The 53,927-nt window shown below is 70.9% G+C and carries 40 protein-coding genes and 1 pseudogene; 20 read left to right on the top strand and 21 right to left on the bottom strand.

The window, feature by feature from the left end:
* Positions 1-232: 232 nt before the first annotated feature.
* Positions 233-1,291, top strand: coding sequence for a hypothetical protein (locus PPSIR1_RS28655; protein ID WP_006974700.1), 1,059 nt, complete (start codon positions 233-235; stop codon positions 1,289-1,291).
* Here PPSIR1_RS28655 and PPSIR1_RS28650 read toward each other — a convergent pair.
* A complete protein-coding gene (locus PPSIR1_RS28650; RefSeq protein WP_006974699.1) occupies positions 1,239-2,108 on the bottom strand; it encodes a hypothetical protein in 870 nt (289 codons plus the stop codon). The two genes, PPSIR1_RS28655 and PPSIR1_RS28650, sit on opposite strands and share 53 nt — an antisense overlap.
* Before the next feature lie 75 nt (positions 2,109-2,183).
* Here PPSIR1_RS28650 and PPSIR1_RS28645 point away from each other — a divergent pair, with 75 nt between their 5' ends.
* Complete coding sequence (locus PPSIR1_RS28645; RefSeq protein ID WP_006974698.1) at positions 2,184-3,089, top strand: LysR family transcriptional regulator; 906 nt, start codon at positions 2,184-2,186, stop codon at positions 3,087-3,089.
* On the opposite strand, the gene PPSIR1_RS28640 is transcribed toward PPSIR1_RS28645, so the two are convergent.
* Both PPSIR1_RS28640 and PPSIR1_RS28635 read right to left on the bottom strand, forming a co-directional pair.
* Positions 3,086-4,717, bottom strand: a complete 1,632-nt coding sequence (locus PPSIR1_RS28640; protein ID WP_006974697.1) for a DUF4139 domain-containing protein — start codon at positions 4,715-4,717, stop codon at positions 3,086-3,088. The genes PPSIR1_RS28645 and PPSIR1_RS28640 overlap by 4 nt on opposite strands.
* A 1-nt stretch (position 4,718) precedes the next feature.
* Complete coding sequence (locus PPSIR1_RS28635; protein ID WP_157596077.1) at positions 4,719-7,067, bottom strand: DUF4139 domain-containing protein; 2,349 nt, start codon at positions 7,065-7,067, stop codon at positions 4,719-4,721.
* Positions 7,068-7,207: 140 nt separating this feature from the next.
* Here PPSIR1_RS28635 and PPSIR1_RS28630 point away from each other — a divergent pair, with 140 nt between their 5' ends.
* From PPSIR1_RS28630 to PPSIR1_RS28610, 5 genes are all read left to right on the top strand, one after another.
* On the top strand, positions 7,208-12,937 hold the full coding sequence (locus PPSIR1_RS28630; RefSeq protein ID WP_006974695.1) for a protein kinase domain-containing protein: 5,730 nt from the start codon (positions 7,208-7,210) through the stop codon (positions 12,935-12,937).
* Between the two features lie 286 nt (positions 12,938-13,223).
* A complete protein-coding gene (locus tag PPSIR1_RS44105; protein ID WP_006974694.1) occupies positions 13,224-14,273 on the top strand; it encodes a glutathione S-transferase family protein in 1,050 nt (349 codons plus the stop codon).
* Between the two features lie 22 nt (positions 14,274-14,295).
* Complete coding sequence (locus PPSIR1_RS28620; RefSeq protein ID WP_006974693.1) at positions 14,296-14,817, top strand: hypothetical protein; 522 nt, start codon at positions 14,296-14,298, stop codon at positions 14,815-14,817.
* Between the two features lie 418 nt (positions 14,818-15,235).
* The gene (locus tag PPSIR1_RS28615; protein WP_006974692.1) at positions 15,236-16,087 is read left to right on the top strand and encodes an MBL fold metallo-hydrolase; all 852 of its coding nucleotides are present in this window, start codon (positions 15,236-15,238) and stop codon (positions 16,085-16,087) included.
* A gap of 56 nt (positions 16,088-16,143) precedes the next feature.
* On the top strand, positions 16,144-17,985 hold the full coding sequence (locus PPSIR1_RS28610) for a hypothetical protein (protein WP_157596076.1): 1,842 nt from the start codon (positions 16,144-16,146) through the stop codon (positions 17,983-17,985).
* 25 nt (positions 17,986-18,010) lie between these two features.
* On the opposite strand, the gene PPSIR1_RS28605 is transcribed toward PPSIR1_RS28610, so the two are convergent.
* The 3 genes from PPSIR1_RS28605 to kbl all read right to left on the bottom strand — a co-directional run bounded on the left by PPSIR1_RS28605 (position 18,011) and on the right by kbl (position 20,664).
* Positions 18,011-18,565, bottom strand: coding sequence for a hypothetical protein (locus tag PPSIR1_RS28605; protein ID WP_006974690.1), 555 nt, complete (start codon positions 18,563-18,565; stop codon positions 18,011-18,013).
* Between the two features lie 233 nt (positions 18,566-18,798).
* Complete coding sequence (locus tag PPSIR1_RS28600) at positions 18,799-19,314, bottom strand: hypothetical protein (protein WP_006974689.1); 516 nt, start codon at positions 19,312-19,314, stop codon at positions 18,799-18,801.
* Positions 19,315-19,476: 162 nt separating this feature from the next.
* A complete protein-coding gene (kbl, locus tag PPSIR1_RS28595) occupies positions 19,477-20,664 on the bottom strand; it encodes a glycine C-acetyltransferase (RefSeq protein WP_006974688.1) in 1,188 nt (395 codons plus the stop codon).
* Positions 20,665-20,771: 107 nt separating this feature from the next.
* On the opposite strand from kbl, the gene PPSIR1_RS28590 reads away from it, so the two are divergent.
* The gene (locus PPSIR1_RS28590; RefSeq protein ID WP_086001777.1) at positions 20,772-22,850 is read left to right on the top strand and encodes a DsbA family protein; all 2,079 of its coding nucleotides are present in this window, start codon (positions 20,772-20,774) and stop codon (positions 22,848-22,850) included.
* Positions 22,851-22,932: 82 nt separating this feature from the next.
* Here the strand turns inward: PPSIR1_RS28590 and PPSIR1_RS28585 are convergent, their stop codons facing one another.
* On the bottom strand, positions 22,933-23,910 hold the full coding sequence (locus PPSIR1_RS28585; protein WP_053335442.1) for an NAD-dependent epimerase/dehydratase family protein: 978 nt from the start codon (positions 23,908-23,910) through the stop codon (positions 22,933-22,935).
* A gap of 265 nt (positions 23,911-24,175) precedes the next feature.
* Between PPSIR1_RS28585 and mraY the strand changes: the two genes are divergently transcribed.
* The 3 genes from mraY (at position 24,176) to PPSIR1_RS28570 (ending at position 27,509) form a co-directional block, all read left to right on the top strand.
* Positions 24,176-25,294, top strand: a complete 1,119-nt coding sequence (gene mraY, locus PPSIR1_RS28580; protein ID WP_045116930.1) for a phospho-N-acetylmuramoyl-pentapeptide-transferase — start codon at positions 24,176-24,178, stop codon at positions 25,292-25,294.
* The gene (murD, locus tag PPSIR1_RS28575) at positions 25,291-26,697 is read left to right on the top strand and encodes a UDP-N-acetylmuramoyl-L-alanine--D-glutamate ligase (protein ID WP_006974684.1); all 1,407 of its coding nucleotides are present in this window, start codon (positions 25,291-25,293) and stop codon (positions 26,695-26,697) included. Before mraY ends, murD begins: the two co-directional genes overlap by 4 nt.
* A gap of 146 nt (positions 26,698-26,843) precedes the next feature.
* Entirely contained in the window at positions 26,844-27,509 is a 666-nt protein-coding gene (locus PPSIR1_RS28570) for a hypothetical protein (protein WP_006974683.1), read from the top strand.
* On the opposite strand, the gene PPSIR1_RS28565 is transcribed toward PPSIR1_RS28570, so the two are convergent.
* From PPSIR1_RS28565 to PPSIR1_RS28555, 3 genes are all read right to left on the bottom strand, one after another.
* Positions 27,502-28,272 (bottom strand): hypothetical protein, encoded by a 771-nt coding sequence (locus PPSIR1_RS28565; RefSeq protein WP_006974682.1) that lies wholly within the window; start codon positions 28,270-28,272, stop codon positions 27,502-27,504. The two genes, PPSIR1_RS28570 and PPSIR1_RS28565, sit on opposite strands and share 8 nt — an antisense overlap.
* 90 nt (positions 28,273-28,362) lie before the next feature.
* Positions 28,363-28,788, bottom strand: coding sequence for a CBS domain-containing protein (locus PPSIR1_RS28560; RefSeq protein WP_006974681.1), 426 nt, complete (start codon positions 28,786-28,788; stop codon positions 28,363-28,365).
* A gap of 71 nt (positions 28,789-28,859) precedes the next feature.
* The gene (locus PPSIR1_RS28555) at positions 28,860-30,014 is read right to left on the bottom strand and encodes a ferritin-like domain-containing protein (protein ID WP_006974680.1); all 1,155 of its coding nucleotides are present in this window, start codon (positions 30,012-30,014) and stop codon (positions 28,860-28,862) included.
* Positions 30,015-30,211: 197 nt separating this feature from the next.
* Between PPSIR1_RS28555 and PPSIR1_RS28550 the strand changes: the two genes are divergently transcribed.
* The gene (locus PPSIR1_RS28550) at positions 30,212-31,861 is read left to right on the top strand and encodes a tryptophan 7-halogenase (RefSeq protein WP_006974679.1); all 1,650 of its coding nucleotides are present in this window, start codon (positions 30,212-30,214) and stop codon (positions 31,859-31,861) included.
* A gap of 15 nt (positions 31,862-31,876) precedes the next feature.
* Positions 31,877-32,557 carry a hypothetical protein gene (locus PPSIR1_RS28545; RefSeq protein ID WP_006974678.1) on the top strand — a complete coding sequence of 227 codons (681 nt, stop codon included), beginning with the start codon at positions 31,877-31,879 and terminating at the stop codon, positions 32,555-32,557.
* 159 nt (positions 32,558-32,716) lie between these two features.
* On the opposite strand, the pseudogene PPSIR1_RS28540 reads toward PPSIR1_RS28545, so the two are convergent.
* A pseudogene (locus PPSIR1_RS28540) lies at positions 32,717-33,301 on the bottom strand (substrate binding domain-containing protein); the annotation flags it as partial.
* A gap of 44 nt (positions 33,302-33,345) precedes the next feature.
* On the opposite strand from PPSIR1_RS28540, the gene PPSIR1_RS48375 reads away from it, so the two are divergent.
* Entirely contained in the window at positions 33,346-33,498 is a 153-nt protein-coding gene (locus PPSIR1_RS48375) for a VOC family protein (RefSeq protein ID WP_006974676.1), read from the top strand.
* Positions 33,499-33,608: 110 nt separating this feature from the next.
* Here PPSIR1_RS48375 and PPSIR1_RS28535 read toward each other — a convergent pair whose 3' ends face one another.
* On the bottom strand, positions 33,609-36,065 hold the full coding sequence (locus PPSIR1_RS28535; RefSeq protein ID WP_006974674.1) for an FG-GAP-like repeat-containing protein: 2,457 nt from the start codon (positions 36,063-36,065) through the stop codon (positions 33,609-33,611).
* Positions 36,066-36,348: 283 nt separating this feature from the next.
* On the opposite strand from PPSIR1_RS28535, the gene PPSIR1_RS28530 reads away from it, so the two are divergent.
* Complete coding sequence (locus PPSIR1_RS28530) at positions 36,349-37,083, top strand: hypothetical protein (RefSeq protein ID WP_006974673.1); 735 nt, start codon at positions 36,349-36,351, stop codon at positions 37,081-37,083.
* Positions 37,084-37,096: 13 nt separating this feature from the next.
* Here PPSIR1_RS28530 and PPSIR1_RS44100 read toward each other — a convergent pair whose 3' ends face one another.
* Entirely contained in the window at positions 37,097-37,855 is a 759-nt protein-coding gene (locus tag PPSIR1_RS44100) for a DUF3995 domain-containing protein (RefSeq protein WP_006974672.1), read from the bottom strand.
* 86 nt (positions 37,856-37,941) lie between these two features.
* Here PPSIR1_RS44100 and PPSIR1_RS28520 point away from each other — a divergent pair, with 86 nt between their 5' ends.
* Complete coding sequence (locus PPSIR1_RS28520; protein WP_045116934.1) at positions 37,942-38,490, top strand: TetR/AcrR family transcriptional regulator; 549 nt, start codon at positions 37,942-37,944, stop codon at positions 38,488-38,490.
* Between the two features lie 51 nt (positions 38,491-38,541).
* Here PPSIR1_RS28520 and PPSIR1_RS28515 read toward each other — a convergent pair whose 3' ends face one another.
* From PPSIR1_RS28515 to PPSIR1_RS28490, 6 genes are read right to left on the bottom strand one after another with little or no spacing between them, the layout of a single operon-like run.
* The gene (locus tag PPSIR1_RS28515) at positions 38,542-41,013 is read right to left on the bottom strand and encodes a serine hydrolase (RefSeq protein ID WP_157596074.1); all 2,472 of its coding nucleotides are present in this window, start codon (positions 41,011-41,013) and stop codon (positions 38,542-38,544) included.
* Positions 41,010-41,399 (bottom strand): META domain-containing protein, encoded by a 390-nt coding sequence (locus tag PPSIR1_RS28510; protein ID WP_006974669.1) that lies wholly within the window; start codon positions 41,397-41,399, stop codon positions 41,010-41,012. Before PPSIR1_RS28510 ends, PPSIR1_RS28515 begins: the two co-directional genes overlap by 4 nt.
* 39 nt (positions 41,400-41,438) lie before the next feature.
* Positions 41,439-41,969: a hypothetical protein gene (locus PPSIR1_RS28505; protein ID WP_006974668.1), complete on the bottom strand. Its 531-nt coding sequence runs from the start codon at positions 41,967-41,969 to the stop codon at positions 41,439-41,441.
* A gap of 16 nt (positions 41,970-41,985) precedes the next feature.
* Positions 41,986-43,326, bottom strand: a complete 1,341-nt coding sequence (locus tag PPSIR1_RS44095) for a hypothetical protein (RefSeq protein WP_006974667.1) — start codon at positions 43,324-43,326, stop codon at positions 41,986-41,988.
* 40 nt (positions 43,327-43,366) lie between these two features.
* A complete protein-coding gene (locus PPSIR1_RS28495) occupies positions 43,367-44,746 on the bottom strand; it encodes a DUF1501 domain-containing protein (RefSeq protein ID WP_198154636.1) in 1,380 nt (459 codons plus the stop codon).
* A 48-nt stretch (positions 44,747-44,794) separates the two neighbouring features.
* Entirely contained in the window at positions 44,795-46,636 is a 1,842-nt protein-coding gene (locus PPSIR1_RS28490) for a DUF1549 domain-containing protein (protein WP_045116927.1), read from the bottom strand.
* A 408-nt stretch (positions 46,637-47,044) separates the two neighbouring features.
* Here PPSIR1_RS28490 and PPSIR1_RS28485 point away from each other — a divergent pair, with 408 nt between their 5' ends.
* Both PPSIR1_RS28485 and PPSIR1_RS28480 read left to right on the top strand, forming a co-directional pair.
* Positions 47,045-47,848: a hypothetical protein gene (locus PPSIR1_RS28485; RefSeq protein WP_006974664.1), complete on the top strand. Its 804-nt coding sequence runs from the start codon at positions 47,045-47,047 to the stop codon at positions 47,846-47,848.
* A 293-nt stretch (positions 47,849-48,141) separates the two neighbouring features.
* Positions 48,142-49,476, top strand: coding sequence for a hypothetical protein (locus PPSIR1_RS28480; protein WP_006974663.1), 1,335 nt, complete (start codon positions 48,142-48,144; stop codon positions 49,474-49,476).
* Positions 49,477-49,577: 101 nt separating this feature from the next.
* On the opposite strand, the gene PPSIR1_RS48370 is transcribed toward PPSIR1_RS28480, so the two are convergent.
* Positions 49,578-49,739, bottom strand: a complete 162-nt coding sequence (locus tag PPSIR1_RS48370; RefSeq protein WP_006974662.1) for a hypothetical protein — start codon at positions 49,737-49,739, stop codon at positions 49,578-49,580.
* Positions 49,740-49,968: 229 nt separating this feature from the next.
* On the opposite strand from PPSIR1_RS48370, the gene PPSIR1_RS28475 reads away from it, so the two are divergent.
* Positions 49,969-51,090 carry a Vps62-related protein gene (locus PPSIR1_RS28475; RefSeq protein WP_006974661.1) on the top strand — a complete coding sequence of 374 codons (1,122 nt, stop codon included), beginning with the start codon at positions 49,969-49,971 and terminating at the stop codon, positions 51,088-51,090.
* Positions 51,091-51,326: 236 nt separating this feature from the next.
* Positions 51,327-52,328, top strand: a complete 1,002-nt coding sequence (locus PPSIR1_RS28470; protein WP_157596073.1) for a hypothetical protein — start codon at positions 51,327-51,329, stop codon at positions 52,326-52,328.
* Between the two features lie 235 nt (positions 52,329-52,563).
* Here PPSIR1_RS28470 and PPSIR1_RS28465 read toward each other — a convergent pair.
* Positions 52,564-53,927 (bottom strand): hypothetical protein (locus PPSIR1_RS28465; RefSeq protein WP_006974659.1); only part of this gene is annotated, 1,364 nt, incomplete at its 5' end.

Raw genomic sequence — 53,927 nt, 5'->3', positions numbered from 1 at the left:
TCGTCGCTGGAGCTGTCTCCGCTGGCCTCGCTGCCCGGCCCGGACTCACCGACCTCGTCGTCGGATCCGTCTCCGTCGTCGGTGCAGGCCAAGCTCGGCAGGCCCAGGACGAGGGAGAGCGCGAATGTTCTAAGCTCAGCGTTCCGAGATGTTGTCATGGCGGGAGTGTAGCGCGGTCGTCGGGAAGGGTCTGCTGGTGAAAGTGACCCCTCGAGTTCGCGTTGGCGCTCGAATGGTCGCCTTCGACATGCGCACCTGGGCGACGCTCGCGATCGCTCTCGCGCTGTCGTGTTGGGGGGTCGAGGCCCGGGCCGAAGGTCGGGCGCCTGCTGAGTCATTCGAGTCTTCCCAGCCCCTCCGAGTCGGCCTGCTCGTCTTCGAGGGCGACGGGCCTGCGGTCACGGACATGCGCGCGCGCGTCCAGACCGCGCTCGTCACCCGCGGCTTCGAGGTGAAGCGGATCAACCGGAGCCTGAGCGACGCAGCCGAGCGCGTGGCGTGTCCGGGACCCGCGAACGAGCTGGCCTGCGTCGAGCGAATCGCTCGCTACATCAACCTCAATTCTTCGACCACGGGCTACGACTACCTGATCTGGGCGCGCTTTGACGAAGCGGAGCCCGAGCCCGAGGGGCTGGGGCCTGGCGTCTTGGTCGTCTATGACGTGCTCGCGGGCGAGCTCGCCTTCGGCCTCGAGCTCACCGGGTCGGCGGACGACTCCATCCTGCCCGAGGTCCTCGCCCCGGCGGTGGCCGAACGCCTCGACCACCACCGCGACCCGCCGCCGGGGCCGAGCGAGGCCGAGCTCGAGATCCTCGCCACCCTCGACGACCCGCCCCCGCCCGACTGGGACGACTGCGTAGATTGTGGCTACCCGGGGTGGCAGCCGGTCTCGCCCATCGGCTGCGCCTACCCGATGGAGCCCCGCTTCGAGGACTGGTGCCGCGTCGGGCCCCGGGACGACGCGGCCTACGGGGTCCCGGATCGGCGCCCAGTGTGCAAGCGCGGCCCGGTGTTTGGCTACTTTCGTCCGCGCAGCTGGGCCCTCGTCGGGGTGACGGGGGCGAGCTTGGTGGGCACGGGGGTCGCCCTGGGGCTGGCCGCGAACGCGCCGCGAGGCTGGTCCGCGGACCACACCCGCGGCGTGGCGATCACCGGCTACTCGCTGATCGGCGCGAGCGCGGCCCTGGTGGCGGCGCTGACCTGGACGATCCTCGCGGACCGGCGCGAGGCCAAGATGTTCATGCGCGAGCAGAGCGAGCTGCGGGTGTTGAGCCTGCGCTGGGGGCCGTGAGGGTCACGGCCGTGTCCTGCACCGCCTCGAGGTAGCGCGCGAAGGACCGGTCGACGGCCGCCCGGCCCCCGCCGAGGATGTTGCGGCCCCAGGTGTAGCCGTAGACGTCCTCGAAGGCGTAGGGGGCCAGGCGATCGCGCATGGCTCGGACCTCGGCGGCTGGCAGCGGCGTGAGGTTGGGGTAGCTGTACATGAACGAGACGTGTCGGCGGGTCGGCACGACTTGGGGGGTGTCGCCGGCGAACAGGGCTCCGCCGGGGCGCGGGCCCGCGGCCCAGTGCAGCACGGTGCTGCCGGGGAAGTGCCCGCCAGCGCGGATCAGCGTCACCGTGTCCGAGAGCCGGAGCGCGTCGCCGGACCAGGTCTCGATCGCCGGGTGCGGACGCTGGATCCACTCGCGGTCGGCCTCGTGCAGGAGGATCGGGACGCCGCCGAGGGCGTCGCTCCACTCGCCCATGGCCGAGTAAAAGTGCGGGTGCGAGATCAGGATGCGCTCGACGCCGCCGCGAGCGAGGATCGCCTCGACGGCCTCCGGCGTCACGAGGCTGACGCTCTCCCACAGCAGGTTCCCGGCGTCGGTGGGCAGCAAGAGGGCGCGCTGGTCGATGGCGAAGCCGGGGTCGACCCCGAAGGCGAGCAGGCCGTCGTCGTCCTCGATGCGCTGGCGGTGGCGGGCCAGGAGGTCTCCGTGGGTCGTCCAGCGCTGGCCTCCGCGGCCGACGTACTGTCGCTCGTCCGCGCAGATCGGGCAGCGCTCGGGGGTCACGTGGGTCTCGGCGAATTGCGTTCCGCAGGTCTCACAGATGTACTTGGGCATGAACTAGGGGTAGATCCACGCCCTTTGGTGAACAATGTGCTGCCTGGTGGTATGACTCGACACTGAGAGTGTCGAATGGATCGCTTCACCGCGCTCACCGTCTTTCGCCACGCCGTCGAGCTCGGCAGCTTCGCGGCGACGGCTCGCCACCTGCGACTGTCGCCCGCGGCGGTCAGCAAGAACGTGGGCGAGCTCGAGGCCGCGCTGGGGGTGCGGTTGCTGCATCGCACCACGCGACGCATGAGCCTGACCGAGGCCGGCGAGCTCTACTACGAGAGCGTCGCTCGGGTGCTCGACGAGCTCGACGACGCCGAGGGCATGCTCGACGCGATGCAGGGCGAGACCAAGGGCTCGCTCCGCGTCAGCGCGCCCATGAGCTTGACCCTGACCTGCTTCGCCTCGGCGATCCCGGCCTTCTTGCAGCGTCACCCGGAGCTGTCCCTCGACCTGCGCCTCGACGACCGGCGGGTGAACCTGGTCGAGGAGGGCTTCGACGTGGCGATCCGCGGGACCGAGCAGCTCGAGGACTCGAGCCTCGTGGCCCGCAAGGTGATGACGCTCGCGCACGTGGTCTGCGGGGCGCCGGACTACCTCGAGCGCCGCGGGACTCCGACGCACCCCAAGCAGCTGCGGGAGCACGAGTGCGTGGGCTTTTCTCTCGCCGCGCACGCGCGGGAGTGGAGCTTCAGCAAGCGCGGCCGTGAGCTCCGCCAGCCCGTGCGCGGTCGCTACCAGGTCAGCTCGAGCCTCGCGGTCCGCGAGGCGCTGCGCGCCGGCCTGGGCCTGGGCATGATCCCCGAGGTCTACGTGCGCGAGGACCTCGCGGCGGGGCGACTGCGGGCGGTGCTCGGCGAGTGGACGCCGCGCAGCGCCACCGTGTACGCGGTCTACCCCTCGAAGCGCTACCTCGTCCCCAAGGTCCGGGCCTTCGTGGACTTCCTCGTGGCCGAGCTCGCGGGGCTGGAGACGGCTGAGGGTTAGAGCCCCGCGACGTCGTCGTGGACGACCAGGGTCCAGCGCAGCTGGTAGCGGTCGTGGCCAAAGCCCGGCAGGCGCACGGACCAGCTCACGATGCCGTCGGCGTCGGGCTTGGCCCCGCCGGTGATCTCCTGGACCTCGACGCTGACCTTCTCGGTCTCGGACACGGCCACGCGGTCGCGGACTTCGATGATCGCGGGCTCGGGGCCGATGTTGCTGAGCTTGAGGGTGACCCGCCGGGGCTTGCGGGTCCACGAGCTCATCATCCGCCGCTCCTCCTCGAGCAGCTCGACCTCCCGGCGCACGCGCAAGGTGGGCTCGGGGCCCCAGCTCAGCTCGAAGCGGGCCCCGGGGGCGACGAAGTCGATGCTCGTGCGGCCGACGAAGCCGCTGTCGCGGACCAGGTCGACGGGGCCGGCGAGCAGCGGGCGGGCGCCGTCGAGCTCGTGACGCGAGCGCAGGAAGACCGCGGGGGAGCGCTCGGGCACGCAGACCCGGGCGAGCGCGGCGGGAGCGTCGATCTCGAACAGGGGGACGCGGTGGACCCGGCCGTCGCCGCGGATCGTGACTGTCGTGGTCGAGCGCAGCTCCTGGGGCTCGCCGCCATCGTCGACGCCGGGCGGAGCGTCGGAGGGGGGCGAGGCCCCACTGCTGCCGTCGCCGTCGTCGACGAGGCCCGTGGCGTGGATGGTCTGATCGCGGGCCTCGACCTCGACGACCTCGCCCCGGGGCACGGCCCACAGCGGATCGTCCTCGAGCACGGGCGGGGCGACGCCCAGGGAGGGACGCTCGGTGCTGAAGGTCAGCTCGACCTCGGTCCAGTCCTCGCCGGTGGCCTGCCACACGGCGCCGTCGCAGCGCAGCGCGAGGCCGCCGGCCTCGGCTGACTCGGTGTTGAGCTTGGCGGTGTGCCAGGGTCGCCAGGCGACGCCGGGCACGAGATACTCGACGCTGAGCTCGACGGCGCGGGCCGGGTCCTGGGGATCGCCGGGGAGGGCGATCTCGACGTCGAGCTCGGCGCGGGCGAAGCTGTCGAGCGTCGACGCGGCCGCGATCGCCCGGGCGATGCTCCGGGTCCGCTCGGACCGCGTGGCGATGTCGGCGGCCTGCTGCTCCCGGGCGTCTCGGCCCGCGGCGAGGGCCTCGTCGAGCTCGCCGATGAGCTCGGCCCAGCGCGCCGGCTGAGACCGGCCCCAGCCGACGTCCTCGCCGATCTCGGCCACGGCCTGGGCCAAGAGCGCGCGGAGGGTCTCGAGCTCGCCGTCGAGGTCGTTGAGCTGATCGCCCGCCCGGGCCAGGGCCCACTGCTCGTCGCGCAGGCGGGCGCGGAGCTGGGCGAGGCTCTCGTCGCCCAGGTCGGCGTCGGGGCGCTGGGCGTCCTGGGTCAGCCAGCGTCGACGCAGGGCCAGGCTGCGCACGCGGGCGCCCTCGGGCAGCGCGGGGCTGCCCTTTGGGGCGCGCAGGCGGCCGAGCAGGGTCTTGTCGACGAGCACCGGGGCCACGCCCTCGACGCGCAGTTGGTGGGTGCCGGGGGCGAGCTCGAAGGTGGCGCGGCGGGTGACGATCGCGCGGTCTTCGAGGACGGTGACCGCGACGACGGGGAGCTGGGTGAGGGTTGGGCTCGCGCGCATGTCATCGCTCCCGCTGGTTGCCGCCCTCGAGCTCGTGGTCTCGGGGGATGGTGACGGTGAAGGCGGCCTTCAGGGTCTGGACCGCGCCGGGCTCGAGCTCGACGGACCACAGGTGCCCGGACTCGAGGGCGCGCTCGGGGTCGCGGGGCTCGTAGTCGGACCAGGGCGGCTCGACGGTGTCGGTGCGCAGCTCGACCTTGTCGGAGCCCTCGGGCACGTGGGGCAGGCGCTCGCGGACCTCGACGGTGGCCGGGCGCGGGAGGTTGTTGCGCAGCTCGACGCGCAGCTCGTGGCGCAGCTCGAGGCTGCGCTTGAACATGCCCGCGGCCTCCTCCTCGAAGCGGACGTTGCGGGCGACCTCGATGGCCTGCTCGACGCCGATGCCGAGCTCGAAGGCGCCGCCGGCCGGGGTGGCCTCGTCGATCTGCGAGCCGAGGGCGAACTTGCCGTCGACGTAGACGTCGACGGGGCCGGGCAGCAGCGGCCCGTCGAGGGGGTTGTCGAGGCGGACCACGCGGAACACGTCCTGGCTCTCGCGCGGGACACAGATGTAGCGGGGGCGGGCCTCGGTTGGGCGGGCGAGCATGGGCAGGGAGCGGAAGCTGCCGTCGCTGGGCACCTCGACGGTGCCGTCGGCGACGTAGGCGTGGTCGTAGCCGTCGGCGTTGCTGGGCCACCGGTGGCCCGCGGGCGCGGACAGGTGATGGTCGATGCGATCGCCGTCTCGCTTGGCCTCGAGCTCAGCCACCGCCGCCCGCTTGGCGCGACCTTGGTCCCCGCCGTGGCGCTCGCGCGGGGTCATGCGCCGAAGCTGGCCCCGAGCCTGGGCGTCGAGATCGTCCGTGGGCCCGGGCATGCGCAGGGAGCCGTAGTCGAGGCGCGTGGTGTCGAGCAGCGGGAGCTCGGGGGCGGCGTCGGCGAAGCCTCCGCGTCCGCCGTAGCCCTCGCCGCCGCCGCCCGCGAGGGCCTCGAAGCCGCTGGCCATGGCGCCGCCGATCGCCCCGAGCAGGCCGCCGCTCTTGCGCTCCGCCATGGCCTGAGGTGGGGGAAAGGAGCCCCGAGTCATGGGGGCGGCAGCAAAGGCGGGGGCGCTGGGCATGGGGGGGGCGCCGCCGGGAGGCGGGGGCGGGCCGCCGCGGCGTCGCTTCATGTTCGGGGTCACGACGGACTGGCTGCGCACCGCGAGATCCGACTCTTCGTCGAAGCCGCCGCCGCCGAAGCTGGGCATGTCGTCCGCGGCCGCAGCTGCCGTGCCGACCGAGGAGGGCTGCCGAGCGAGCTTGGGCTTCGAGGGCGTGGGCGCAGGGGCGGGCTCGGGTTCGGGCTTGGGCCGCTCGCCCAGGTCGCGGATGCAGTCGGCGTAGAGGGCCCCGGCGCCCTCGGGGGCCGCCCGCCAGCCGCTCTTGCGCGGGGGGGGTTGGCGTCGCCCAATCTTGAGGCTGGGGAGCTCGGGGAGCTCGGCCCAGCTCTGGGGGTCGGCCGTCGACAAGGTCAGCCCGACCCCGCGCCAGTCCTCGCCGGTGCGCTGGACCACGAGGGCGCGGAGCTCGAACTCGGCGCTGCGCATCTCGGCGTCGAGGCGGGCGACGTGGCTGGGCACCCAGCGCGCGCCTGCGACCAGGTAGTCGAGGTCGATCTCGACCGCGCCGACCACCGGCGCGTCACCAGGGGGCAGCTCGAGGTGGAGCTCGACGGCCTTGCGCAGCTCGTAGTCTCGCTGGTCGTCGGCGTTCGAGGCGACGCGCTCGCGCTCGCGGAGCTCGTGGTAGCGCTCGCGGGCCTCGGTCTCGGCCGTGAGCGCGGCGCTGATGCGCCCTTGCAGCGCGGCCAGCTGGGCCTTGCGAAAGCGGAGCAGCTCGAGGCGCGCCTGGAGGGGGGAGTCGGCCGGCGGCTGACCCTCGGCGGGCGCTCCCCGGGCGCCCGGCTCGAGGCTGGCGAGCTCGCGGCGCATGGACCGGGCGTGGTCGAGGCGGGCCCTGGCGCGTTTCCAGGCCAATTCTGCAGCTTCGAGGGCGGCGCGCCCGGTGGGCTCTCGCGCGCTGTCTTGGGCCCCGCCGGCGCCCTCGCTCGCCGCGGCGTGGGGCAAGAGGAGCACGCGTAGATCGCCCACGACGGGGCTGCGCGTCGCGTCTGCAGGCTCGGCGTCGGCGAGGGGGCGGAGGGTCGCCCGGACCGACTGCTCCGCCAGGCTCATCGGCAGTCCGGTCACCCGGATCACGGGCGGGCACGCGGGGCCGGCCTCGACGCGGACGCGTCGGCGGACCGACGCGCCCCGGCGATAGACCGTGACGGACTGGATCGTGCTCTGCAGTTGCGGGATCGCGCTGGCCTCGGTCACTTGCTCGGTCACTTGGCTCGCCACTCCATGAGGTAGGTGGGAGTATGGCACGGTCCTCCATCGAGACCCTGCCCTTTGAGTCAGCATTGGGCGCGCGTGCGTGCCCGTTAGCGATGCGTGGCGTTTGCCGGCGACCGGTCTAAGATGGCGGAGTGAGTGGTGGCGTCGCACGGGCCCGGGCCCTGGGCCTGGAGGGCTATCGGGACGCCCACGTCCTGCGCGAGTCCGGGACGACCCGGGTGTTCGCGGCGACGCGCGAGGTCGACGACGAGGTCGTGGTCGTCAAGCTCTACGAGCTCGGCTCGGACGAGGGCCTCGAGGCCCGGGTCGAGCACGAGTTCAAGCTCATCCAGCAGCTCGAGCTCGACGGGGTCGTGCGCGCGCTGGCCCTCGAGCGCGCGGGCACCCAGCTGGCGCTGGTGCTCGAGTGGCGCGAGGGCGTCAACCTGGCCGAGTTTTGCAGCGGCCGGGCCCTCGACGTCGACGAGTTCCTGACCGTCGCGGTCCAGGTCGCCGACACCCTGGCGCAGATCCACGAGCGCGGCGTGGTCCACCGCGACATCAAGCCGACCAACATCCTCATCGACCCCCGGGACCGCTCGATCTCCATCGCCGACTTCGGCATCTCCGTGCTGCTGGAGAGCGAGCGCCGGCACATCCACGACCGCCGGGTGCTCGAGGGCACGCTGCCCTACATCTCGCCCGAGCAGACCGGCCGCACGCACCGCCAGGTCGACTACCGCAGCGACCTCTACTCCCTCGGCGTGACCTTCTACGAGCTGCTCACGGGGGAGCGGCCGTTCACCAGCGACTCACCCCTCGAGCTGATCCACGCCCACCTCGCGCGCCGCCCCCTGCCGCCCCAGCGCCTGCGCCCGGAGCTGCCCGCCGCGGTCTCGGCCATGGTCATGAAGCTGCTCGAGAAGGCCCCCGAGCGGCGCTACCACTCGGCCAAGGGCCTGCACGCCGACCTCGAGCGCCTGGCCTCGGGGCTGCAGGCGGGCGAGGGCCTCGACGACTTTCAGCTCGGCGAGGGCGACGTGCCCACGCAGCTGCTCTTGCCCCACCGCCTCTACGGCCGGGACGAGGAGACGCGGCTGCTGCTCGAGGCCCTGCGCGAGGCCTGCCGCGGGCGGCCGCGCTGCGTGCTGATCTCGGGGCCGCTGGGCATCGGCAAGACCGCGCTCATCGATCAGCTCGCCGAGCCCGTGCTCAGCCGCGAGGGGCACCTGGCCCGGGGCAGCTTCCGCGACAGCATCAGCGAGCGCTCCCACGCCGGCATCCTCGTCGCGCTGACCGACGTCGCCGATCAGCTGCTGACCCTCGACAACGCCAGCCTCGGGCGCTGGCGCGAGCGGCTGCGCCGGGAGCTCGGGGATCTCGGCCCGGTGCTCGTCGAGCTGATGCCCAAGTTTGGCCCGGTGCTCGGGGCCTACGCGCGCGGGGCCCCGCGCCTGTCCCCGCTCGAGTCCCGCAACCGCACCGCCCTGGCCCTGGCGCGCCTCGTCGCCAGCCTCGCGCGCATCGATCACCCCCTGGTCCTGGCCCTCGACGACGTGCACTTCGCCGACACGGCGAGCTGCGAGCTGCTCGCGATCTTGCTCGGCGAGGCGCGCTCGGCCCTGCTCATGGTGCTGTGCGTGCGCGACGAGGAGCTCGACCCCAGCCACCCGCTGCGCCACATCCTGGGCGTGCTCGAGCACGGCCACAGCCTGCGCCGGCTGCCCCTCGAGCCGCTGGCGCGGGGGGACGTGGCCGAGCTGGTCGCCGACGCGCTCTCGACCTCCGTCGCGGACGTCGAGCCCCTCGCCGAGCTGATCGGGCCCAAGACCCGCAACAACCCCTACTTCGTCCGCCAGCTGCTCCAGCTGCTCTTCGACCACCGGCTGATCGTCGCCGGGCCCGAGGGCTGGACCTGGGACGCCGACACCATCACCCGGGCGGAGTTCTCCGACGACGTCCTGATGATGATGACCGCCAAGCTCGGGGAGCTCGAGCCGGGCGCCCTCGAGGTCCTGATGTACGCGGCGATCATCGGGGCGAACTTCGACTTCCCGACCCTGCGCGCGCTGATGCTCGAGCGCGGGGCGTCCGAGGGCGACGCGGTCCGCCACCTCGGGGCCCTGGTCGGCGAGGGCCTGGTCAACCCCCTGGGCGAGGGCCGGCACAGCTTCGCCCACGAGCGCCTCCACGCCCTGGCCTACGAGCTCGCCGGGCCGCAGCTGCGGACCTCGGTCCACCGCCGCGTGGGCATCATCGGGCTCGCGCGCCTGGCCGGGCCCGAGCGCGAGTTCGACGTCGGCCCGGCCGGGGAGGCCGCGGCCCTCGAGCTCGGCCGCGGGGTGGTCGAGTGGGCCTCGGAGGAGCTGTTCGACGTCGTCGATCACCTCGGCTACGGCTACGGCCTGCTCGCCTTCCCCGACGAGGGCGACACCCCGCCGCCCGAGCGCGCGCGGGCGGCCCTCGAGGACGCGGCGCTGAGCCTGCGCCGGCACCTGGCCGAGCTCAGCCTCGCGGCCGGGCGCCGGGCGATCGGCAGCTCGGCGCCGCGGGCCGCGATGCGCTACTTCAGCGCGGGCGTGCGCGCCCTCGACGAGCGCCTCGGGTCGGGGGGCGGCGGGGCGCTCGGGCGGAGCTCCAAGCCGGGCGGCGGCAGCCTGGCCGTCGACCTCGAGATCGGCCTGTGCGAGGCCCTGGGCCTGGGCGGGGACTACGAGATCGCCGAGGCCCGCTTCGACGCCCTGCTGTCCACGCAGCTCGAGCCCGTCGACTTCGGCCACGCCGTGACCACGCGGATCTCGAACCGGATCTTCGCCGACGACCGCCACCTCGCCCTCGACTGCTGCATCGGCGCCCTGGCCTGGCTCGAGTATGAGCTGCCGCTGACCCAGGAGCTCGATCGCCAGGCCGGGGACCTCTACGCCCTGCTGCGCTCCGACGCGCTCGCGGGCATGGAGGAGCGCCCCCCGGTCACCGACCCGCGGGTGCTCGCGGCCCTCGAGGTCATCGAGGTCAGCATCGCCAGCGCCCAGCTCGTCGACGCCCACGTCCACCTCGCGCTGACCGAGCTCTACCTGCGCGTCGTGTCCGAGCAGGGCTACCACTCGGCCTATCCGCTGATGCTAGTCCACGGCGCGACGATCATCGGCGCCTACCTGGGCGAGCGGGCCCTGGGCTGCGAGCTCGCCGAGCAGGCTCGGGCGTTGGCCGAGGTCGGCGCGGCCACGGTGCTCCGACGCCTGGCCTCGCCCTACTGGTTCCTGCGCGGCTGGACCCAGCCCTTCGCCCACGCCCTCGAGCCCCTGCGCGCCTCGGTGGCCGCCTCGCTGGTCGTCGGCGACTTCGAGTTCGTCGGCTACGGCACGATCATGCGCCTGTCGACCTCGCTGTCGGCCAACGTGCACCTGCGGACCATCGAGTACGAGGCCGAGGCCGGGCTGCACCGCCTGCGCCAGTGGGGCGCCAAGCCCCTGGCCGCGATCGCCGACGCCTACCAGCGCTTCGCCGGGGCGCTGCTCGGCGATCGCCACGAGGGCGCGCTCGCGGAGGTCGAGCGCGACCTCGAGCAGCCCGTGTGCGCGCGGATGATCGAGCTGCTCGCGGTCTGGCAAGACGTGCTGTTTGGCCGGTGGTCGGCGGCCCTGGCCCGGGTCGAGGGGCTCGCCGACACCGAGCGGATCCTGTTCGCGCCCTGGCACGTCGCCGACTACAGCCTGCTGCACGGCCTGTCCGCGGCGGTCTGCGCCCGCTCGACGACGGACGCGGCCGCCCGAGAGCGCCTGCTCGGCGTGGCCCGGGAGCGCCTGCGCAAGCTCCGGAGCTGGTCCGAGCTGGGCTCGTGGGACTTCGACCCCCGGGCGCTGCTGGTCGCCGCGGAGCTGCGCGCCCTCGAGGGCGAGCCCGTCGAGGCCATGGCGTGGTTCTCCCAGGCGCGGCGCAGCAGCGCCGAGCAGCGCCTGCCCGCGCTCGAGGCCCTGACCCTCGAGCGCCTGGGCGCGACGGCCCTGGGCCTGGGCCTCGACGACCTGGCCCGCGGCCCGCTGCGCGAGGCCCGGGACCGCTACCACCACTGGGGCGCCTTCGCCAAGGTCGCGGAGCTCGAGGCGCGCTGGCCCGAGATGGGCACCTTGACGCCGGCCAAGGGCGGGGCGGCCGAGGGCCTCGAGGACACCCACATGACCCGGAGCAGCTCCGCCAACGAGGCCCTCGACCTCGACACCGTGCTCAAGGCCACGGTCGCGATCGGCGAGGACATCCAGCTCGGCGACGTGGTCACGCGGATCATGGCCATCGCCCTCGAGAGCGCCGGGGCCCAGCGGGGGGCCCTGATGCTCCCGCGCGGGCGGGGCGACTCGGGCAAGGACGCGACCCTGGCCGTGGTCGCCCTGGCCAGCGTCGAGGTCGACGACGCCTACGGGGTCGGCTACCTGCGCGAGTCCCTGGCGCTGAGTGAGGTCGGCGACCGCCTGCCGCTGTCGCTGCTGCGCTGGGTCGAGCGCACCCGCGAGACCGTGATCCTCCACGACGCGGTCCGCGACCTTCGCCACGGCCTCGACCCCTACATCGCCGAGGCCGGCGTGCGCTCGGTGCTGTGCCTGCCGATCGTCAAGCAGGGCCGGCTCATCGCCCTGCTCTACCTCGAGAACCGGCTCAGCCCCGAGAGCTTCACCCAAGAGCGCATCGAGGTCCTGCGCCTGCTCATGGTCCAGGCCGGCAGCGCCCTCGAGAACGCCCAGCTGTTCGAGCGCCTGCGGACCAGCGAGGTGCGCTGGCGCTCCCTCGTCGAGGACCTCCCGGACGTCGTCATGCTGCTCGACGCCGACGCGCGCATCGAGTTCGTCAACCACCTCGGCGGCGCGGCCCCGCCCGAGCGCGCGCTCGGCCGCACGATCGTCGAGTTCATCCACCCCGACGACCGCGAGCAGCTGCGCGCGGCCATCGAGCAGGCCGTGGGCGCGGGGGAGCGGCGCGCGGAGGAGCTGCGCATCGAGACGCCCGCGGGCGAGCGGTGGTTCGCCTGGCGGGTGGTGCCGATCAGCGTCGACGGCCGGGTCGAGCGGCTGATCATCGTGGGCACCGACGTCACCGAGCGCCGCGCGGCCGAGGCGGCCCAGCGCTCGGTCGAGGCGGCCCAGCGCCAGCAGCAGCGCCTCGAGTCCATCGGCACCCTCGCCAGCGGCGTCGCCCACGAGATCAACAACCCGATCCAGGGGATCATGAACTACTCGGAGCTGATCATGCACACGCCGGACGAGCGGGAGCTGGTCATCGAGTTCGCCGAGGAGATTCACCACGAGTCCGAGCGCGTCGCGACCATCGTCCGCAACCTGCTGGCCTTCTCGCGCCGGGACAGCGAGACCCTCGGGGAGACCTTCTCGGCCAAGCAGATCGTCGACGGGACCCTGTCCCTGGTGCACACCATCTTGCGCCGCAGCCAGATCGAGATCCGCGTGGACATCCCCGAGGACCTGCCGCGGGTCGCCTGCCGTCACCAGCAGATCCAACAGGTCGTGATGAACCTGGTGACCAACGCCCGCGACGCCCTGTGCGAGCGCTGGCCTGGGCACAACGAGCGCAAGCTGATCGAGATCGAGGCGCGCACCGTCCCAGCCGAGGGGGCAGCCGAGGGGGCAGCCGAGGGCGGTCGGGGCTGGCTGCGGATCAGCGTGAGCGACCACGGCGGGGGCGTGCCCGAGCACGTCGCCGCGCACATCTTCGACCCCTTCTTCACCACCAAGGGCCGAGACCAGGGCACCGGCCTGGGGCTGTCGGTGAGCCACGGGATCCTCCAGGAGCACGGCGGCGAGCTGCGCCTGGACAACCGCGCGGGCGAGGGCGCGACCTTCCACATCGACCTGCCGCTGACCTCGATGGTGGATTGAGCGGGTAACCTGCGCCCGCGTCGAGCGAACAGTCGATCGACGTGGTGAGCTGAGTCGTGGACGTGGGGCAGGGAGGGCGTGGCGTCGTCCACGACGGTTTAAATAGGCAGAGACTGTGGATTCATCCACAGTCTCTTGGTTCACCGGGCGCCTTGCACCGTGTGGGCCAGACGCCGCCGGGTCGGGGAGTCGAGACGCAACCGTGACAGAGCGCCGAGTCGAAGCCGCGTCGAGGGACGCTAGAGTTCCAGCGTGGGCGGACCAGACGGCGCAGCGGGAGGTCTTCGTGACCGGTGAGCGCACGCTGAAGGTCGTCGAGAGCGAAGCGGCCGAGAGCCGCGCGGACGCAGCGGTCGAGGCGAGCGATGCGGTCGACGCGGCTGATGTGGCTGACGCGAGCGACGCGGTCGTCACGACGGTGCCCGAGCCCGGGCGCCCGCCCTCGAAGCTCGCCGGCAAGCCCATCCGCCTGCACCACTTCCCGACCTCGATCCCCTCCCAGGTCGTCCGCCTCGCCCTGGCCGAGAAGGGCCTCGAGTGGGAGGGCGTGATCGTCAACACCGGCCCGGCCAACGAGCACTTCGAGGCGGACTACGCCGAGCTCAACCCGCGCCTGGCCGTGCCGACCGTCGAGATCGGCGACACGGTCGTGACCGAGACCCTCGACATCCTGCGCGTGCTCGACGAGCTCGGCTCGGGGCCGAAGCTGATCCCCGCGGACCCCGAGGCCAGGGCCGAGGTCATGCTCTGGGTCGAGCGCCAGGACAGCTTCCCCCTGCTCGAGCTGCACCACGGCCGGGCCAAGGGCATGACGCGGTGGTTTTACCGCTGGGCCCTGGGCCAAGAGCGCACGCAGCTGCGCAAGCTCGTCGACAAGCAGCCCGAGCTCGCGCCCGTGTACCAGGCCAAGCTCGACGAGCTCGACGTGTTCAAGGAGGCGGTCAACGACCGCGGGCTCATCGACCAGCTCGTCGTCGACGTCGAGGCCGTGCTCGACGAGATCGAGGAGCTGCTCGAGGAGCGGCGCTGGCTCGCGGGCGACGAGTACACCCTCGCCGACCTGACCTGGACCGCGGCCATCGCCCGCCTCGACCACATCGGCTTCTCGCGCTCGCTGTCCGAGCGCCGCCGGCCCAACATCGCGAGCTGGTACGAGCGGCTGCGCGAGCGCGCGAGCTGGCCCGTGGGCATCCGCCGGCTGACGGCCCTGCAGCTGACCAAGTTCTACGGCCCGGCGGTGCTCAAGACCTTCCTGATCGCCTGGGTGGTCAAGTGGGTCGTGCTCACGCCGCTGATCTACGGCATCGCCTCGCTGCTCAACTGCTCGGGCCAGTGAGGGCTGGTAACCTGGGGCTCGCGTGAGCTTCTGGATCTACCTCGTCGTCGCCCTGCTCGCGGGCGTGGGTCTGATCCAGACCATGCGCGGCCAGGCCCGGAGCCGACGCTACCTCGAGGGCAGCCCCGAGGAGAACCCGCTGCAGCTCTCGCACCTGTCGCGCTCGCTCCAGGACCTGGCCCGGGACACCCGCGCCCTGCGGCTGAGCCTCGAGGGGCCGCTGCGAGAGCTGCGCGAGGGGGGGAGCGCGGCGGCGATGCTGGGGGAGTTCGACGAGCTGCAGCAGCGGCTGCGCGACGCGGCGCGGGAGCTCGGGGAGTGGGTGCTGGAGGTGGAGCGGCTCAGCGCGGTGGACACGGCGTACATGCAGGACGTGGGGGCGGATCCCAACCGGGTGCGGGCGCTGTTTGAGGACGAGGGGTGGTCGCTGGAGCGGCGGCGCAAGTCGGGGCAGCCGGCGTTGCGGGATCGGCTGGCGCAGATTGTGCGAGAGCTCGAGGTGTTTGAGGAGCGGCTTCAGGCTCCGCCGGCGCCTTATCGCTGAGTGCGCGTTCGGGGGATTGCTTTGGGTTTTGCGAGCGGTCTCGGCTCTGATGGGGAGCGGGCACGGGTCAAGGGGGTCGGTCTCGGCTTCGATGGGGAGCGGGCACGGGTCAAGGGGGTCGGATCCCCCGCTGTCGCCTGACGGCATGGGCTGTTGGGGTTTTGGGCGTTTGGGGTTGGGGTGGGTCTTGGGTTTCATCGAGGGCTTGGGCGGCTCCTTGCGCTGGGGGATCCGACCCCCTTGCCCCTTTTGTGCCCGTCGTGGTGCGGAGGGTGTTGCCTTCGACTCGATGGGTGAGCTGGGTTGCGTGGTGCTGCATCACGTTGGAACGGGGTGGGACCGCGGGGGTCCTTGGGGGGCGCTGGGCGTGGTGGTTGGAGGACTGGGGTTTGGCCCGGAGGCTGCAATGGCTCGGGGCATGGAGATTCGAGCGTTCTTCCACGAGCCGACCTACACCTTGACTTACCTGGTGTGGGACCCCGAGACCCGCGATGCCGTGGTGATCGACCCGGTGCGGGATTACGACCAGGGGGCGTCGAAGACGGGGACGGCGGCCCTGGACGCGCTCGATGCGGCGCTGAAGGGGCTGGAGCTGAAGCTGCGCTTCGTGCTCGAGACCCACGCGCACGCGGATCATCTCAGCGGGGCGCCGGTGCTGCGCGAGCGCCATGGGGCGCCGGTGGGCATCGGCGCGCGCATCGTCGAGGTCCAGGCGCTGTTCAAGGACGTGTTCGACATGCCGGCGAATTTTTCCGTCGAGGGCCGGCAGTTTGATCGGCTGCTTGGGGACGGCGAGGTGCTCGAGGCGGGCAGCCTCGAGGTCGAGGTGATCTCGACGCCCGGGCACACGCCGGCCTGCGTCAGCTACCGCATCGGGGACGCGCTGTTCACCGGGGACGCGCTGTTCATGGACGACTACGGCACGGGCCGCTGCGACTTTCCGGGGGGGAGCGCGGACCAGCTCTACAGCTCGATCCACGACCGCCTCTACGCCCTGCCCGACGCCACCCGGGTGTTCGTCGGCCACGACTACCAGCCGGGCGGGCGCGCGCTGGCCTACGAGACGAGCATCGGCAAGTCCAAGGCCAACAACCCGCAGCTGCGCGGGGACACGAGCCGCGAGGACTTCGTGCGCTTTCGGGAGCAGCGCGACGCGGGCCTGAAGGCGCCGCGGCTGCTCTACCCCTCGGTGCAGATCAACGTCGACGGCGGGCAGCTGCCCGAGCCCGCGGACAACGGGACGCGCTACCTCCGGATTCCGATCCGCTGACGGCGCTCTGCACGACTTGACACCGGGGCGCCCGCGCTGCGGCTATGCTCGCCGAGGTGAGCGAGGATCGCGAGCACCCCGCCCCGTCGAGGGGCGCGACGTCGGCCCTGGCGAGGCGCTCGCCCGAGGGCCTGCGGCGCTCCCCGACCTTCTACGCGACGGGGGGCTCGGTCGAGACCTGGAGGGCCTTCATGACCCTCGTCGGGGGCCCGGGCTTGCTCGCGCTCGTATTCGGCACCCTCGTATCCCTGACCGTGGCCGTCGACCCGGGCCTGATCATGTTGGCGGTGTTCTTCGCCTTCCCGATGGGCGTCATCGGCACGAACTACTGGTTTCAACGCCGGGAGCAGCACGCCTTGGCGCGGGCCCAGGCGCGGGCCGAGGTCGAGGGGGGGAAGAGCTGGCCAGCCCTGGAGGCGCCGGAGGTGCTGCTCGAGGTCGCGGCCCACCGGGCGATCCGCGAGCTCGAGGCCGGCGAGGTGCAGGCGGCCGTGGACGCGCTGTCGATCCGCGAGCGAGACATGCACCGCCAGCGCCGGCGGCGAAACTGGACCCACGGTCTGCGCGGAGAGCTGCTGCGCAGCGTGCTGGCGTGGCTGTCCCCGAGCCACTTCGCCGAGGAGGGCGTGGCGCGGGCCTCGGCCTTCCCCGAGCGCGGCGCGGACGCTCAGGGCCTGGCGCTGCTGGCCGCCCTGCGCGTGCTCGAGGCCGCGAGCGAGGCCAGCGACGAGGTCCTCGAGCATGCCTGGGCGGCGGCGCAGGCGAGCGCGCTGAAGGTCGAGCTGCCCATGCTCTACACGATCACCCTGGCCGTGACCGCCGAGCGCCTCCACGCCCACGCCGAGGAGCTGCGCGAGCGGGTGATGTCCGACGCCAGCGGGCGCATGCGCGGGCTGCTCGAGCGCCTGTTTCCGAGCATGCGCATCTGGGTCGAGGGGGGCTACCGCGAGGCCAGCCCCGAAGCCCCGGCGGTGGTCACCCAGGCCCTAGCTCTGGTCCCGCCGCCGAGCCTGGTCGCCCTCGCCGAGCCGACCCCGGAGACCGGCGAGCTGTCCTCGAACCAGTTCATGGTCGCCTCGGGCTCGGCGGCCCTGGCCACGGGCCTGGCCGTGGGCGGGGTGATGGGGCTGGCGTCCGGCGGCCTGGCGGGTCTGGGCCTGGGCCTCTACTTCGGCGGCATGTTTGGGCTCTACGCTGGCGTGCCCCTGGCCGCGATGATCACCGTCAGCCGCACCCGCACGCGCCAGCGCAGGCGGAGGGTCGAGCCGCTCACGCGCCTCGATCCGCGGCCGCCTGCGGCGTGGATCAGCGAGTGCGCCCTGGGCCCGCCAGGCAAGCTGATGTGGGCGAGCGGCCAGCGGCGCTTCGAGCCCGTGCCGCCGGGGCAGATGGTGCTCTACGTCGCCGCGGCCCGGGCCGAGCAGGCCCTCGCGCGCCTCGACATCGACCAGGCCTGGGCCGAGCTGCGGTGGTGGTTCGACGCCTTCGACGGCCGCGTCGCCCGCCCCGACGAGCTCCACGCCACGGGCTCGACCCTCGTGCGCGTGGCGGTGCTCAGCCGTCACCAGGCCCACGCCCGGGCCTTGTTGGCCGTGCTGCCCGAGTTCTCGAGCGAGCAGGATACGAGCGGCAACCGGACGGCCTACGGCAACGCCCCGCGGGCCGTGGCGATGGCGGCGGTGCTGGTCGCGAGCCTGGACGAGGCCTGGTTCGAGGTGCCCAAGCTGCTCGCGCGCGCGTGGGCGGCTCGGCCCGTGTACATGGAGCCCCGAGACCACGCGCTGATGCACGCCTGCGCTGAGCGGGCGCGGGCGGCCGGGGTCGAGGAGGCGCGCTGGGGCGGCCCCGCGGCCTCCTCCGAGGCGCGCGCGTGGGCCGAGGGCGCTTGGCCGCGGTGACTGGCCGCGGCTTGGCTCCTGGCGCTCAACCGTTGACGGACTTTAGAAAGCTCCACGTGTAGCCGCCCAGGCGCTTGCCGATGGTCCGGAAGCGAGCGCGCGGATCGGCGGTGGTCATCGAGGTCTCCTGGTTGGCCCGGACCTCGATCTCGTCGAGGGTCTCGCCGTCGAGGGTGAAGATGACGCGAGCGGTGGCCTCGGACGGCCACTTGACCAGCTCCGTCGCCCACATGCCCTCTTCCCACTGGATCCAGCTGACCGTCATTTGAACCTGACCCGGCGCGGCCTGGCCCTCGACGAATTCGACGCCGTCGGCGCGTTGCCGCAGACCCTGCATGAAGGTCCGGTTGGCCTCGGACATGCTGTCGGTGTAGTTGTCGCGGTGCTCGTCCTTTTCGCGGCTGTCGAGCCACTCCTGCTCGGTCATCTGATCCTTGTTGCCGACGCGGACGTTGACCGACTCGAACTGGACGGCCATCTGAGCCTTGCCCTGGAGCGCCGAGGGGGGCCCCGAGGCCTTGATGACGGTCCAGGTCTTGAAGCAGCCGGTCGCGCTGAATACGAGGGCCAACAAGAACATGAATGCGGATGGACGGAGACGAGCTGCGATTGACATGTGTACAGATTATCGATCTGTGCAATGGTGGCGTGGTAAATGTCGACGCTCGTCGAGTGTCAGGGCTCTCATCGCAGCGGTGAATATTTACGATGCCATGGTGGTCGCCCAATTCGGCCGCTCCCTTTCGAGGGGATCCACTCGCTGGACACCGTCGCTCCGGTGCCTTTGTGCGTCGAGTGCCGACGAAGTAGCCCTCAGCCCTCGCGCTCGGCCTTGGCGGCCTTGGCCTCGGCGACCAGCAGGTTGAGCTCGTCCATGCTCACGGTCTGCGTCGTGGTCATGCGCGCCTGGGACAGGGCGGCGTCCGTCGGGTACTTGGCCCTGCCCTCGTCGGACTTCAGCCAGCGCTGGAAGGTCGCCTGGATCTGGAACCAGTGCGCGGTGTCGCGGATGCTGTACTCGCCGAACAGTTTTTCGCGCCGCTCCTTGTTCCTCCACGCCTGCTCGATGCGGAACTCGGCGGTGAAGTAGCGGGCGATGTCGGTGGCGAACTCGAAGGTGCCGGGGTCGTCCTTGGCCTCGAGCTCGGGGTCGCGCTCGCCGGGCTCGGTCGGGGTCAGCTCGTCGAGGCTCTCGAGGGGAGAGCTCGACTTGGGCGCTTCGTCGCTCGACTTGGCGTCCGCAGCGTCCGTCTTGGCGGCGTCGTCTGCCGGCTCGGGCGGGGTGCTGCGTAGGCCCAGGGTCGTGAAGATGCGATCGAGCAAGCCCATGGCTGCGCGGAGCCTATCACCTGACCCAAAAATCCGCGCATTTTGGGCGAGATGCGCGGGTCTTCGTCGCGCGCGCTCGTCGCTTGGGTGGCGATCGTGACACGGGTCGCCACGATCGCCCGCATCGCGACCCGCACGGCAGGTTGGGCACGGCAGGTTGGATCAGTCGATCACGCCGAGCTCTTTGCCGATCTTGGTGAAGGCCGCGACGGCCTTGTCGATCTGCTCGGGGCTGTGCCCGGCCGAGAGCTGGACGCGGATGCGGGCCTGGCCCTTGGGCACGACGGGGTAGCTGAAGCCGATGACGTAGATGCCCTCGTCGAGCAGCTTGTCGGCGAACTGCACGGCCAGGCGGGCCTCGCCGAGCATGATCGGGACGATGGGGGTGTCGCCGGGCTTGAGCGAAAAGCCCGCCTCGACCACGCCCTCGCGTAAGCGCTTGGTGTTGGCCTCGAGCTTGTCGCGCAGCTCGGTGGTCGCGCTCAGGGTCTTCATGACCGCGAGGCTGGCCGAGACGATCATCGGCGCGAGGGAGTTGGAGAACAGGTAGGGGCGCGAGCGGTTGCGGAGCATCGCGACGATCTCCTTGCGCCCGGAGGTGAAGCCGCCCGAGGCCCCGCCCAGCGCCTTGCCCAGGGTCGAGGTGATCACGTCGACGCGGCCCATGACGTCGCAGTACTCCGGCGTGCCCCGGCCGGTCTTGCCGATGAAGCCGGTCGCGTGGCTGTCGTCGACCATGACCATCGCGTCGTACTTCTCGGCCAGGTCGCAGATCTGGTCGAGCTTGGCGATGTTGCCGTCCATGCTGAACACGCCGTCGGTGGCGATCATCCGCATGCGCTTTTGTTGGGTGGCTTTGAGCTTCTCCTCGAGCTCAGCCATGTCCGAGTTGGCGTAGCGGTGCCGCTCGGCCTTGCACAGGCGGATGCCGTCGATGATCGAGGCGTGGTTGAGGCTGTCGGAGATGATCGCGTCCTCCTTGGTCAGGAGGGTCTCGAACAGGCCGCCGTTGGCGTCGAAGCAGGAGCTGTAGAGGATGGTGTCCTCGGTGCCCAGGTAGGTGGTCAGGGCGTCCTCGAGCTCCTTGTGCTTGTCGAGGGTGCCGCAGATGAAGCGCACGCTGGACATGCCGTAGCCCCGCTCTTCGAGGGACTTGGCCGCGGCCGCGACCACGTCGGGGTGGCTCGACAGGCCGAGGTAGTTGTTCGCGCAGAAGTTGAGGACCTTGTCGTCGTTGACGGCGATCTCGGCGCCCTGGGGCGAGACGATGATGCGCTCGTGCTTGTAGAGACCGGCCTCTTCGATCTCGGACAGGATGGTGGCGAAGTGCTCCCGGGCTTGCTCGAACATCTCGCCGGGATGATACGGGTTTGCGCCAGGGTCCCCGCGTGAGCCGGCTCCCAAGGCTTTGCGCCGCGGGGGCGCCGAGGGCTCGCAGACTTGCTAGCGTTCCGCCCATGCCTGCGCGCGTCCGCTTTCGTGTCGATCTGTGTGTGCTCTCCCTCGCCGCCCTCGCGCTGAGCTGCACCGGCGGGTCGAAGTCCGCGACGCAGACGCCCCCGGTCGAGGCCGGCGAGCAGGCGCGCACGGGGCAGGCAGGCGCGCCCGCGCGGGGGGCCGACAGCCTCGCCCTCGACGCTCGGGCGCAGGAGCTCGCGGACGCCGTCGAGGGGCAGCTCGAGGGGGAGCGCTTTCGGGTGCCGGTGTCCGCCTCGGACCTGAGCTTCGGCGCCCCGGCGGCGGAGGCCCGGATCACCATCGTGGTGTTCTCGGACTACCAGTGCCCCTACTGCGGCCGGCTCCACGACGCCCTCGACGAGGTCGCCGCCCGCAGCCAGGACGTGCGCGTGGTCTACAAGCACTTCCCGCTGGCGATGCACGGCGAGGCCCGGGACGCGGCGCTGGCCCTGCTCGCGGCTCAGCGCCAGGGTCGTGGCCTCGAGCTGCACCGCGTGATGTTTGAGCGCCCCGGTGAGCTCAGCGAGCTCGAGCCCCTCGCGCGGGCGGCGGGGATCCAGGACGTCGAGGGCTTGCTCGTCGAGGTCGGCCAGGGCATGGGCGCGGAGATCGTCGACGGCGACATCGAGCTGGGCAAGGCCCTGGCCGTGCGCTCGACCCCCTCCTACTTCATCAACGGCCTGCCGGTGCGCGGGGCTCGGGCCGCCGAGCAGCTCGAGGAGCTGATCGCGGCCGAGCGCGAGCAGGTCGACCACCTGCTGCGCGCCGGGGCCCACCCCGCCGAGGTCTACCCCGCGCTCATGGCCCTGGCCTCGGACGGGCCGGCCTTCGAGGCGCGCAAGCCCTCGGGCGGGAGCAAGGCGCGGCCGGGCAGGCCCGATCCGGAGGTCCACTACGCCGTGCCCGTGGACGGCCGCCCGACCAAGGGGCGCGCGGACGCCCTGGTCACGCTGATCGCCTTCGGGGACATGCAGTGCCCCTTTTGTCGCAAGGCCGAAGCGACCCTCGACGCCCTGGCCAAGCGCTACGGCAAGGACCTGCGCATCGTCTACCGCCACAACCCCCTGCCCATGCACGCGCAGGCCAAGGACGCGGCGCTGGCCCTGGTCGCCGCCGATCGCCAGGGCGAGTTCTTTGCCATGCGCGCGGCGCTCTACGAGGCCGCCGAGGACGGCCGGCTCGCGGAGTCTGGGATCTTCTCGACCCTCGCGCGCCAGCTGGGCCTCGACATCCGCAGCTTCAAGGCCGACATGGCCGACCCCGACGCGGCCAAGATCATCGCCGAGGACCAAAAGGTCGCGCAGCAGTTTGGCGCGACGGGGACCCCGGCCTTCTTCGTCAACGGCCGGTTCTTGTCCGGAGCCCAGCCCGAGGCCGCCTTCGCGGCCCTCATCGACGAGGAGCTCGACAGCGCGAAGACCTACCTCGCCGGGCACCGCGGCAAGCAGAGCCAGCTCTACGCGGCGATGAGCAAGAGCTGGGCGACCAAGGTCGAGGTCCCGCCCGTGGCCGCGCACTCGCGCGAGGCCGTGGCGCTCGACGGCCGCCCGGTCCGCGGCGTGCAGCCGAGCAAGAAGCGCAAGGCGGACATCGAGATCCTCACCTGCCTCGACTTCGACTGCCCCTACTGCGCGCGCTGGCACCAGACCATCGACGAGGCCCTCGCCGACGGCCGCTACTCGGGCAAGGTCAGCTACGCCGTCGCCCACTTCCCCCTGCCCATGCACAAGGACGCCGAGGGGGCGCACCGGGCCGCGATCGCGGCGGGCGAGCAGGGCAAGTTCTGGGAGATGCACGACCTTTTGTTCGCCGACAAGAGCAAGCGCAGCGAGGCCGACTACCTGGAGTACGCTCGCTTCCTCCAGCTCGACGTCGCCCGCTTTTCCAAGGACCTGGCGAGCGCGGCGACCCAGGCGGTCATCGACGCCGACAAGCAGCTGTGTTCGAAGCTGGGCGTGTCGGGCACGCCCCACTCCTTCGTCAACGGTCGGTCGATGCGCGGGGCCTTGCCCATGACCATGGTCGGCCCGGTCCTCGACGAGGAGCTCGCCGGGGGCTTCGAGGCCGCCGCCAAGTGAGCGCGGGTCCACAGCCGCAGGTGACGTGGGAGAACTGCCAGGGCCGGCAGCTGGTCGTCGCAGCTTCTTCGACGCGAGCGCGTCAGTGGGTCTCGAAGTTCAGGGCGTCCGCGCGGGTCTCGAGCAGGGAGCGGATCTCCGGCAGCAGGTGCGCCGTCATCTCGCCCAGGTCGTAGCGCGGGGCCCAGCCCCAGTCGGCGCGGGCGAGGCTGTCGTCGAGGGCCGAGGGCCACGAGTCGAGGATCGCCTGGCGGGCGGGGTCGGGGGTGAAGCCAAAGTCGGCGCCCCGGGGCAGGGCCGCGGCGACGGTGTCGGCGATCTCCTGGGCCGTGGGTGAGAACGCGGCGATGTTGTAGATGGCGCGGCTGAGGCCCTCGCGGGGGGCGTCGCTGAGCTCGAGCAGGGCCCGGATGCCGTCGGGCATGTACATCAGGGGGATGCGCGTGTCGGGGCGGCAAAAGGCGTCGTAGGCCCCGCGGCGGACCCCGTCGAGGTACATGAACACGACGTAGTCGCTGCTGCCTCCGCCGGGCATGGACGCCGAGATCAGCCCCGGGAAGCGGACCCCGCGGACGTCGAAGCCAAAGCGCGCGCGGTAGTAGTCGGCGAGCATCTCCCCGGCGGCCTTGGTCACCCCGTACATGGTCGTGGGGTGGAGGGCGACGTCGTCGACCACGGTCTCGGGCAGGCCCGGGCCGAACACCGCGATGGTGCTCGTGAACATCATCTGGCCCACGCCGCAGCGGCGGCAGGCCTCGAGCACGTTGTAGGTCCCGCCCTGGTTGACCGTGTAGGTCAGGTGGGGGTCGTGCTCGCCCTTGGCCGAGAGGATGGCCGCGAGGTGGAAGACCTTGTCGGGTTTGATCTGCTCGAGGGCCTCGACGATGGCGCTGAAGTCGGTGACGTCGAGGTGGTGCCAGGGCAGGTCGGCCGGGAGATCGGAGGCCGCCGCGGGGCGCGGCTGGACGTCGCTGGCGTGGACCTCATCGCCGCGCTGGAGCAACTCACGGATGAGATCGAGACCCACTTGCCCGCCGGCGCCGGTGACCAGGATTCGCACTCGCGGAGTCTCCATGTTCGCCCTGGGGCCCGCAAGGCGTGCAATTCCATGCGCAACGCGGCAGCAACGCAAAAATTTGGAGGATGGGCCGAGCGCCGGCACGACCCGGCGCCGATGGCTCCGCGCGAGAATTCCGCGACACCCGTTTTGGCTGGCGAGCGCTGGTCGGAATCTCGATCTGCGGGTATGCGTACCTGAACCCACACACACCTGCGCAAGATTCTTGCGTGAGTGAGCCCAGGTGTGCCAAGCGATTCGAGGAACCGTGCTGTACCAGCTTCTATACGGGTTGCATGACAAGGCGGACTGGCTCTCGGGCCTGAACGTCCTGCGTTACACGTCCACGCGCATCTTGCTCGCCACGCTCACGGGCCTGCTGCTCACGCTGCTTTTGTATCCGTGGTTCATCCGCACGCTACAGAAGATCCAGCTGGGTCAGGTCGTGCGCGACGACGGGCCAGAGTCGCACTTGTCCAAGCGGGGGACGCCGACCATGGGCGGCTCGCTGATCATCTTCGCGGTGATCATCCCCACCGTCTTGTGGTCGGACACCGGCAACCCCTTCGTATTGCTGGCGACCCTGGTCACGGCGGGCTTCGGCGTCATCGGCTTCCTCGACGACTTCCTCAAGATTCGGCGCAAGAGCTCCGGGGGCCTGGCGGGGCGCTACAAGTTCCTCGGCCAGTTCATCGTGGCCACGGCGGCGGTCGCCTACCTCTACGGCGGCGACATCATGCCCGAGGCGATCCGCTACCGCCTGGCGCTGCCGCTGACCGATTTTTACGCCACGCAGATCAGCCTGCCCCCGGCGGTCTACTGGATCTTCTCGGTCCTGGTCATCGTCGGGGCCTCCAACGCGGTCAACCTGACCGACGGCCTCGACGGCCTGGCGATCGGCCCGACCATCATCTCCTCGGGCACCTTCTTGGCCCTGACCTACGCCGCCGGCACGATCATCGCCGGCTTCGACATCGCCCGCTACCTCAACATCCCGCACATCCCCGGCTCGGGCGAGCTGGCGATCTACTGCGGGGCCATGTGCGGGGCCGGCATCGGCTTCCTCTGGTACAACACCTACCCGGCGAGCGTGTTCATGGGCGACGTGGGCTCCCTGCCCCTGGGCGCGGGCCTGGGCTTTCTCGCCGTCGCGTCCAAGAACGAGTTCACCCTGCTCATCGTCGGCGGCATCTTCGTGCTCGAGACGGTCTCGGTGATCATCCAGGTCGCCAGCTTCAAGCTGACCGGCAAGCGGGTGTTCAAGATGGCGCCCATCCACCACCACTTCGAGCTCAAGGGGTGGGCGGAACCAAAGGTCATCGTCCGATTTTGGATCATCAGCTTCGCCCTGGCCCTCGTCGCCCTGGCAACCTTGAAGCTCCGGTGAGCGAGACACGAGCGGTCCAGACTCCTGGGCTCGGCGCACTCTCGGGTGTTCGCCGGGCCCTCGTCGTTGGCTGCGGGCTCAGCGGGAAGGCGGCGGCGCTGCTGCTGGTCGCCGCTGGGGTCGAGGTTGCGATCTACGACCAGCGCGCCGCTGCGCCCGAGCTGCCCGAGGGGCTGGCCGAGGTCGAGCTGTTCCTGGGCGAGGCGCCGAGCGATGCTGCGTTCGCGGGCTTCGACCTGATGGTGCTCAGCCCCGGCGTGCCCCCGGGGCCGTGGCGGGAGCGCCACGCTCGCTGCTGCCCCGACGCGCAGATTCACGGCGAGCTGAGCCTGGCGCTGCTCGTCGCGGCGAGCTGGCCCCGGTCGCTCGAGACCGCGCTGATCACCGGGACCAACGGCAAGAGCACGGTCACGGCGCTGACCGGCGCCCTGCTCGAGGCCGGCGGGCGCTCGACCTTCACGGGCGGGAACCTGGGCGTGCCCCTGAGCGAGCTGGTGCTGGCCGTGGCTCGGGGCGAGCGCGAGGCCCCGGAGGCCCTGGTGCTCGAGTGCTCGAGCTACCAGCTCGAGACCCTGCGCGTGCACGGCTCGCCGGCGGTGTCCGTGGCCATGCTGCTCAACGTCAGCCCGGACCACCTCGATCGCTACGACTCCCTCGAGCACTACGCCGAGACCAAGGGCCGCGTGTTCGGGGGCCTCGAGCCGGGCGGCCTCGCGCTGCTCTCGGCCCGCGACGCGTTCACGCCCCGGCTGCGCCGCTTCGTGCCCGAGGCGGCGCGCTGCGTGCTCGTCGACGGCGAGGACGATCGGCCGCGGCTGAGCGACGCGAGCCTCGAGCTGGGCGCGGGCGAGTCCATCGATCGCCGCGCGCTGGCCCTGGCCGGGCGCCACAACGCCCTCAACGCCCTGTTCGCGGTCCTCGCCGCCCGCCACCTCGGCGTGAGCCTCGACACCTGCGAGGCGACGCTGCGCCGCTTCCAGGCCCTGCCCCACCGCATGAACCCCATCGCCGAGCGCGACGGCGTGCGCTACTTCGACGACTCCAAGGCGACCAACGTGGCCTCGGTGCTCGCGGGCCTCGACGGCTTCGAGCAGACCTTCGTGCTGATCTGCGGCGGGCGGGCCAAGGACGGGGACGACCTGGGCGCGCTTCGGCCCGTGCTCGCGCGCCAGGGCCGGGCCCTCGTCGCCCTGGGCGAGAGCGCCGAGCAGTTCATGGCCATGGCAAAAGGCGCGCTCCCCTGCGTGCGCGTGGCCGACATGGACGAGGCCGTCCGCGTGGCGGCGAGCTGCGCCCAGCCCGGCGACGCCGTGCTGCTCTCGCCAGCCTGCGCGAGCTGGGACATGTACCGGAGCTTCGTGCACCGCGGCGAGGTGTTCGCCGAAGCCGTCGCCCGACTATGACGACTGCCCCATTTCAAATGGGGCACCATCGACATACCGGCCGCGCGAACGGTGCGGTCGGATGGGCTGTAATCTCGTGTCTTGGGCGCGCGAACCCCACTAAGATCTTCAGTCCCCGCGTTGACGCGGTGACTGGAGATAGAGCGATGCCAAACGTAGTCGTCAAGGACAACCACCTCACCTACAACGGAGTCTCGTACTTCCGCGGGCACGCCGAGGAGATCGAGCTCGGCAGCATCGGCGAGAAGAAGACGCCGCTGACCAAGCAAAACTACCTCGACGTCAAGGACCGCATCCCGCCCAAGAAGATCGGCACGGCCAAGAGCACCCTCGTCGACATCGACTTCAGGCGCTCGACGAGCTCGGCCTTCTCCGTGGCCATCAACGCGATCATCAAGGGCGTGCCCGTGCGCGTGGGCGCCAGCCACACGCGCTCCAAGCTGCAGTCCGGCGAGCTGCGCATGCTCAAGCTCAGCGTCATGAACAACACCATGGAGCGGGCCATCAACGACTCGCCGCGCAAGCGCGACGACCTGGCGCGCTGGGGCAAGGACGCGCGCATCTGCCATCAGGTGTTCATCGTGATGGAGGGCGCCATCGCCACGAAGTACGGCAACGACTCGAGCGTGAAGCTCTCGGGCGGGGTCGAGGGGGTCAAGGCCGAGTTCAGCGGCAGCAGCAGCACCCGCGGCTCGACCCTCGTGACCCTGGCGCCTGGGACCTGCTTTGCCTACCTGCTGCTGAAGATCGACTGGAACAAGGGCAAGACGCGGGTCGACGACCTCGACACCGACCAGTGGAGCTTCAGCTAGCGGGGGCTCGGCGGCCGCGCGTCCTCGACAGCCTGCGGGACAACTCGCGGCGGAGCGCGGCCCCGAGCTGAGCGCGATCGAAGGCGCAGTAGATCACCAGCCACTGGTTGTCGAGGTAGCCCGGGTTGCGCTCGAGGTAGAAGGCGACGCTGTCCTCGGCGCTGCCCTCGGCGTAGCGACGCAGCCGCTCCGGATCTCGAAAGCGGAGCGGGTGGCCGAGCTCGACGCGCCAGGGGTCGCCCTCGAGGGGGAAGAAGCCGCGCTCGCGGGCGACCTCGGTGACGAGCCGGGTCAGCTCGGGGGGCGGCTCGACGCCGCGGCGAGGGTGGAGCAGGGGGAAGTGGCGCGCCATTCGGGCGTAGCCGGCGGGCGTGGAGGCCTCGCCGATCAGGCACAGCGGGGTGAAGGGCTCGCGCAGCTTGAAGCGCAGCGCGTGGGTGAGCAGCCGACGCACGGCGTAGGTGCCCGCGCCGCGCAGCTCGGGGTGGCTGTAGCCGCTGGCGTGGATCACCGCGTGGCGACGCCCGTCGAGCTCGACGCGGGTGATGTTCATGGCGAAGAAGGCGATCAGCTCGCCGCGTTCGGCGTAGAGCAAGGTCAGCTTGCTGTCCGGGCTGCGGAAGATGACCCGGCGGGCGAACATCTGCGTGTCCTCGAACTCGAAGGAGCCCAGGAAGATCGCGACGACGCCGCGCTGGATCTCTGCGCGCTCGTCGTCGCTGAGCTCGCGGACCTCGCAACAGCGGATACGCGCGACCTTCACCTGGGCACCCCGCTCACCGGCCCCAAGCTAGCAGCGGGCGGCCTCCGGAGCGAGGCGGGTCTGCCACCCGCCAAGGCTTTGAACGCGCGCCTACAGCATGCTCCGCGCGTAGCGGAGCACGTCGATGTAGCTGACGATCCCGACGAGATCCTCGCTCTCGGGGTCGATGACCGGCACGGCCCCGACCTTGTACTCGATCATCGCGTCGAGCACGGAGGCGATGGACTCGGTGTTGTCGACGCTGACGACGTCCGCGGCCATGACGTCGGCGACGCGGGTGTCGAGGAGGTCGTTGGCGCGATCGCGGCCGGCCTCGTCGAAGTGGTCGATCTCCAGGAGCAGGGGGACCCGATACTCGCGCAGGTCTCGGTCGCTGACGATGCCGATCAGGTGGCCGTCGTTGACGACGGGCAGGTGGCGGATGTCGCTGTCTTCGAGGAGCCGGAGCGCCTCGCGGACCGTGGCCGTGGGCGGCGCGGTGATCAGGTCCGTGGTCATGACGGCGTCGAGGCTCATGCCCTTGCGTTAGCACGGCGGCGCGGCCCAGCCTGCCCGGGCGCAGAGATTTCCGGGCCTGCGCTGCGCCCTCAAGCGGCGCGCTGGAGGTCGAGCTCGCGGAGCAGCATCTCGGCGCTGAGCTGGTCCGCGGCCTCGCCGTCGAAGAACTGCATCAGCCCGACCTTCTCGTAGTAGGGCATGATGCGCTCGCTGAGCAGGCCGATGGCGCGGAGGTTGGGGACCAGGCGCGAGAACATGACCTGGCGGAACATCTTCATGCCCGGGGCGCGGGTGATGAACTGCCGCCACTGCTCCCGGCTCATGCGCCCCTCGAACCACTCCTCGTAGACCTCGTAGGCCATGAAGCGGTTGCGCATCAGCAGGGCGACCTCGAAGGCCCAGTCCTCCCGCTCCTGGCGCTCGCGCTCGCTCAGGGCCTTGGTGAAGTGCTCGCGCAGGGCGAGCACGCCGTAGTGGACGTGGCGGGCCTCGTCCTGGATGACCATGCGCAGCAGCTCGCGGAGCAGGGGCTCGCCGGTGACCTTGTAGAGCACCCCGAAGGCGCCCAGGGCCAGGCCCTCGATCATGATCTGCGTGCCGAGGAATTTCATGTCCCAGCGCGAGTCGGTCATCAGCGAGTCGAGGATCACGAACAGGTTGTCGTTGATCTGGTAGAGGCGGCCGAGCTTCTGGTCGAGGTAGCGCGTGAACACCTCGATGTGCCGGCCCTCGTCCATGACCTGGGTGGCGCCGTAGAGCTTGCCGTCGAAGAACTGGACCGCCTCGGTGACCTGGGCCGCGGCGAACAGGGCCCCCTGCTCGCCGTGGAGGAACTGGCTGAGCATCCAGCAGATCACGCTGTAGGCCAGCTCGCGCTGCTCCTTGGGGCTCAGCAGCATGCCCAGCTCCTGGCTGAGATCGCCGGCGGCGAGGAAGCTCTTGGGCAGCAGCGGGACCTCGGGGTTGAAGGGGTCGACGTCGGTGTGCCAGGGCAGGTCGTCGCCGTTCCACTGGCCCTGCTTGGCGCGGGTGTAGAGCTCGGCCATCTCGGGGAAGTCGGCGGGGTAGCTCCAGTCGAAGTGCACGTCGTAGCTGACCGGGACCTTGGTCGGCCCGCCCTGCTTGCCGCGGCGCAGGACCATGCCGCGCACGCCCGAGGGGCCGAGGGAGCGCAGCACCTTGGGGTCGCGGATCTCCATGAACACCGACAGCGTCTCGAGGTAGCTGTCGACCTGGCTGCGCATCTTGAGAGGCAGAAGGTTCGTCAGACGCTCGCTAGTCAACTCCACGTGTTCACTGTGCCAGCCCCGGGATGGAGTGTAAAGTTCTACTTTACAGTTTGACCTGCGTTTTCGGCGTCTCATACGCGATTTGTTCAAAACAATGGTCTGCGCCAGGTCGCGGGTCTCGACGGCCCTCGGGCGCCTGCTAAGCTGGCTCCGTGAGGCCTCCCGAGGCAGCCCCGGCGCGCGCGGTCGAGCACCTGATCGTCGGGGCGGGGGTCGCCGGGCTGACCTTGCGGCGCTTCCTGGAGCTCGAGGGCGTCAGCGACTCGGTGGCCATCGTCGACCCGCGCCCGGGGAGCTACAAGGTCGGCGAGTCGGTCATCCCCGAGCTCTTCGCCCACCCCGAGCTCGCCGCGCTGCTGCCGGGCATCCGCGCGCTGCCCTCGTACACGGCCAAGCAGGGCACGACCTTCGTGATGCACGGGCGCGACGGCGCGCCGGAGCTGGCCTACTTCCCCGTGGGCGCGCGCCAGGTCGGGGAGGCCATGCACGTGGCCCGGGACGAGCTCGAGGCCGAGATGGCGCGGGCGTGGACGCTGGACATCGACCGCGCCGCGGTCACGGCCATCGACTGGCAGACCAAGCGGGTCGAGACCACGGCGGGCGCCTACCAGGTCTCGGGGCTGATCTTCGACTGCTCGGGGCCGGCCATGGTCGTGGCCAAGAGCCGCGGCGAGGTCGACGAGCGCCTGCCTGCGTGGGCGACCTGGGGCTACTACGACGTCGTCGCCGAGGAGCCGGCGGCCCTCGACCGGACCGTGCGCGAGGCGGGCTGGAGCACCCTCGAGTACGACGTCCGCCACCGCAAGATCATCTCCACCGAGGGCACCGCCGAGCTCGCCGAGCGCATCGCCCGGAGCACCTACCTGAGCCTCGTCGGCGACGGGCTGTGGACCTGGCAGATCCCTCTGTTTCGAGGCACGCGCATGAGCTACGGCGTGGTCTCGCGCCACGGCCCGGTGTCGCCGGAGCAGTACCGCGAGGTCGTCGAGGCCACCGCCGCGCCGCACTTTCAGCTGCGCCGGCGCCCCGAGCATGGCGGGTCGCCCTACGACCGCCTGCACGTGCGCAGCGGCTTCGCCCGCCGGGCCCGGACCCCCGCGGACAAAGACTTCATCCTCATCGCCGACGCCTTCGGCTTCTCCGATCCGGTCTACTCCGTGGGCACCGGGCTCGCGGTCAGCCAGGCCATCGAGGTCGCGCGCATGCTCGCCGCCGGCGGGTGGACGCTCGAGCGCTGCCAGGCCTACTGCGCCCACGCCAGCCGCATGCTCGACCGGGCCCAGCGCGCCTTCGAGTTTTGGTACGCGGGCGCGGTGGTCCGCGACGACGCCGTGGCCGAGGAGATCCAGCGGGATTTCCTTCAGGGCGGCCTGTTCCAGGCGAGCGTCAGCGAGGCCTACGGGACCGCCCTGGACCTTGCGAGCCTCGACAGCGAGCGCGACCCCTTCGACCCGGACTGGGAGGTGGTCGAGCTCCTCGCGCCGGTGACCGCCTTCCTCGAGCTCCCCGGCGAAGGGGGCGCGGCGCTGGTGGGCTGGGAGCTGACCAGCGCGCGGCCGTGCGCTGGCGGGCTGCAGCTGCGCTGGGCGGGCCACGGGGAGCCGGACATGACCATGCTGGTCCAGCACGACCCCGAGGGCGCGGGGCGGGCCTACAAGCGCGTGGGCGAGCTGGGCTTGAGCTACATGCGCGGCGAGGTCGAGGGCCCGCTGGACACCAACGCCCTCAACGCCCTCTTTGCTGCGATGATGGTCAAGCTGCGCGGGCGCGAGGCCGACTGGCTGGCCCTCGGCGCGGGCTGATCCGAGGACGACCCCATGCACACCAAGGTCTCGATCTCGCTGGCGCTCGCGTCGCTGTGTCTCGGCTGTAGAGCCGAGGCGACCACGAGCCCCACGCCGGCCGAGCACGGGCCGCCTGCGGTCGCGCCCATCGAGGTGAGCGCGGCCGAGCTCGCCGAAGCCAAGCCCGAACGCTCCAGCAGCGAGCTCACGCTCGAGGACCTCGCCGAGGCTCGGCGAATGGCAGGCCACGCTTCGATGGAGGAGATCGCTGCCGAGAACGCGCGGATGTTCGAGCGCGGCGCGCGGGAGTACATCAAGACGCGCATGCCCGAGTATCGCCGGCTGCTCGCGGACCTGCGCGCGCTCGTGACGGAGGTCGAGCAGGCCGCGCCCAGCTGGCGCGCGCGCCAGGAGCTGACGCGCTTCGAGCAGGCCTACGGCGCCAAGGTCGACGCCTTCATCGCGGACTACGAGCGGCTGACGGCCAGGGGCGTCGAGGGCGGGGAGACCCAGGCCAAGCTCGGCGCCGTCGTGCGCGAGTGGGAGGAGCTCAACGGCGCGCTCGAGCCGGGCATCGCCGCCGAGCCGGAGTTTGCTGAGGCGATCCAGGGGATCCGCGACGGCCTCGACGCCGTCGAGCTGGCCCTCGACGGCATCGACGGCGACGGCTCGCTGGTCGTCGACCCGGACTACGTCCCGCCGCCCTCGCCCTAGCAAGCTGCTGAAAATCGCCCCACGACGTCAGGCACGCCTCTGCACGCCAATGCCGGTGTCTCGAAACCTAGCAGTATGCCCGATACAGCGTCGGTTTCGCTCCTTGGCCTCGACGCGCAGCGACGCACCTGACGACGCGCGGCGAATTTCAGCAGCTTGCTAGCCGACCGCGAAGCCCTCGCGCAGCGCGTCGAGCATCAGCCGGATCTTTAGCGGCACGCGCCCCCGGGCCGGGTAGACCGCCCACACCTTGCCCTTGGGGAGCTTCCACTCCGGCCACACCTGGACCAGCCGCCCCGCGGCGAGGGGCTCGGCCGCGAGCACGGAGGAGACCACGCCCACGCCCACGCCGGCCTCGAGGGCGGCGATGACCGAGAGGTAGTCGTTGACGACGAGCCGGGCCTGGAGCAGGGCGGGGCCGTCCTGGTAGCGCCACGCGTGGCCGTGCTCGGGGGTGAAGACCACGGAGGGCACGACCTCGAGCTCGTCGAGGGTCGCGGCCAGCTCGGGGGAGGCCACGGCGACGACCTGGAGGTCGGCGAGCTTGCGGCTCTTGAGCTCGGAGTCGGCGAGGCGCTGGCCCAGGCGGACGGCGATGTCGACGTCGTCGAGGATCGGGTTGACCATGCGATCGGTGAGCAGCACGTCGACGACCACGTCCGGGTGCCTGGCCATGAACGCGGCGACCACCGGCATGATCGTCCCGGGCCCGAAGGCGGGCGCGGCGGTGATCCGGATCCGCCCGCTGACCTCACCCGAGACCGAGCGCGCCGCCCGTTCGGGTGTTCATGGACGAGCACGGCGTCGCCATCACCGGCAGCTTCAGCTTCGAAGGCCTGAGCGCGATCTTTGTCCGCGACCCCGACGGCAACGTGCTCGAATTCGACGAGTACGCGGGCGCCGAGCCCCAGACGCGGGCCAAGCGCGAGCCTGGGTGTTGATCGATTCGCAGCGCTACGCGGGCGCGGCGATGGTCGAGGTCGTCCCGCGTGTCGCCGTGGTCCGCGAGAGCGGGGAGCTCGAGCTGCGCACGATCGTGTTCGACTGAGCGTCAGCCGATCCCGCAAAAGGCGTTCGCCGGCTCGGACACGTTGTCCGAGTCGTCGCACTCGACGAAGGTCGGGTTCTCGGGGTCGACGATGACCTCGGCGACGAACTCCAGGTCCTCGTTTTGGCTGAGCATGGAGTCGAGCTCGATGAGCTCGATCTGGCCCGGGAACAGGGACTGGGTCGTGGTCACGGTGCCGATCACCTGGACGTTGGGGGTGACCTGACGGACCTCGACCTCGACGCCGGCGGGCAGGGGGGCCAGGCCGACGTTGCGGACCTTGACGGTGATCTGCATCGGGTCGCTGCACAGCACGTCGAGGTCGACGGTGACGTTGGCGGCGTCGAAGACCCCGCTGTCCTGGACGTTTTGGCGGAAGTTGTTGAGCCACGGGAGCAGCCAGTTGGGCTGCTCAAAGCTGGGGATGGACCCGTAGATGTTCGGGTTGGCGCAGGCCCCGTCCTCGTCGTTGCAGATGTTGGTGACGTTGTAGGCGTGCTGGTTCCACATCGGCCGGGTGCCGACCCAGGAGCTGTCGACGCTGCCGAACACGCTCAGGCCGCGGTAGTAGACCTGGCTCTCGCTCGCGGGCTCCCACGGGGGCAGGCCGGTGTCGGGGTCGCCGTTGATCCACGGCGCGGTGTTGCACTGCCAGTTGGCGCTGTTGGACACGCGGACGACCTCGGCGGAGGAGTCCCCGTCGACGTCGGCGACGATCAGCGCTTCGGTGGCGGTGAAGGTGGTGGTCGGCGCGGCGAAGCGCAGCTCGCCGGTGCTGCCGTCGAGGATGCGCAGGAAGCACTCGTCGGAGTAGACGACCTCGGCCGAGCCGTCGCCCTCGAAGTCGAACACCGAGGAGCCCGTGACCGCGCTCGAGGTGTCCTTGGTGCCGTGCTGCCAGACCACGCTGAGGTCGGCCTCGTAGACCACGTAGACCGTGCCGCCGGCGATGCCGATCTCCGGGCTGCCGTCGCCGTCGAAGTCGGCGATGGTCGGCGGGCCGCCGCGGGTGTCCTCGAGGGGGATGTCGACGGGGCCGACCTCGATGGCCCCGGTCGCCGCGTCCAGGATCCACACGTCGCCCTTGACCAGCACGAGCTCGGGCTGGCCGTCCTTGTCCATGTCGCCGATCGCCGTGAACCCGTCGGGCAGGTTCGGGTCCTGCCACAGGATCGAGCCGTCGAGGTTGTAGACGGTGTTGCCCGCGATCAGGTCGCCGGTGCCGTCGTTGTCGACGTCGGCCATGTGGCTGAGCTCGCGGCCGATGCCGCCCCCCGTCCCGCCGGCGCCGACCCACAGCCGGGTGATCGCCCCGTTCGTGGTCGAGAACAGGTTGCGGCCGTAGGCGATCTCCGGGTGGCCGTCGTGGTCCATGTCGCTCATCGCGATGCCGCCGCCCCAGCCGAAGCTGCCGCCCATGTCGGCGACGGGCTGGTCGCTGACGCGCACGACCTCGCCGAGGCCGTTGACCATGGCGATCTTGCCCTCGCCGCTCATCGCCACGATGTCGACGCGCTCGTCCCCGTCGACGTCGCCGAGGGAGACCGAGAGCCCGGCCCAACCCTGGGAGCCGGGCTCGGGGGCAACGTTGGTCCACAGGGTCTGGCCGGTGCGCCCGTCGAGGACGTTGAGCTCGCCGGTGCGGCAGGCCGTCTCGGCCCCGGCGCAGGAGCAGCAGGTCAGGTTGGAGTTGCCCGAGACGAACACCACGTTGGGCGGGTCGTTGCCGTCGAGCTTGTCGTCGCAGTTGGCGTCGTAGATGCGCGCGACGGTGGGCGTGGCCCAGATGTCGGTCTTCTCGGTCATCGGCGCCTCGAGGCCCCACTGCCACTCGATGGTCGCGGCCAGGGGCTTGGGCTCGGGCATGACCTCGCAGGCGGGGACGCAGTCCTCGGGGTCGTTGGGGCCGCCGGTGCAGACCACGGGCAGGTCGATGCACGCGCCCGTGGGCGGCAGATCGTCGACGCACTCGAGGCCGGGGGCGGGGGGCGTGCCCGGCCCGGGGCTGGGCTCGCCGAGGCCGAGCTCGCAGTACTCGTCGTCCTCGCAGTCGGCCGCCGTGGTGCAGGGCTCGCCCGGGATCACGCAGCTGTCGAACAAGCACTCCTCGCCCTCGCCGCAGCAGCTGTCGCCGCAGGCGTTGGCGAAGTCGCAGCACGCACCCTCGATGCACAGGCCGTCGACGCAGTCGAGGTCCTGGAAGCACTCGGGGCCGGTGGTGGTCTCGTCGTCGAAGGTGTCTTGGGTGTCGAGGGTGTCGTTGGACTCCGAGGAGTCCTCGCCGCTCTCGTCGGTGTCGGTCATGCCGTCGCCGAGTCCCTCGTCGGCCTCGTCCCCCGAGCCGTCCGCGGATCGGCCTCCGTCGTCGCCGCAGCCGGCGAGGCCGAGGGCACCCACGGCGAGGGCCAGAGTCAGGGGGATGATCGAGTGCGACTGGGTCGAGCGCGTCGGAGTGTTCATGGCAACCTCGTGTAAACCTAACGGTTACCTGAACCTACAGTCACCGACATTCCTCTGTCGAGCGCCACGACGGATCAGTTGGGTGACAACCAAGCTCGGCGAGTCCGGCGAGTCACGCGCCATCGGGGCGCTTTGCTCACCGAGCGGCCCAATACTGCGGTAAAAAGGCTTTTGGATGGACGTCGGGAGCAATTGGGGGCGCGGGCTGCTCACCGCTCGCGTGCCGCGGCTCACGCTGGGGCTGCTGTTGGGCTTCGGCGTGGGTCTTGGTGTCAGTGGCTGTTTGGCCAACACCGAGGGCCTCGGCAAGGGCACCGGCAAGGAGAGCGGCGGTTGCTACGAGGGCCTGCTGTGCGACGACGGGCTCGAGTGTGTGCTCGGGGTGTGCGTTCCGTCGGAGGCCGAGGACGAGGCCGAAGACGACACCATGGGCGAGGAGGACGGCGACGCTTCTGGCGACTCCGGAGGCGGCACCGACGAAGGGTCGGGCGAGTCGGAGAGCACGGAGACGACCGGCACCGACACCGCCGAGGGCGAGACCACGACCGGGGACACGACGAGCACCGACGACGGCGGGGCGCTGTGCGGCGACGGGCTCATCGAGCCTCCAGAGGTCTGCGACGGCTCGAACCTCGCCGGCCAAGACTGCGCCGGCCTCGGCTACGACGCGGGCGTCCTCGCCTGCGCGCCGGACTGCAGCAGCCTCGACTCGAGCGGCTGCGCCAACGACCCGCAGCCCGGGAGCGGGCTGTACTCGCAGTGCCTGCAAGACGCCGACTGCCCGGGCCTCTCGGGCTGCGCGACCTATACGGAGGAGGGCCAGATGAACCCCTCCGACGGCTTTTGCACGCAGCTGTGCTCGAGCAACGCCCAGTGCAGCGCGGACGTGGGCGGCTCGGCGACGCCGCTGTGCAACGACTCGATGAACGCCTTTTGTCAGCTCGACTGCTCTGGGGGCAAGACCTGCCCCGACGGGATGGAGTGCCTCGAGCTGAACGTGGGCACGATCTGCCTGTAGCTGGGCCAGCAGCCTAGGCCAGCAGCAGCGCCGCGCCGCAGGCGAAGGCCAGGCCGACGACCAGGGGCGAGTAGAGGGCATCGTCGGCGCGGGCGAAGGCGGTCTCGTGGTTGGCCTTCGAGAAGCCGACCTGGCGGCCGTCGCCGACCGCCCGGGCGACGAACACGACCAGGGCGATCCACAGCATGATCCGCTGAGGAGCGGCGAGGGGGGCGAAGCTCGGCCAGGCCAGCAACACGCCGAGCGCGGCGCAGGCCGTGGCGACGGCGAAGCAAGGCAGCGGGCCGGGGACGATGGCGGGCTCGCCGTCTTCGCCCTGGGGGAGCGCGGCGGCAAAGCCCCAGCGGCCGCCGAGGCCCCAGTAGACGTGCAGCCCCGCGAGCGCAACGGCCAGGCCCGCGCCCACGAAGCTCAGGGTCTGCAGGGCCAGCGCGGGGATGACCCCGAGGGAGGCCCAGATGCAGCCGGCCACCGCGAAAAACAGCGGCCAGGCGAGGTGGCCGCGGAGCATCACGAAGACCAGCGCGCCGCTGCCCAGGCACACCAGCGCGGTCGCGTGCAGGGCCGAGAGCCCGAGCACCGCGGCCGCGAGGCCGATCCACGCGAGGGAGGTCAGGTGCCAGGCGAAGCGGAAGATCCGCTCGGCGGGCTCGCGGGGGATGTCGAGCTCCCAGGGGCGGGCGAACAGCGGGCGGAGCAGGGCGGCCTCTCCCAGCACGGAGTGCAGCGCGGCGATGAGCACCAAGATGACGGCGGCGACGGTGGCGAGCATGGCGGTTGTCTTCCTCTCTGCGCGACCATACGGGTGCGTATGGTCGCTCGCTTGTCACCGTACCATACGGCGGCGTATTGTCGAGCGTGGCCCGGCTCTCGAAGGACGACTGGATCGCCGCGGCGGCGGCACGCTTCGCAGACGCTGGCGCCGCCGCGGTCCGGGTCGAGCCGCTGGCGAAGGTGCTCGGCGTGTCGAAGGGCAGCTTCTACTGGCACTTCAGCGACCGGGCGGCGCTGCTGGCCGCGATCGTCGACGCCTGGGAGCAGCGCGGGACCCTCGAGATCATCGACGCCGTCGAGGAGGCCGCGGACGACCCGGGCAAGCGGCTGTGGATCCTGATCGAGCGGACCTTTGGCACGCCTGCGGAGGCCGACGCCTTCGAGGCCGCGGTCCGGGCCTGGGCCGCCCAGGACGCCCACGCCCAGGCCGTGGCCAAGCGCGTCGATCACCAGCGCCTGGCCTTCGTCGCCGAGCTGCTGCGCGCCGCCGGCATCCCCAAGGCCGAGGCCAAGCGCCGGGCGGACCTGCTCTACTGCACGCTCATCGGCGAGTACACCCAGCGCAGCTACGGCAAGCCGAAGCTCAGCAAGGCGAGCTTGCGCTCGCTGCATCGGCTGCTGTTGACGGACTAACGGCGCTCGAGCGGCCCGCTCCCCTTCGCGCAAGAGCGGGCCGCTCGGCGATCACCAGCCCATGGTGGGGGCGCACTCGTCGGTGCCCACGGTCGCCGGATCGTCGACGCAGGGGTAGGCTTGGCCGAGGGCGCCGAGGCCGGGGGTGGACGAGGTCACGCCGATGAGCGGGTTGGCGAAGTCCGTCAGCCCGTTGCCGCGGGTGTTGGTCAACAGCACGATCGTGACGTCGGCGTCGCGGTTGTACAGCGCGATGGCGCTGGCGCCGTAGAAGCCGCCGGCCATCGCGACCCACTGCCCGCGGACGTACCAGCCGAGGCCGTAGGCCCACTTCTCGCCCTTGCTGTGGCTACCGGGGGGGACCCACCAGCTCGGGCTCCACAGCTCGTCGGCGACGGACTGGGGGAAGAAGGCCTCCTCCGTGGCGACGGCCCGCGCCAGCCGGCCGACGGACTCCCCGTCGCCGTGCCACCCTCCCGCGGCCAGGGGAGCGCCGCCGAGGTAGGTCCCCCCCGCGTAGCGCTGCCACGCGGCGTGGCTGGGCGCGGCGGGGTCGACGGGCCCGGCGTTGGGGCGCCAGTCGTTCTCGGCGATCAGCGGCGCCATGGTCGAGCCGAACTCGACGGGGGTCCCCGGGTTCTTGACATAGGGGTGGTCGTCGTTGATCAGGTAGGCGCGCAGGCCGGCGGCGATGGGCTCATCGAGCTCCTTGCGGTGGCCGGGATCGGCGTAGATGTCCCCGTCGAGGCCCTCCGGCGCGAGCATCTGGGTGCGCACGTAGCTCTCGTAGGGCATGCCCGACTGCACGCGGACGAGCTCACCGAGGAGGGAGTAGCCGGGGTTGGAGTAGCCGAACTGGCCGACGGCGCCGGCGTTCCAGTAGTCGTCCGTTCCGCCCACGCCGAGGTGGCCGCCGAGGACGACGTAGTCGTAGAGCTCCTCGCCCAAGATGGGGTAGCTGCCATGGGGGCTGAAGTGGACCATGGACTGGTCCAGGTAGGAGTCGGGGTTGGTCATGAAGCCGCCGGTGTTGGTCAGCGCGCTGGCGATGTCCACGCTGATCATCGCCAGGGGCACGTTGGCGAACATGCTGGCGGCGCCCGTGAACGAGTCCGTGAGCGCGACGTTGTTGTCGTCGAGGACGTCGAGCACGGCCGCGGCGGTGATCGACTTGCTCACGCTGGCCAGGCCCATGGGCGCGTTGAGGGGGGTGTCGGGGTAGTAGGCGGGGGCGTAGGTGTAGGCCCGGTTGAGCACGAGCTGGTCGCCCTCGAAGATGTGCAGCGTGCCCGAGGGGCGGAAGTACTTGCCCTCCTTCTTGCCGTCGAGGGAGAGGTCCATGGACGCCTTGGCCTGGGCCTCGACGGCGGTCCACACGGCGAAGTTGGGGTCGCCGGGGCCGAGGGTGTCGCCGACGACGGTGTCGTGCCAGTACTCGTCGCTGCGCATCCACACCCCGGCGTAGCGCAGGTCGCCGCCGTCGAGGTAGGCGGTGCCGTTCTCGAGGTGGAAGCCCTGGTGGCGGAAGGCCTCGTCCTGGGCCTCGAAGTCGGCTTTGCTCATGTCGTAGCGGGTCTCGACCTGGGTGTCTGGCGGCTCCTTGGCCCACAGGATGTTGAAGCGCGGGGGCTCCTCGGAGCCCTGCTCGTAGGTCCCGCGCGAGGGGTAGTAGCCGTCGGCCCAGTTGGTGTTGGCCGTGTTGGTCAGCGTCGACCAGTCCTCGCCCAGGGAGATGCGGGTGCTGCCCGAGGGCTGGCCGTCGGCCACGAAGATGCCGGCGTACTCGCTGACCCCGTTGCGCTCGCGGCTGGCCACGGAGATCAGCCGGTAGCCCTGGATGCCCCAGGCGAGGATCTGCTGCTCGAAGTTGGCCTTGGTTCGGCCCACGGCCACGCGCCAGGGGAGGTCGGAGTTGTCGTGGGTCCAGACCAAGGAGGTGCCGAGCTGGCCCTCGTCGAGGCTGAATGTGTCGATCGCCGTCGGCCGGGGCATGCCCACGGTCAGGGGCCCCGAGAGCTCGAGGGCGGCGGACTCGCTGGTCAGCCCGTCGAACAGGTAGGTCTTGGTCTCGCTGCGGTAGGCCGTGTCGTCGTCGGCGACATAGGTCGAGAGGTCCTCGAGCCCGAGATCGATCAGGTTGGTCCCGATGATGGTGCTGCCGGTCACGAGGGCGTCGACGGTGGCCGGGCGAAAGCCCGCCTTGATCTTGTTGATGTGCGTGGGGACGAAGCCGATCCAGTCGACGCCGGCCTCGAAGTCGATGAGCGGGCTGACCAGCTGGGTCGGGGGCGCGTCGAGGTCGAGGCGGGAGTCGCTGACCAGGCCGTTGCCGAGGGTCGCGGGGTGGCGCCAGCTCGTGGTCTGACTCGGCGTGCCGGGGACGTCGCTGGTGCCGAAGGGGTCCGACGCGGACGCGATGGCCGTGCTCGGGCCCTGGCTCGTGGGACAGGCCGAGAGCAAGGGCGCGAGGGTCAACAGCGCGGCGCAGGGGAGCGCTCTAGGGAGGAGCTTGGTTGTGTTCACACCTTGCGGTGCGCCTCGGTGGTCGACTGATCCGTGCGCCCGAGGGCGCGCGGGCGTGAGCACGCCCGCGGTCCGCTTCGCCGGGTCAGGCCCATGTCGCCGCCGCTGAGCTCGAGGCGGTTCCCTTCGATCTCCCACGCGGAGATCACCTCGAGGATCGTAGTCAGCTCGCGCTCTTGCTGGGCCAGGTCATCGTTCGAACACGCGTGCAGCACGCCTGAGTGCGCCGTGCCTCCGATCGAGACGATGTTCCACTCGCCGTTGGGGGTCGGCGGGTTCTCGCCCGCGAGCGGCGAGGGCTCGGGGTCGGGCTCGACGAGCACCACGTCGGGGTCGGCGGGCGAGGTCGCAGGCTCGCCGCCGTCGGTGCACGCGCCCGCGAGCACGCAAGCGATGGTTAGGGCGATTCTCGCGTCCAACGGGCCTCAGCCCGTAGTGTCCGTCCCGCCGGTGTCCGTGTCCATGCCGCCGGTGTCCGTGGTCGTGTCACCGGTGTCGGTGTCCGTGGTCGTATCACCGGTGTCGGTGGTCGTGTCGGTCGTATCGGTGGTGTCCGTCGTATCCGTCGACTCGGTGGTGTCGGTCGTGTCGGTCGTGTCGGCGTCGGTGGTCGACTCGCCCATGTCCATGTCGGTGGTGTCCATGGTGTCCGCCTCGGTGCTCATGGTGTCGCTGCCGGCGTCGGCCTCGTCCATGCCGGAGGTCATCGGCCCCATGGGCTCGCAGTCTCCGCTCTCGCACACGCAGATCCCGTTTTGGCAGACCAGGCCCTGGTCGCACACGTCCCCGGCCGCGCACTCGCAGTCGAGGTCGCCGACGATGCAGCCGTAGTCCTCTTGCGGCCCGTCCTCGTAGGTCTCGAGCTGGGCCTCGACGGTGGTGTTGCACGCGGCGAGGGCCAGGCCGAAGCCGAGGCCGAGGAGGGGAAGAGCGAAGCTGGGCAGGGCGCGCCGCATGGCCGGCAGTATAGACCTACTCATCCTCGACGGCGCCGTTGATGATCCAGGTCTCGATGTCCGAGATCTCGGCCTGGGTCAGGGTGCCCTCGCCCGTGAGCGGGTTGTAGGGCATGGGGTTGCCGACGATGCTCTCGTCGCCGATGAGCTTGAGGAACAGGTAGCTGCTCATGGGATCCCCGGGCTCGATCAGGTTGAGCTCGGGGTTTTGGGCCGAGGCCTCGAGCAGGCGCTCGTAGGTGCCCTCGCCGATGAGCGTGAGCCCGGCCTGGGGGTCGATGGCGTTGTGGCAGCCCGAGCACTGGAACTCGAGGATGTTCTCGATGCGCGCGGCCCAGGTCACGCCCTCGCCGAGCAGGTTGAGGCCGGCCGGGTCCGTGCTGTAGGAGCAGTTGGCGTAGTCGATGGCCCGGGCCAGGTCGCTCTCGGTCGGGTCCTCGGGGATGGTCTCGACCAGGCAAAACAGCGCCAGCATCTCCGAGATGCTCAGGGGCTGGTTGGCCAGGGGCATGCGCGAGCCGGGCACGTCGATGCCGGACATGGTCCCGCGCAGGCGCGCGATCAGGTAGCTGTTCTCGGGGTCGCCGGCGGACAGCATGTGGACCGGGTCGCTCTCGCGGGCGCCGGCGATGCCGTTGCGGTTGGCGTCGCCCTCGACGATGCCCACGGACAAGAGGTCCTGGACCTGGTCGCTCTGGCCCTGCTGGACGCGGCCGATGATGTGCGTGCGCCCGGGCAGCACCCACCACAAGGTCGTGTAGCTGGCGTAGGTGAAGTCCCCGACCTGGCCGTCGGTGATGAAGGTGCGGCGGAAGTCGGCGGTGGTGAACACCTGGGTCTGCTCGCCGGGGGCGGGGTCGACCAGGTGGATGTGCAGGCCCGGGGCGTCCTCGGCGGGCAGGCCCTCGCCGGTGAAGGGGTCGCCGGGCACGACCTCGACCCAGCCGATCTCGAGCTCGCCGGAGTCGTAGCCCTGGCCGTCGACGATCAGGCGATCGCCGGGGCGCTCGCAGCCGTCGAACACCGACTGGTACTCGCCGTACTGGATGTTGCAGTTGGCCCCGAAGGCCTTGACGAAGTTCGCCGGCGTGCGCAGGTCGGGGAACTCCTTGGAGTTGTGGCACACGCCGTTGAAGGGCGTGCAGGTCCGCCAGATCACCTTCTCGTGGAAGTCGAGGCCGGTGCGGAACTTCGACTGGGCCTCGAGCACGATCTCGTCCTCGCCCATGTAGGGGTCGGGGTCGTCGGGGTCGACGGGCTCGGGGCGGTTGGGGTCGAAGCTGATCTCGCCCGGGTCGAAGCTGCTGCCGACGGTGCACGCAGTGAGGGCGCTGGCGAGGACCAGCGCGGGGGTCATGACAGTGGCAAGGCGAAGCGGGGCAGTCATGTCGGGGGGCTCAGGCGAGGAAGAGATCGTCGTAGGGATCGTCCGCGAGGAAGAACTCCTCGTGGTCGCAGCCGAGGGCGTCCATCATCGACTTCATGGTCGAGCGGTAGCTGTAGACGGCGCCGAGGGGCTCGAGGTCCGAGGCCCGGGTCTCGCCCAGGCGCCGGCCCGCGGCCGCGATGGGGCCGCCGAAGAAGGGCATGGACATCCAGCGCGTGGCGTAGTCGCCACCGTGGTCGCTGCCGCGGGCGGAGTTGAAGCGGCCGCCCCGGCTCGAGCGCGAGAACTCGCTGCCCATGGTCACGATGGTGTGGTCCCAGTAGCTCCCGCCCTCGGGGTGCTCCATGGTCTTGAGGGCCCAGCGCAGCGCCGAGATCAGCCGGTTGAGCTCGCTGATGCGGCCCGGCAGGCCCTGCTCCTCGCCCGAGTGCATGTCGTAGCCGCCCTGGTCGAGGTAGACCGCGGGGCAGCCGAACTTGAACAGGCGCAGGGCCAGGCGCAGGCTCCGGGACGCGCCGCCTTGGCCGAAGGCCGTGGCCAGCTGGGCGTTGCTGACCCCGTCGATGAGCTCGGTGGAGCCGTTGTCGATCTTCAGGGCCTCGCTCGAGAAGATCTCGGAGTAGGCCTTGGTCGCCTCGCGCGACTGCAGGTAGGCGTCGACGGTGGGGTAGTGGGGCAGCTGCTGGACGTCGCGGAAGCGCGCGTCGTAGTCGGCGCTCATGGACTGGGCCCAGTCGGGCAGCAGCGACTCGGTGTTGAAGCCGAAGCGCTCGAGGTCGTCGCCGCGCAGCACCGGCGGGCGGTAGCCGGCGTACTTGCCCGAGCCGCGGCCCATGGCGGCCTGGCCCATGATGATCGAGGGGAGCAGGATCTGGCCCTCGGCCGCGGCCATCTCGGTCTGCGCGCGCAGGCCGTAGTTGATCATCGTGAAGATGCCGGTGGTGCCGTTGACCGAGCCGGTCAAGAAGCGCTCGAGGCCGGTGTTGTGGTTGCCGTCGGCCGAGCCCGAGAGGGGCTCGTGGTCGACGCAGGGGACGACCGCGATCTCGTTGGTGAAGTCGGTGACGCGCTGCATGCCCAGGGCGCTGCGATCGGCGTCGAGCCAGTCGTCGGCCTCGAGCAGCGCGCCCACGCCCCACTCCGTGCCGCCGGCGACGGAGCTCGCGGTGCCCCAGGGGCTGAACTCGTCGCTGACGTCGGAGTTGAAGCAGGTCGGGAAGCGGAAGCCTCCGGACAGGCGGATGACGATGAGGTGCTTGGCGGTGCCGAAGCCGACGGTGTTGGTCGCCTTGGCGGACTTGATCCACAGGTGCGGGGCACCGATGGCGGCACCGGCCGCGACGCCGCCCACACCCACGGTGGTCAGGAAGCGGCGGCGGGAGGGGCTCACGGGACTCTTTTTCTTGGTCATGATTGGGGTCCTTTCACGTGGCCGGGTTCAGTAGAAGAGCATCTCCGCGGAGGAGAGCAGGGCGAAGCAAGCGGGGCGAGCGAAGCGCTCGGCGGTGCAGGGCTTGGGCGTGCACTGCTCGGAGTAGCCGGCGGCCGCCTCGAGCTCCGAGGGGTAGGGCTCGCGGCCGTAGAACAGCCGCGTCTGGCGGGTGACGATGTCCTGGGCCGTGCCCGCGTCGAGGGCCGCGTCGGGGCTCATGCCCTGGGGCAGGAGCATCGACACGTCCGCGCCGCCGCCGAGCAGGCTGGGGTCGCAGACCTCGGCGATGAAGGCCTCCTGGACCGCGGTGTTGAGGATCGAGATGGTCGTGAAGCGCCCGCTGACCTCGTTGGTCGGGCAGCCGCCCAGGGACTGGGTCACGCCGCGGTAGCTGGTCTCGAGCTCCTTGTCCTGGTCGATGACCCAGCGGCTGTTGTTGACCAGCGCGAAGGTCCAGCCGTTGGGCTCGTTGCCGTTGCCGTCGGCGTAGAGGTAGTCCTCGGGGTGGGGGATGCGGTGGTCACAGGCGCCGAGCTGGTAGCCGGCCATGCGCTCGATGGAGTCGACCCACATCTCCGGCGTGGCCTGCTTGAGCGGCCCCATGGTCCACGGGAAGTCGGACTCCTGGGCGCCCTGCGAGCTCTGCAGGTAGGGGATGGAGGTGGCGACGGCGAAGTGCACCGAGCGGATGTCGGCCTGGTTCTCGAGCAGGTACTTGACCAGCTCGTGGCGGATCTGCGGGACCTCGGTGCCGAGGTCGTAGCCGAAGTACTGCATCAGCACGTCGTCGACGGCGGCCTCCCAGAAGCTGTCCTCGGTGGCCATCAGGCGCCCGGGCAGCTGCACGGCCTCCCACTCCTCGGCGCTCATGTAGCCGCTCCACATCCAGCCCTCCTGGTCGCCGGTGATCTCGCGGCGGCCGTCGGGCTCGAGGGTGAGCTCGTGGTAGCCCCACAGGATGCTGGTGCACGCGCCCTGGTCGGCGGGGGTGCCGTCTTGGTTGGTGCCGACGCAGTCGTAGTTGACGTAGGGGTCGGGCACGGTGCCCAGGAAGGGGTGGTCGCGGTAGCCGTTGCTCCACACCGAGTAGAGCCGGCCCATGTCGCTGCGCTCGTCCTCGTAGGGCGGGCGGTGGAGGAAGAGCTTGAACGCGGCCTCGGCCCGGTCGCCGGGGGTGGTGTGCCGGCGGACGAGCACGGGGTGCGAGGCGGCCACGGACGCGAACAGGTCCCAGGGCACGTAGCCCTGGTAGGCCTTGCGGACCAGATCGTCCATGTCGTAGATGCGCTCGACGTTGACGGCCCGGTTGTTGTAGAGCATCGCGTCGGCCCAGCGGCGCTGCTGCACGAGCACGAACTCGTCCGAGCGCATCAGCGCCTTGACCGTGTCGCCCCAGTCCTCCTCGTTGCAGACGTCGTTGACCTCGGCCGGCGTGGGGTAGCGGCCGAGCATGTCCGCGTGGAGCTTGCGGCAGGCCTGGCGGCGGTCGACGGGCTGGGAGGCCAGGCCCACGCCCCACAGGCTCGAGCACGCGCCGATGTTGACCGGGTTGCTCAGGCCGAGGCTGTCGCAGTAGCTCTGGCACTGGGCATCGCAGACGATCGGCTCTTCGAGGGCCGGGGGCACCTGGTTGGGCTCGGGGGGCGTGTCCCATCCGCCGGTGAAATTGCCGTCGGTGATCGGGTCGCCGTTGCCGACGAGCTCACCGGGGCCGCGCTGGGGGTTGGCGGGGTCCATGCCCTCGACGTCGAGGCAGGCCGACGCCCCCAGAGTGGCCGGCAGGATCAACGCCGCGCCGAGCAGGGCGGCCAGCGAGGGTCCACGGGAATGAGCTGAGTCTACGCGCATGAGAGCTCCAAGAAGTCTCGCGCTGGGATCCGCGTGTCACGACCGAGGCCTCGGCGCAGGAGCGCGACGAAGCCCGAATCCCAGTGCTTTTCGCCCTCCATGGTAGTCGTCTGCGGCAACTTTTGCGAGTGATCGCCGCGGCGCTGTCACCTCGGTGGGCTGCCTCGCACGATCGACAAATTACGGGAACTTCAGTGTGTGAGGCGCTCCTGAGCTCACCACGGTCTGGAGGTGGGGAGAGCCCAGACATGGTCGTCGAGGTGCACCCCACGCGACGATCGGCGTGCGAGGGATTGCTTTGGTCGGACTCGCCGCCGGGGTATCTTCCGGCCAATGGCATTCCCCTCGGTACAGCGCTCCCTCGGTCTGGCGTCCGCTCTCGCGGTATTCCTCGCGGCTCCCAGTGCTTTGGCGGCGCCCGCCAAGGGCGGCAAGGGCAAGGGCAAGGGCAAGGGCGACAAGGCCGACGAGACGGAGGCGCCGGCGGAGGCCGAGGACGCGCCGGAGCCGGAGCCCGAACCGGAGCTGGAGCCCGACCCCGAGCCGGCGCCCGTCGTCGACGCCGGCGGCGACTCGAGCATGAAGGGCCGCCTGGGCCTCGGCGGGACCCGCTCGCTGTCCGGGATCAACGCGCTCTCGCTCCGCTACTACGCCACGCAAAAGCTCAGCGTCGGCGCGCTCATCGGCGTCGCCACCTACTCGCACCGCGAGGCCAGCGAGACCGGCGACTTCGATCAGAACAGGACCGTGGGTCTGCTCGGCTCGGGCCTACAATTGTTCTACTGGCCCGTGCAGGGCGACCGCTCGAAGTACATCTCGGCGGACTTCGGCGTCGGCGCGCGCGGCCTCGTCTACGTGGGCTTTGGCGCCGACGACATCGACAACAACCCCGACACCCGCGAGGCGCCCCTCGAGTTCGACATCGAGGTGCCGATCACCACCCACGTGTTCATCGGCGACTCCGTCGCGATCACGCCCGAGTTCGGCCTCGTCGCGCGCATCGTCCCCGGCACCCGCGAGCCCGACGAGCAGGGCGCGAGCGACACGAACCCCGGCACGGGCGCGGGCTCGCGGCTCGGGACCACCGACGGCCCTGGCCTCGGCTTCGAGCTCGGCGAGCACGGCGGGGTGTTCTTCGGCCTGTCGATCACCTACTTCTTCGGCGGCGCGCAGGCCAAGGCCAAGAAGGCCGCCAAGGCCTCGAGCAAGTGACTCGGCGCGGTGACGCTTGACCCTTCATGCCATTCGATTTTTTTCGGATTCGGCGTGAAGGATTTCGGCTCGTCCGGAGATATATGAGTACGTCACCACACCGCGCGCTACCCATCCAGCGCTGGAAGTAGCCGCACCCAAGTGACAATCGACCCGACGTAGCCAGAGCTGGGGGGCCCTGGCGCGTCGAGGTCGGTTCTTTTTTGGTTCGAGCACCCGTGGTCGCGGGGCCAAAACGGCGATATCGTGCGCCAAGCACGGAGCTGTCCGTGTCAAGCGACGCAGATCACGCCATGCGAACCCCGAGCACCTCCGCGACCCTCCTGTGCGCCCTCCTTGGCGCGACCTCGTTCGCCTGTGGCGATGACGCGACACCAGGCGACGGCGCGGACGAGGCCGGCGAGGCGACGGAGACCGACGACGAGGTCGGCGAGTCCGCTGGCTCCGAGTGCGAGCCTGGGGACGAGCAGGCCTGCGAGTGCCCCGACGGGGGCGAGGGCACGCAGATGTGCACCGACACCGGCTGGGGGGAGTGCAGCGACTGTGTCCCGCCCTCGGAGTGCGGCAACGGAGTGTGCGAGGACGACGAGCTGTGTGACGAGTGCGTCGAGGACTGTGGGATCTGCCTGGACTGCGCCGAGGCGCCGAGCTGCGAGCAGGCGGCGATCCCCGACGGCATCGAGACCCACCTCGAGGCCCTCGACGTGCCCCTGCCCGGCGAAGAAGAGGGCGAGGGCGGCTCGTTGGTCGTCGAGCTCCAGGCTCGGGTCGCGGATCACGACGAAGGCGTGCGCGTGGTCGTGGCGGCCCTCGACCCCGAGGCCGCCCCCGGCGAGCACCCCTTCGTGCCCAAGCTGCGCCAGATCTTCGCCGACTACCCCGAGCAGGCCGCCGCGGTCCGTCGCCAGCTCGCGCGCGCGGGCGTCGACTCGGTCCCGAGCTACCGCGCGGCCCATCCGGAGCTGCGCGTGGGCGAGGGCGAGAGCCGGTCGCCGTCCTCGACGCCCAGCTTGACCCCCGGCCCCGCCGAGGCCCCGGGCGACTGCGAGGACCCCAAGCTGCGCCTGCGCGTGGCCAAGATCGTCGTCCACGACGAGGCCGACCTCGTGTTCAAGGACACCATCTACTGCGCCGTGATCGCGGAGGCCATGCCCGGCGCGGAGATCCGCGTGACGCCCAAGACCTTCGCCCTCGACAACGGCGACGAGTACACCTTCTCCCTGGCCGAGGGCGTGGTCTGGGGTCAGGTCGGCGAGCCCGTGGCGCCCCAGGGCTCCCTGGCCATGACCTACAACTGCCTCGAGGGCGACGGCACCGGGGCCTTCGAAGAGTTCCTCGACGCCATCGCCAACGGGGCCGAGGGCGTGGGCATCATCCCGGGGGCCAACGGCTGGGTGATCCCGGTCATCGGCCTGGCGGCGGAGATCATCAGCGCCGCGCTGGCCCTCGAGACCGACGACCACCTGTTCAACGCCTCGCAGATCATCCCGGCCAACCTGCAGCTGGAGATGACCCCGGGCGTGTGGTGGTCGGTGGAGCGCGACGGCGTGTTCATGCTCAAGCCCTGGCATTGGGAGCTGCGCATGGAGGCCTGGGGCTGCACCGACGACGGGATCCTCGAGGGCTGAGCGGGTCGTCTCCGAGCCCTCGCGTTGGTCTGGTCCGGCGCCGCCCAATCGCGCGGGTGGCCCTCGAGTAGGGCCATTTGGATTGTTGATTCTCGGATGTGTCAGGCGTCGACCTTGGCCGCGACCCTGGACTTGCGGTGGGGGTCTTCGCGCTTGTCGGGGAGCGCCGCGCGTTCGGCGGCTGTCAGCCCGCCGGTGATGGGGATCGCCAGCGCGAGGGGGATGAGGCTGCGCGAGGAGAGCTTGGCTTGTCGCAAATCCATGGCCGAGATCCCGTTCGGAGAGAGGGGTTCGGGGGCGAAGGCGCATCGTCCAACGCAACGTTACTGTACCAAGGGACATGTACTTAAGGCCAGTTCATTTGAGCCCGGATCCAAAATAGTGAATCGTAACGTCCTCGGAGTGCGTGATTCCGAGCATCCGAGTCCTGATAGCATCTGAATTCAGGCCATGAGTTGGAATCGCATCACTTCCGTATCCTTATTTTTTCTCATGACCGTGGGCCCGCTCGGGTGTGGCGACTCGGGCGGCGGCGAAGACGAGGTGGGCGAGACGCAGAGCACCGAGGACGCGGACGAGAGCACCGAGTCGGAGACGGAGAGCTCGACGGACGCGGGGACCACGGAGAGCGAGAGCAGCAGCGAAGAGGAGTCGGAGTCGGAGTCTGAAGCAGAGTCGGAGTCGGAGTCCGCGGAAGAGACGGACACGGACACGGGCGTCGTCGAGCCGGACCCGCGGCAGACCGCCCTCGAGACCTACGCGCCGCGGATCTACTTCCCCGCCAACGAGGCCTACTGGCCCTCGTCCGCCGAGTGGGCCTTCCCCTTCCTCGAGCGCTTCCCCGACGGCCAGGGCCAGTACTGGGTGCGCAGCGCGGCGGAGCTCGGCTCGCCCTCGGACGTCCTGCCCTTCTTCTCCGGCGAGCTCGAGACGGCGCCGGTCTACGGCTTTTGGGCCGACAAGGGCGGCGGCGTCGTCGACCTCGTGTACTTCATCTACTACCCCTACAACCGCGGCAAGGAGCTCGCGGACACGGTCTGGGGCAACCATGTCGGCGACTGGGAGCACATCACCGTGCGCCTGGTCGACGACGAGCCGAGCCAGGTCTACCTCTCGGCGCACAGCTTCGGCGGCGCCTACGACTGGGACGGCGGCGAGGTCGAGCTGTTCGAGGGCACGCACCCGGTGGTCTACTCGGCGTGGGGCTCCCACGGCTTTTGGGCCCAGCCCGGCAACCACGTCTACATGACCATCGGGGAGGTCGATCCCTTCTTCGACATCTGCATCACGCTGATCTGCGCCGATCTGGTCGACGAGACCAGCGCGGGCGTGGCCTGGGACACCTGGGAGGTCGTCTACGGCCTCGACTTCTTCGAACAAGAGGGCCTCGAGGGCGCCGAGTGGCCGGCGTGGATGAGCGAGGACTTCACCGATCCCGGGCGCGGCGATCCTGCGCTGCCGAGCGCCGGTCCGATCTATCGCTGGGGCAACCAGGAAGACTGCTCGGTGCTCGGCATCCCCATCGACATCACCGACATGATCGGCGTGTGTCGGTTGGAAGACGGACCGACGGGGCCGGTGTCGAAGGGGACCTGGGGTCCCGAGCTGGAGTAGTTCGTCTGCAAAATTGGCGCCCACGTTTTTGAGCGCCGTTGAATGCACCACGAGGGGCGCCCCATGGCGCTCTTTGTCGATCGCGTGGAATGCCGACGCGCGCGGCCTGTTGCTGCGAACACGTGGGAGAGCTCGGCCGGGCGATGGGCGCTCGGGGGTCTGCTCCGCGATGGAAAGAGAGACGAGAGATGGCAGGCCCCTCGGGCGCGGGAATGGTGCAGAGCTACCTACGATCGATGCGATCGAGCAACCGGAGCCGCGGGCGCGACATTCGTGCGGCGATGCGCCGGGAGATCGCCCGAGCCGGCGCGAGCGTCGGCTACCAGGACCCCGAGCTGGCGCCCTTCGAGTGCTTCTCGCTGTGCATGAGCTGCGGCTACCTCAGCGCGCCTTCCTCCCTCGAGTCGACGAGCGATCCCATGCGCGGCGTCGAGGCCTCCGAGCGCGGCCCGCAGCGCTGCATGGCCTGCGGAGAGCACGGCCTCGCCGACCTCCGCCACACCCCCACGGTCTACTCCCTCGGCGAGCTCGAGGAGGACGAGCGCCCCCCCAGCCGGGGCTCGCGGGCGGCGAAGATCTTCGTGCTCTCGACCCTCGGCGTTGGCCTGCTCGCCTACATGGTCCGCTTCGTCGACGGCGCGCTGAGCCAGACCCCGATCTTCGAGGGCGTCGGCCCCGAGCTGACCCTGAGCCTGATCGCGCCCGTGCTCTTGCCCGTGGTGTTGATGCTCGGCTGGGTCGTCCACCAGGCCCGCAACCTGGGGTCCACGGCGCGGACCACCCCGCGGCGCTGGCGTCTGGCTCGCGGCTTTGGTCAGCGCCTGCGTCGACCCGAGCAGCTCGAGCGCGGCGTGGCGCGGGAGACCGGCGAGCTGCTGCGCGCCCCGATCAGCGGTCAGCCCTGTCTGGCCTACGAGGTGGCGATCTGCGAGGAGGACCTCGAGTACCCCGCGGCGATGCCCGGCAGCGACGCCTGGCGCCTGGTCGAGCAGGACAACGTCGCCTTCCAAGTCGGCGAGCAGCGGATCCCCCGGGGCGAGGCCCTGCTCCGCATCCCCCGGAGCCTGGCGAAGGTCATCCCCCTCGACCGCCGCAGCCCCCAGCTGAGCCGCTTCCTCCGCATGCGCGGCCTGCTCGAGAGCGACCAGCTCCGCGCCTTCGAGATCGTCGTGCTCCCCGGCCAGCGCTACGCCGTCGGCCAAAACCCCGACGAGCCCGCCCAGCTGTTCGCCGCCTGAACTCAGGGACTGTGAAGTTTTCACAGTCCCTGTTTATTTTAGCCGTCGTGGACGACGCCACGCCCTCCCTGCCCCACGTCCACGACTCAGGGACTGTGAAGTCTTCACAGTCCCTGTCTACTTTAGCCGTCGTGGACGACGCCACGCCCTCCCTGCCCCACGTCCACGACTCAGCGAACGACGCTGCCCGAGCCGCCCTGCCCACGCGGGGCGGCTCGCCTTTTGGGTTGGAGGGTTAGAGCCAGTCGAGCGTGCCCGGCTCCGGGACCTCGAAAAAGAGCTGGTTCTCGAGGTCGTCGATGCGCCAGGGCAGCTCGGGATCTTCGCCCTGGGGCCGCGCGACGCACTGACCTTCGGCGGTCAGGCGCGGGAAGGCGACGAAGGGCTGGATCACCAGCTTGGTCCCCGCGCTGGGCCGGGACAGCTGCAGCGAGGGGCCGTGGACCGTGCCGCCGGGGGGCTCGAGGGCCTGGGGGTCTTGGATCCGCGCGGTCATCACCATGGTCCCGTCTTCGATCCACGCGCGCTCGAAGTAGGCCCCAGTGCTCGGGTGGAGCATCGGCGCCGGCGCCCACAGCCCGGCCTCGACGTGGATGCGGGCGGTCCAGGCCCCGCCCTCCGACCACAGCACGAGCGGCGCGCCCTCGTCGGTGAAGGTCCAAAAGTGCGGGTCGTTGTCGGTGCCCGGCGGCGCGAACATGACGAGGGTCTCGAGCAGCTCGTCGCCCTCGCCAAAGCGCAGCAGGTGGAACTCGTCCTCGCGCTGGAAGGAGAGCCAGCGCTCGGGCAGGCCGGTCGAGCCCAGGGACCAGTCTGGATCGGCGAAGTAGGGCTGGGCCTCGCTCAAGGGGTGGATGGTGAGCTCGTCGAGGCGCTCTTCGACGAGGGGGAAGGTGTCCGGAGCGCCCTCGACGTGGCCGAGGTAGACGAAGGTGCCGTCGGGGAGCACGTCGTAGCCCGCGAAGAACTCGTAGTCGTAGAGCTGGCCGCCGCCCGCGTAGTCGGACAGCACGGCGTTGAACCACGAGGGCTCGAAGTCGTCGCCGCCGACGCAGGCGTGCCAGTCGTCCGGGGCGATCGGGCTGATCGCCGAGCAGTAGAAGGTCCCGATGACGCCGAACGCGTCCATGGCTCGGCCCCAGGAGGTGTCGCCCTCGCCGGGCAGCATGACGATGAAGCGGCCGTCCTCGGACACCCGCACCCACGAGCCGGCGGGCTCGGTCTCGGTTCCGGCTTCGACGTGCTCCCACATCAGCGCGCCGGTGCTTCGGCTCCAGCCGCGGTAGCGGGCCAGGTCGTGCTCGAGCCCGTCGACGTCGTCGTAGCTGACGGTGATGATCCAGTCGCCGGCGTTGCCCGTGGCGACGCGCAGCTCGGCGTCGGGGGCTGCGTCGGGCAAGCTGGTGTCGAGGGCGAGGGTCGTGCCGTCGCCGCGCAGCAGGTGGGCCGTGGACTCGCCGGTGATGAGGGCGATGAACGCGTCGGGGCTCCACTCGGCCGCGGCGCAGGGGAGCTCGCCCGGGGCGAGGGGGTCGAAGGGCTCGATGGTGGGCTCGGTGCCGGTGCCGGTGCCGGTGCCGGTGTCGGTGTCCGTCTCGG

Source organism: Plesiocystis pacifica SIR-1, from assembly GCF_000170895.1.
Lineage (GTDB): Bacteria > Myxococcota_A > Polyangia > Nannocystales > Nannocystaceae > Plesiocystis > Plesiocystis pacifica.
Note: the sequence above shows the minus strand (reverse complement) of the source record. Positions and strands in the feature narration are given on the sequence as shown.

Coding starts and splice junctions, on each gene's coding strand:
- PPSIR1_RS28655 (WP_006974700.1), top strand. CDS start 233: ATGGTCGCCTTCGACATGCGCACCTGGGCGACGCTCGCGATCGCTCTC.
- PPSIR1_RS28650 (WP_006974699.1), bottom strand. CDS start 2,108: ATGCCCAAGTACATCTGTGAGACCTGCGGAACGCAATTCGCCGAGACC.
- PPSIR1_RS28645 (WP_006974698.1), top strand. CDS start 2,184: ATGGATCGCTTCACCGCGCTCACCGTCTTTCGCCACGCCGTCGAGCTC.
- PPSIR1_RS28640 (WP_006974697.1), bottom strand. CDS start 4,717: ATGCGCGCGAGCCCAACCCTCACCCAGCTCCCCGTCGTCGCGGTCACC.
- PPSIR1_RS28615 (WP_006974692.1), top strand. CDS start 15,236: ATGGAGATTCGAGCGTTCTTCCACGAGCCGACCTACACCTTGACTTAC.
- PPSIR1_RS28605 (WP_006974690.1), bottom strand. CDS start 18,565: ATGTTCTTGTTGGCCCTCGTATTCAGCGCGACCGGCTGCTTCAAGACC.
- PPSIR1_RS28600 (WP_006974689.1), bottom strand. CDS start 19,314: ATGGGCTTGCTCGATCGCATCTTCACGACCCTGGGCCTACGCAGCACC.
- kbl (WP_006974688.1), bottom strand. CDS start 20,664: ATGTTCGAGCAAGCCCGGGAGCACTTCGCCACCATCCTGTCCGAGATC.
- PPSIR1_RS28590 (WP_086001777.1), top strand. CDS start 20,772: ATGCCTGCGCGCGTCCGCTTTCGTGTCGATCTGTGTGTGCTCTCCCTC.
- PPSIR1_RS28570 (WP_006974683.1), top strand. CDS start 26,844: ATGCCAAACGTAGTCGTCAAGGACAACCACCTCACCTACAACGGAGTC.
- PPSIR1_RS28560 (WP_006974681.1), bottom strand. CDS start 28,788: ATGAGCCTCGACGCCGTCATGACCACGGACCTGATCACCGCGCCGCCC.
- PPSIR1_RS28555 (WP_006974680.1), bottom strand. CDS start 30,014: ATGCGCAGCCAGGTCGACAGCTACCTCGAGACGCTGTCGGTGTTCATG.
- PPSIR1_RS28545 (WP_006974678.1), top strand. CDS start 31,877: ATGCACACCAAGGTCTCGATCTCGCTGGCGCTCGCGTCGCTGTGTCTC.
- PPSIR1_RS48375 (WP_006974676.1), top strand. CDS start 33,346: ATGGACGAGCACGGCGTCGCCATCACCGGCAGCTTCAGCTTCGAAGGC.
- PPSIR1_RS28535 (WP_006974674.1), bottom strand. CDS start 36,065: ATGAACACTCCGACGCGCTCGACCCAGTCGCACTCGATCATCCCCCTG.
- PPSIR1_RS44100 (WP_006974672.1), bottom strand. CDS start 37,855: ATGCTCGCCACCGTCGCCGCCGTCATCTTGGTGCTCATCGCCGCGCTG.
- PPSIR1_RS28505 (WP_006974668.1), bottom strand. CDS start 41,969: ATGCGGCGCGCCCTGCCCAGCTTCGCTCTTCCCCTCCTCGGCCTCGGC.
- PPSIR1_RS44095 (WP_006974667.1), bottom strand. CDS start 43,326: ATGACCCCCGCGCTGGTCCTCGCCAGCGCCCTCACTGCGTGCACCGTC.
- PPSIR1_RS28490 (WP_045116927.1), bottom strand. CDS start 46,636: ATGCGCGTAGACTCAGCTCATTCCCGTGGACCCTCGCTGGCCGCCCTG.
- PPSIR1_RS28480 (WP_006974663.1), top strand. CDS start 48,142: ATGCGAACCCCGAGCACCTCCGCGACCCTCCTGTGCGCCCTCCTTGGC.
- PPSIR1_RS48370 (WP_006974662.1), bottom strand. CDS start 49,739: ATGGATTTGCGACAAGCCAAGCTCTCCTCGCGCAGCCTCATCCCCCTC.
- PPSIR1_RS28475 (WP_006974661.1), top strand. CDS start 49,969: ATGACCGTGGGCCCGCTCGGGTGTGGCGACTCGGGCGGCGGCGAAGAC.
- PPSIR1_RS28470 (WP_157596073.1), top strand. CDS start 51,327: ATGCGATCGAGCAACCGGAGCCGCGGGCGCGACATTCGTGCGGCGATG.